Annotated in this window: 34 protein-coding genes and 1 pseudogene; 31 read left to right on the top strand and 4 right to left on the bottom strand. The window is 42.2% G+C overall.

What is annotated here, in order from left to right:
* The 5 genes from RV13_RS16275 to RV13_RS16255 all read left to right on the top strand — a co-directional run.
* The coding region (locus tag RV13_RS16275; RefSeq protein ID WP_169829259.1) for a sensor histidine kinase at nucleotides 1-846 on the top strand (846 nt) is incomplete at its 5' end.
* 260 nt (nucleotides 847-1,106) lie between these two features.
* Nucleotides 1,107-2,165: a DUF389 domain-containing protein gene (locus tag RV13_RS16270; RefSeq protein WP_071875977.1), complete on the top strand. Its 1,059-nt coding sequence runs from the start codon at nucleotides 1,107-1,109 to the stop codon at nucleotides 2,163-2,165.
* A 166-nt stretch (nucleotides 2,166-2,331) separates the two neighbouring features.
* Nucleotides 2,332-3,480, top strand: a complete 1,149-nt coding sequence (locus tag RV13_RS16265; RefSeq protein WP_060789591.1) for a cation:proton antiporter — start codon at nucleotides 2,332-2,334, stop codon at nucleotides 3,478-3,480.
* 246 nt (nucleotides 3,481-3,726) lie between these two features.
* Entirely contained in the window at nucleotides 3,727-4,458 is a 732-nt protein-coding gene (locus tag RV13_RS16260; protein WP_060789592.1) for a dihydrofolate reductase family protein, read from the top strand.
* Between the two features lie 78 nt (nucleotides 4,459-4,536).
* Entirely contained in the window at nucleotides 4,537-5,394 is an 858-nt protein-coding gene (locus tag RV13_RS16255; RefSeq protein WP_060789593.1) for an aldo/keto reductase, read from the top strand.
* A gap of 61 nt (nucleotides 5,395-5,455) precedes the next feature.
* Here the strand turns inward: RV13_RS16255 and RV13_RS16250 are convergent, their stop codons facing one another.
* Nucleotides 5,456-5,806 (bottom strand): DUF488 domain-containing protein, encoded by a 351-nt coding sequence (locus RV13_RS16250; RefSeq protein ID WP_060789594.1) that lies wholly within the window; start codon nucleotides 5,804-5,806, stop codon nucleotides 5,456-5,458.
* Nucleotides 5,807-5,976: 170 nt separating this feature from the next.
* Here RV13_RS16250 and RV13_RS16245 point away from each other — a divergent pair, with 170 nt between their 5' ends.
* The 24 genes and pseudogenes from RV13_RS16245 to RV13_RS16135 all read left to right on the top strand — a co-directional run bounded on the left by RV13_RS16245 (nucleotide 5,977) and on the right by RV13_RS16135 (nucleotide 35,088).
* Nucleotides 5,977-6,327 (top strand): potassium channel family protein, encoded by a 351-nt coding sequence (locus tag RV13_RS16245; RefSeq protein WP_060789595.1) that lies wholly within the window; start codon nucleotides 5,977-5,979, stop codon nucleotides 6,325-6,327.
* Between the two features lie 152 nt (nucleotides 6,328-6,479).
* The gene (locus RV13_RS16240; protein WP_060789596.1) at nucleotides 6,480-7,331 is read left to right on the top strand and encodes an AraC family transcriptional regulator; all 852 of its coding nucleotides are present in this window, start codon (nucleotides 6,480-6,482) and stop codon (nucleotides 7,329-7,331) included.
* A gap of 177 nt (nucleotides 7,332-7,508) precedes the next feature.
* Nucleotides 7,509-8,942, top strand: coding sequence for a family 1 glycosylhydrolase (locus RV13_RS16235; protein WP_060789597.1), 1,434 nt, complete (start codon nucleotides 7,509-7,511; stop codon nucleotides 8,940-8,942).
* 15 nt (nucleotides 8,943-8,957) lie between these two features.
* Nucleotides 8,958-10,385 carry a PTS transporter subunit EIIC gene (locus RV13_RS16230; RefSeq protein ID WP_060789598.1) on the top strand — a complete coding sequence of 476 codons (1,428 nt, stop codon included), beginning with the start codon at nucleotides 8,958-8,960 and terminating at the stop codon, nucleotides 10,383-10,385.
* A 54-nt stretch (nucleotides 10,386-10,439) separates the two neighbouring features.
* Nucleotides 10,440-12,578, top strand: a complete 2,139-nt coding sequence (locus RV13_RS16225; RefSeq protein ID WP_071875976.1) for a glycoside hydrolase family 65 protein — start codon at nucleotides 10,440-10,442, stop codon at nucleotides 12,576-12,578.
* A complete protein-coding gene (gene pgmB, locus RV13_RS16220; RefSeq protein WP_060789599.1) occupies nucleotides 12,575-13,225 on the top strand; it encodes a beta-phosphoglucomutase in 651 nt (216 codons plus the stop codon). Before RV13_RS16225 ends, pgmB begins: the two co-directional genes overlap by 4 nt.
* 307 nt (nucleotides 13,226-13,532) lie before the next feature.
* Nucleotides 13,533-13,859, top strand: coding sequence for a P-II family nitrogen regulator (locus RV13_RS16215; RefSeq protein WP_060789600.1), 327 nt, complete (start codon nucleotides 13,533-13,535; stop codon nucleotides 13,857-13,859).
* A gap of 12 nt (nucleotides 13,860-13,871) precedes the next feature.
* The gene (locus RV13_RS16210; protein WP_060789601.1) at nucleotides 13,872-14,225 is read left to right on the top strand and encodes a P-II family nitrogen regulator; all 354 of its coding nucleotides are present in this window, start codon (nucleotides 13,872-13,874) and stop codon (nucleotides 14,223-14,225) included.
* Between the two features lie 21 nt (nucleotides 14,226-14,246).
* Nucleotides 14,247-15,308 (top strand): ABC transporter substrate-binding protein, encoded by a 1,062-nt coding sequence (locus RV13_RS16205; protein WP_060789602.1) that lies wholly within the window; start codon nucleotides 14,247-14,249, stop codon nucleotides 15,306-15,308.
* Nucleotides 15,309-15,337: 29 nt separating this feature from the next.
* Complete coding sequence (locus tag RV13_RS16200; RefSeq protein ID WP_060789603.1) at nucleotides 15,338-16,147, top strand: ABC transporter permease; 810 nt, start codon at nucleotides 15,338-15,340, stop codon at nucleotides 16,145-16,147.
* An 11-nt stretch (nucleotides 16,148-16,158) separates the two neighbouring features.
* Nucleotides 16,159-16,956 (top strand): ABC transporter ATP-binding protein, encoded by a 798-nt coding sequence (locus RV13_RS16195; protein WP_060789604.1) that lies wholly within the window; start codon nucleotides 16,159-16,161, stop codon nucleotides 16,954-16,956.
* Nucleotides 16,957-16,981: 25 nt separating this feature from the next.
* Nucleotides 16,982-17,644, top strand: coding sequence for an urea amidolyase associated protein UAAP2 (locus RV13_RS16190; protein ID WP_028020098.1), 663 nt, complete (start codon nucleotides 16,982-16,984; stop codon nucleotides 17,642-17,644).
* The gene (locus RV13_RS16185; protein WP_060789605.1) at nucleotides 17,641-18,354 is read left to right on the top strand and encodes an urea amidolyase associated protein UAAP1; all 714 of its coding nucleotides are present in this window, start codon (nucleotides 17,641-17,643) and stop codon (nucleotides 18,352-18,354) included. The genes RV13_RS16190 and RV13_RS16185 overlap by 4 nt, the downstream gene beginning before the upstream one ends.
* A 4-nt stretch (nucleotides 18,355-18,358) precedes the next feature.
* On the top strand, nucleotides 18,359-21,979 hold the full coding sequence (gene uca, locus RV13_RS16180) for an urea carboxylase (protein WP_060789606.1): 3,621 nt from the start codon (nucleotides 18,359-18,361) through the stop codon (nucleotides 21,977-21,979).
* Nucleotides 21,980-21,982: 3 nt separating this feature from the next.
* Complete coding sequence (gene atzF / locus RV13_RS16175) at nucleotides 21,983-23,674, top strand: allophanate hydrolase (protein ID WP_028020101.1); 1,692 nt, start codon at nucleotides 21,983-21,985, stop codon at nucleotides 23,672-23,674.
* A gap of 173 nt (nucleotides 23,675-23,847) precedes the next feature.
* Nucleotides 23,848-24,831, top strand: a pseudogene (gene galE, locus RV13_RS16170) (UDP-glucose 4-epimerase GalE).
* Nucleotides 24,832-25,057: 226 nt separating this feature from the next.
* Nucleotides 25,058-26,272 carry an ammonium transporter gene (locus RV13_RS20705; protein WP_060789615.1) on the top strand — a complete coding sequence of 405 codons (1,215 nt, stop codon included), beginning with the start codon at nucleotides 25,058-25,060 and terminating at the stop codon, nucleotides 26,270-26,272.
* Nucleotides 26,273-26,287: 15 nt separating this feature from the next.
* Complete coding sequence (locus RV13_RS20700; RefSeq protein ID WP_010744182.1) at nucleotides 26,288-27,715, top strand: amino acid permease; 1,428 nt, start codon at nucleotides 26,288-26,290, stop codon at nucleotides 27,713-27,715.
* A 21-nt stretch (nucleotides 27,716-27,736) separates the two neighbouring features.
* Nucleotides 27,737-28,663: a glutaminase A gene (glsA, locus tag RV13_RS16160; protein WP_028020103.1), complete on the top strand. Its 927-nt coding sequence runs from the start codon at nucleotides 27,737-27,739 to the stop codon at nucleotides 28,661-28,663.
* Nucleotides 28,664-28,745: 82 nt separating this feature from the next.
* The gene (locus tag RV13_RS16155) at nucleotides 28,746-28,985 is read left to right on the top strand and encodes a hypothetical protein (RefSeq protein ID WP_028020104.1); all 240 of its coding nucleotides are present in this window, start codon (nucleotides 28,746-28,748) and stop codon (nucleotides 28,983-28,985) included.
* A 271-nt stretch (nucleotides 28,986-29,256) separates the two neighbouring features.
* Nucleotides 29,257-30,090, top strand: a complete 834-nt coding sequence (gene licT, locus RV13_RS16150; RefSeq protein ID WP_028020105.1) for a BglG family transcription antiterminator LicT — start codon at nucleotides 29,257-29,259, stop codon at nucleotides 30,088-30,090.
* Nucleotides 30,091-30,404: 314 nt separating this feature from the next.
* Entirely contained in the window at nucleotides 30,405-32,252 is a 1,848-nt protein-coding gene (locus RV13_RS16145; RefSeq protein WP_028020106.1) for a beta-glucoside-specific PTS transporter subunit IIABC, read from the top strand.
* A 29-nt stretch (nucleotides 32,253-32,281) separates the two neighbouring features.
* Nucleotides 32,282-33,691, top strand: coding sequence for a glycoside hydrolase family 1 protein (locus tag RV13_RS16140; protein ID WP_028020107.1), 1,410 nt, complete (start codon nucleotides 32,282-32,284; stop codon nucleotides 33,689-33,691).
* A gap of 245 nt (nucleotides 33,692-33,936) precedes the next feature.
* Nucleotides 33,937-35,088, top strand: coding sequence for a cation:proton antiporter (locus tag RV13_RS16135; protein ID WP_010744185.1), 1,152 nt, complete (start codon nucleotides 33,937-33,939; stop codon nucleotides 35,086-35,088).
* Nucleotides 35,089-35,288: 200 nt separating this feature from the next.
* Here the strand turns inward: RV13_RS16135 and RV13_RS16130 are convergent, their stop codons facing one another.
* A complete protein-coding gene (locus RV13_RS16130) occupies nucleotides 35,289-36,044 on the bottom strand; it encodes an SDR family NAD(P)-dependent oxidoreductase (protein ID WP_060789616.1) in 756 nt (251 codons plus the stop codon).
* 190 nt (nucleotides 36,045-36,234) lie between these two features.
* On the opposite strand from RV13_RS16130, the gene RV13_RS16125 reads away from it, so the two are divergent.
* Nucleotides 36,235-37,470, top strand: coding sequence for a PucR family transcriptional regulator (locus RV13_RS16125; RefSeq protein WP_028020109.1), 1,236 nt, complete (start codon nucleotides 36,235-36,237; stop codon nucleotides 37,468-37,470).
* A gap of 41 nt (nucleotides 37,471-37,511) precedes the next feature.
* Here the strand turns inward: RV13_RS16125 and RV13_RS16120 are convergent, their stop codons facing one another.
* Nucleotides 37,512-38,114, bottom strand: coding sequence for a YczE/YyaS/YitT family protein (locus tag RV13_RS16120; RefSeq protein WP_010744188.1), 603 nt, complete (start codon nucleotides 38,112-38,114; stop codon nucleotides 37,512-37,514).
* A gap of 88 nt (nucleotides 38,115-38,202) precedes the next feature.
* Here RV13_RS16120 and RV13_RS16115 point away from each other — a divergent pair, with 88 nt between their 5' ends.
* Nucleotides 38,203-38,868, top strand: coding sequence for a cyclic nucleotide-binding domain-containing protein (locus RV13_RS16115; RefSeq protein ID WP_028020110.1), 666 nt, complete (start codon nucleotides 38,203-38,205; stop codon nucleotides 38,866-38,868).
* Between the two features lie 88 nt (nucleotides 38,869-38,956).
* Here the strand turns inward: RV13_RS16115 and RV13_RS16110 are convergent, their stop codons facing one another.
* Nucleotides 38,957-40,732: an ammonium transporter gene (locus tag RV13_RS16110; protein WP_028020111.1), complete on the bottom strand. Its 1,776-nt coding sequence runs from the start codon at nucleotides 40,730-40,732 to the stop codon at nucleotides 38,957-38,959.
* Nucleotides 40,733-41,149 lie beyond the last annotated feature (417 nt).

The raw sequence follows: 41,149 nt of genomic DNA, 5'->3' as shown, positions 1-41,149 counted from the left end.
ATTGTCCTATTGACGGGTAGCCCACCATTCCAAGGTATTCTTTTATTAATTCTATTCTTTTTATTACTCACTAGCCACTTATATTTATATGTAAAAAGGTATCACTTTACACTTTTTGTTCTAATCGTTTTAATCATTCTTTTATCCTTTACCTTACTTTCCCTAGTCACTTTAGTTAATAAAAATTATCAAAGAGAATCCTTTTTAAGAGATTTAAGTCTGTCTATCGAGGAGGAGAGGGGGAATTACGAACTTGCGAGGGAGTATCGTCATGATTTCAATTCTGCATTGTTGGGACTAAGTGAGTATCTAGCAAATAATGATATTCAAGGAGCAAAAGAGTATTTATCCGAACTAACAGAGGTTACTTCTGACTATTTAGAGGATTATCATCATTCACAAACAATAGCGATTCATAATGCTGCTTTACGTGGATTGATTTCAAAATTCATCGAAAAATGTAAAAAAAATAATATATACTTTGAGCTTATTGTGAATGATCAAGGAGATCCGATACCTTTTAATCAGATTGATTTATTACGGATTGTATCGATATTAATTAATAATGCTTTTGAAGCGAGTTTAGATGAACCAAATCCTTATATCCATATTGTACTTACAAATGATCAAGATTTTTGGAATTTTAAGATTGAGAATGCAGTAACCTCCAAAGTAGACGTCACGAAGATTTTGAATAAAAATTTTTCTACGAAGGAGGGACACACAGGATTAGGACTATCAAACTTAAATAAAGTATTAAAAAAGTATCCAAATACAAATCTTCAATTCCAGGTTAGATCAGAGACGTTTATTGTATCCATTGAAATTCCAAAAAGAAAAGTATAGTTTTTAAAGAAGTTTAGATACATGAGGGATAAAAGTATTCCTGTTTTATAGGAAAGACTAATTATATAAATTCAAAGTTGAATGAGGAAACGCATTTAGGCTGGCTATTGCGAAAACAGGAAATCACCGAAATCTATCAGGAGACAAGGACAATCTCTCGAAAATATATTGTGAAATCAATATCATCGAGTATATATTATGTGCCTTTCTAACACCTACACGCTAAAATAATACTAAGAGAAAACGTGTGGAGGGAAATTATGGGAAAACAAGAATATACAGCCGATGAGTTTCGCGAAAAAATCCTTTCTGATATTGAGATAAAGACAAACGATTCGGTGATTTTAATGTGTGCGATATTGATCGCATCGATTGGTCTAAATATGAATTCAATACCGGTGGTTATTGGAGCGATGTTGATTTCTCCAATCATGTCACCTTTGTTAGGTGTAGGCTATGGACTGTCTGTCTTTGATTTTGCGGTTGTTAAGAAAGCCGCGAAACTATTGCTATTAGAGGTAGCGGTCAGTTTGGCTGTGGCTACGATTTATTTTTCGCTTTCGCCGATCACTTATCCCAGTAGCGAAATAATCTCACGCACCTCTCCCACAATATGGGATGTCATCATTGCCTTTGCTGGAGGTCTTGCAGGAATTATTGGTGCTAGAAAAAAGGGGAGTAATAATATTGTACCGGGAGTTGCGATTGCTACAGCGTTAATGCCGCCTGCTTGTACCGTCGGCTACTCACTCGCTACAAAAAATCTCACTTACTTTATGGGCGCGTCTTACTTGTTTATTATCAATTGCGCGTTCATCGTCATCGCGACTTTTATCGGTATACGTTTCATGCGCTTTCCAGTAGTGGCTCGTTTGACCAATAAGGATGCACGTAAGATGAATGGTTACCTAATTTTGATTTCTCTCCTGATTGTGATTCCAAGTATCTTTTCCGCGTCAACATTGGTGCGAGAGAGTATCCGCAAATCAGCGATCAACCAGCTTGTAAATGAGAAATTTTCGGAGTATGTTATCTTAAATCAAACCTATGAAAAGGAAAAACGAAAGCTTATCTTGACTGTTTCCGGGGAAAGACTGCCTCGAGCCAGTATTCAAGCACTACAGAAGGAGTTACCAGAATATGGTTTGGACAATGTTACTCTGGAGGTCGATCAAGTTCCCAATCTTTCCGAGCTTGATGGGAATCAGATGTCAAAATACTTGGATCAATATTTTAAAAATCGTATCGAACAGGAAACAGATAAGAATGTAGAATCAAAAAAAGAACAGGAGACTACGGATAGTCAAGGATGGGAATGATCCATGTTAAGTAATTAAAACTTCTCAATTTTGAGAAGTTTTTTCTTTTCAAGATTTTGCTCTATCAAATAGAATACCTATCATTCTATCAGTCGAATTATTTTTCATTCTGTCTTTTTTTCGTTATTCTTAATCAGTATGAATGTTTTGAGAGAGGATGAGGAATGTGGAATTTATTGGTGTATTATGTCTGATTTTAATCAGCACAACGATTGCCAGCCATTTTTCACGTCGGTTTGGTATTCCTGCGGTGATTGGACAATTACTAATCGGAATTCTATTAGGAAATGCAGGATTAAAGGTTGTTCATCCAGATATTTTGGTCGAGGATTTTTCTGAGATCGGCGTGATATTATTGATGTTTCTAGCTGGGATCGAAAGTGATCTTTCACTGCTGCGGAAATACTTTCGGCCAGGGATGTATGTGGCTGTGCTGGGGATTTTATTCCCAGTGGTTTTAGGGACATTGGGTGGAAATGTTTTTCATATCGCGATGAATCAGTCCTTCTTCTTAGGATTAATCTTAGCGGCAACGTCCGTCAGTATTTCCGTAGAGGTGTTGAAGGAACTGAATGTGATTAATACGAAGGAAGGTTCAACGATTCTCGGCGCTTCTGTCGTTGATGATATTTTAGTCGTTTTGATCGTCAGCTTGAGTATGTCCTTTTTAGGAGCAAAGGGTGGAAATGACGGTCCGTTGGGAATTATGTTGATCGAACAAGTACTATTTTTCGTAGCGATCTTTTTCTTGATTCGCTGGGGGGCCCCGTATTTAATGAGGCTTAGCAAGAAATTGCTAGCCGAATCATCTGTGATTATTGTTTCATTGATCCTATGCTTAAGCATGTCCTATTTAGCGGATTTTATTGGCTTGAGTTCTGTAATTGGTGCTTTCTTTACAGGCGTTGCGATTGGTCAAACCAAGGTTTGGAACGAGGTTCAATACAACGTCGAAGCGATTGGGTACGCAGTGTTTATCCCTGTATTTTTTGTGAGCATTGGTCTAGAAATCTCCTTCAACGGGATTGGAAATCAATTATTGCTGATCGTGACAATTACTGTTTTAGCGATCCTTTCAAAATTATTCGGCGGTTTCATCGGCGGAAAGCTTGCTGGATTTAGCAATCACAGTAGTCTAATGGTTGGTTCAGGGATGATCTCACGAGGCGAGATGGCGCTGATTATTGTCCAATTAGGATTTCAGGCACAATTAGTGACCAAAGAGTATTATTCGGCCTTTATCTTGGTAATCCTGTTTACGACGCTGTCATCACCGTTCTTATTAAAGTATTTTACGAGAAAGATTTATACGTAAATTACGATAATTTTACAGGTGTACTGACGTTTTTCTGTGCCTTCCGCCTAGCTTTTCTGGTTAAAATGTTTGGTGAACGGCGGCTTTGTCCAAGCGAGAGTAGTCCTTGATGTCCATTTGAATGTGTGATTCACCATGCTTTGAAGGCATAGTGATATATAAAGTAGGTATTAGACGAATAATAAAATGAGTTGTACGATGAGTATATCGCTCGTACAACTCATTTTTTATTAGGGAGGAGAACAAATGGCTAGGCCCTATATTGTTTGTCACATGCTTACCTCGATCAATGGAAAAATCAGCGGCCCTTACATGCGTTCAAATTACACAGAAATAGGAAGTAACGCCTATGAAAGAACGAATGATCAGTATCATAGCCAAGCTTGGTTATGCGGCAGAGTAACGATGGAAGAAAACTTTACCCATTATCAAACACCGGTTTTAGATGAATTTGCGCCAGTTTATCCTCGTGAAGATTATGTAGCTGTTTCAGATGCGAAGATGTATATTGTTTCAGCGGATCCTTCTGGAAAAGTTGGCTGGCAGACGAACACAGTCAACTATGCTGAAAGGCCAGCAGCCCATGTTATTGAGGTATTAACGGAGAAGGTGAGCGATGCCTATCTTGCCTTTCTGAGAAAACGAAAGATTTCCTATATTTTTGCCGGAGAGAAACAAATCAATTGTACACTCGCTTCAGAAAAATTAGCTGTGTTGTTCAATATCAAAACACTGATGGTATCTGGTGGCGGTGTGATCAATTGGGCTTTTTTAAAGGAACAAATCGTTGATGAAGTAAGTATCGTGGTAGCCCCTGTCACAGATGGCCTGCCAACCACCAACACAATTTTTGAAAATAAGAGTATGACTGATCCGTCCTCAATGATAGGCTTCAATTTGAAGAAAGTTGAGATCATCGAAAAGGACACCATATGGTTGCGATACAAACCAATCAATCAAGAGGAAGCTACTACTTGACTTAAAGCTTACTTTAAAGAGTATGCTTGAAAGAAGCTAGAGTGTAATTTTTTTAGACATCGAAAGGAGAACAAAACAATGATTTTACAAGAGAGCTATCCATTAAATAATGGGGTAAAAATACCTAAGGTCGGTTTTGGGACATGGATGATCGAAGATAAGGCAGCCGTTCAAGCAGTTAAGGATGCTTTAAAGATTGGCTATCGCCACATCGATACCGCGCAAGCTTATGAAAATGAACGTGGTGTAGGAGAAGCCATTCGTACTTCTGGTATCGAACGATCAGAAATTTTCCTGACTAGCAAAGTCGCCGCGGAACATAAAACGTATGAATCAGCTTCACAATCTATCGACGAATCCCTTGAAAAACTAGGATTGGATATGATTGATTTGATGATCATTCATGCACCGCAGCCATGGGCTGAGTTCAGAGAAGCGAATTATGACGAGGAAAATGTTGAAGCGTGGCGTGCATTAGAAGATGCCTATAAGGCAGGTAAAGTTCGATCAATCGGATTATCGAATTTCAATCAGCATGATGTTGAAAATATTTTACAACATGCAACTATTAAACCAGCGGTTAACCAGGTTTTGGCACACATTTCCAATACGTCCTTCGAATTGATCGATTATTGTAAAGAAAAGGATATCTTAATTGAGGCATACTCTCCAGTCGGACATGGTGAACTATTGAAAAATCCGGAGCTGAAGGAAATGGCGGAAAAATATCAGGTGAGTGTACCCCAGCTTGCGATTCGCTATTGCTTAGAATTAGGCTTGCTGCCATTGCCAAAATCAGCAAATAAGGCTCATATACAAAGTAATGGCGAGGTAGACTTTGAATTGTCTAAAGAAGATATGGATCGCTTAAAAGCCATTCAACCGATTGAAAATTATGGAGAGTCAAGTAATTTTCCAGTCTACAATAAAAAATAGAAGTGATTTTTAAGTAGCTAAAAGTCCTAAAAGCAACAGAGAATTGTTGGTTTTAGGACTTTTATTTTGTTAGCAGCTCATAGAGGACTCGCGCGTTGTTTTGTGTCTCATTTTTCGCACCATAAACCAGCGTGACGGTTTCGTGGTCTTTCAACACCTGCTTTAATTTCTCAAGGGCCTCTTTTGGTGAACCAGTTTGTAGTTCTTCTTGATATCTGACCGAAAATTCAGCGTATTTATCCACCTCATGATTAAACCATTTCCGCAGCTCTGGACTCGGTGCGATTTCCTTTAACCACAAATCAATTTTTTCCGTTTCTTTTGATTTTCCTCGCGGCCACAAGCGATCTACCAATACGCGATAACCATCTGAGGAACTTGCTGGGAGGTAAGCTCGTTTTATTTGCAGCATTTGTTACACTTCCTTTTATTCTTAGTTTAGCAGGTTAGAAAAGAAAGTAGTAGGAAAGGAACTTTCAAGCGATGACAAGCTGCTAAATTCTTCGTTCCATTTAGAAAAAATCTGCTAAAATAAACGACAAAAGGACAGCATACTTTGTATAAATAGAAGAGGAGATTCTCATGGTTGCATTCGCATTATTATTTCGAAGCTTGTGGCATATTTTAAAAATTTTATTTCGGCAGGAAGAACAAAAGGCCATCATGTTGGCGGTGCTATTTATCCTGACGATTGGAACCATTTTTTATCATAATGTGGAAGGGATGACGTATCTAGATGCATTATACTTTTCGGTTATGACATTGGCTACTGTTGGGTACGGGGATTTATCTCCCCAAACAGCTTTAGGAAAAGTTTTTACGATTATCTATGTTTTAATCGGGGTGGGAATTATTACTGCTGTGATCGCAAATTTCAATCGTGCACTCGCCGAGTATCATAAAAGGAAGAAACATAAAGAAGCGAAGGAGTAACTGCAGTCTATAGTGAAACGTGGGAAATTTTTTGAATTTCCTCGGATACTAATTAACTGATCTATAACTAGTTTTACAATCAGCAGGCATATTAAAAAAGATCGTTTACTTTCCCATTATTTTCAGTCAAAATGAGGTAAGAGGTGAACAGGATGGCGATTTATTTAGAAATGCCAGATTTAGATACAGCGTTCCCTTTTCGAATGCTAATGAATGATGGTGATATTCTAACAACGCCTCATTGGCACCGCGAAGTAGAGCTGATTTACGTGACGAAAGGGACCATAGCATTGGGAATCGATGATGTGCCCTATAAATTAAGCGAGGGAGAGATCGCTTTTATTAGTGGTGGTCTGATTCACTATGTGTTGGCTTCGCCAGGCAGTGAGCGGCTTGTCTATCAATTTGATTTACCGTATTTTTTGGCAGGAAAGCAGCAGGCTGATCTTCAAAAAGTACTCTCGGATTTACAACCGGTAAGTCCTCAATGGAAATCAGAGACAGAAGCTTCTGTTCGTCATTTACTTGAAGGGATGAATCAGGAAATAGAACAGCGGTCCCTAGGCTATCACGTTGCTTTAAAAGCGCAGCTTTTTCAGCTTCTCACTCTATTGATTCGTGATATTCCGAAAAGGACTAGGTCGTCCGAAAAAATGAACAAGCTGGCAACGAAAGATGTGCTAGAAAAGCTGGATGATATTTTTAGTTATGTTGAAGCTAATTATCAAGAGGTTCTGACATTGCAGGATATCGCAGCAGTTTCTGGCTATAGCTCGTTTTACTTCACCAAATTTTTCAAGAAAAACACGGGCAAAACATTTTTGAGCTTTTTAAACGATTATCGTATTGATAAGGCTAAGTGGCTGCTGATAAATAGTGATTTGCCGGTGTCAGAGATTATTACTCAGACAGGGTTTGAAAGTGACAAAACTTTTTACCGTCTGTTTAAACGATCTATGAAGATGGCGCCGCTGGAATACCGAAATGCCATGAAAATTGACTAAGTTCTAGGAAGATGACAATACCTCTGTCATCTTCCTTTTTTTATAAACGGCATTTTATCAAGACAATTTTTGAGAATAATAGAACAAAAATGGGGGAATGAAAATAAGAATTCCCCGCTATAATAAAAGTATCAACACGAATGAAAGCGAATACGAACCAAAAGGGAGAAGAAATAGATGAAGCAGGAAAAGCAATTCTTTTGGGGCGGAGCAACCTCCGCCGCACAAAGTGAAGGAAATTACCTGGCTGATGGGCGGCAGCCATCAAATTTTGATTTTTTGCCATTAGATGATCGACGTCTTAAGGCAGTTTATAAGAATCAGTCAGCATCGATCTTAGAATCACGAGGCGACGAAATTTATCCGGGACGAAATGGCAATGACTTTTATCATCATTATCAGGAGGACATCGCTTTATTGAAGGAGTTGGGAGCGAATAGTTTTCGTTTCTCAATTTCTTGGTCACGGATTTTTCCAACCGGTGAGGAAGAGGCGCCGAATGAAGCGGGATTGCAGTTTTACGAAAATATTTTGACGGAGCTGGAAAGGCTGCAGATGGAGCCAATCGTGACGCTATCGCATTTTGAAATTCCGTTGCATTTAGTAAAAAAATATAATGGCTGGGAAAACCGTAAAGTGGTTGAGCTATTTCTTCACTATGCTGAAACAGTGTTGCAGCGCTTTAAGGGACGGATCAAGTATTGGATTCCATTTAATGAAATGAATATGGTCTTGCACATACCATTTATCGGTGGCGGCATCCTGTTTGAAGAAGGAAAGGACAATCTGTCCATCCAATATCAAGCCGGACATCATCAATTGTTGGCGAATGCTTTGTCGATCGAAGCCGGCAAGCGAATAGATCCTGACAATCAATTCGGAGCAATGTTGGCCGCGGGGAAAACCTATGCCTACACTTGTGATCCTAAAGATGTTTTTGCGGCATTGCAGCAGGAAAAGGAAAATCTGTTGTTCTCAGATGTTCAAGTTTTTGGTGAATATCCAAGGTTCTTCTCGCATTTCATAAAAGATAAACAGCTGAACTTAACTATTTATCCAGAGGATCGAGAGGCCCTTCAGAAAAATACCGTTGATTTTGTTTCCTTCAGCTATTATTCCAGTGCTTGTACCGCAGCAGAAGAAAACGGGATTGATCGTGTCGCTACAAATGGGTATACCACGCTGCGAAATCCTTATCTGCCAAAAGCAAAGAGCGTTTGGCAAGATGATCCGTTGGGGTTGAGAATCACATTAAATCAGCTGCATGATCGCTATCATAAACCTTTATTTATTGTTGAAAATGGGATTGGTACGCAGGATGATTTTGTGGATGGAAAGGTCCACGATGACTACCGCATCCATTATTTGAAAGAGCATGTGAAAAATATGAAGCTGGCGATGGAGGAGGATGGTATTGATTTGATGGGCTATCTCATGTGGGGGATCATCGATCTTCCTAGCGTCAGTGAAGGGAAAATCAGTAAACGTTATGGCGTGATCTATGTCGATCAGGATGATGAAAACAATGGCTCGCATCAACGCTATAAAAAAGACAGTTTTACGTTTTATCAAAAGGTTATTGCATCAAATGGTGCCGTTGTATTTGAATAGGAAGGAGCAAAATCAATGAGAAAGTATCAACAGTTAGGAAAAGAAATCATTCAAGGTCTAGGGGGGAAAACTAACGTCAATTCTGCCGTTCATTGTGCGACACGTTTACGGTTTGATTTAAAAAATCCAGAAGCAGCGGATCTGGACAGCTTGAAGGCGATTGACGGGGTAGTTGGTGTGAATCCGACACCGACACAGTTACAGGTGATTATCGGCAGTCATGTGGGAGAGGTTTTTGAAGAAATTATTCGTCAAGGTATAATCAATGGCGATGCGGAGCCAAGTAAACAATCTGATGCAGCAGCCGGCTCAGCCAAGAAGGAAACCAGTCTTTTTAATCAAGTCATTGATACCATCACCGGCTGTATGACACCGATGATTCCAGCCTTAACTGCTGCCGGGATGATCAAAGTGATATTGTCTCTATCGACGACCTTTCATTGGATGTCCAATGAATCCAGCACGTATCGCGTACTAGATTTTATCGGGGACGGCGCCTTTTACTTTATGCCGATTTTATTGGCGGTCTTTGCGGCAAACAAGTTTAAAGTAAATACCTCCATCGCAATTATTGTTGTAGGTGTTTTCCTGCATCCGAATTTTAGCCAGTGGGTCGCATCGGGAGATCCGATTTCTTTTCTGGGGATGCCTATTCAAGGCGTGATCTACGCGGCATCAGTAATTCCAGCGTTGCTGACGATTTGGGCGATGTCTTATATTGAACGCGGCGTTGATAAGATCACTCCGCAATCATTAAAAATTTTATTGAATCCGACCTTAACCTTACTGATTACTGCACCGTTAGCATTGATCGTCATCGGTCCACTGGGAAATTTCGCAGGACAAGGGCTGGCTTGGGTAATCAATTTGTTACAAGGACAACTAGGATTTATCATGGTGGCGTTGTTGGCCGCTGCGATGCCATTTATCGTAATGACCGGCATGCATCATGCGTTGACACCGATCTTTGTGGCTTCCTTTGCCGCAACTGGAACAGAATCATTGATTTTAGTGGCACAAGTCTGTGCGAATTTAGCCCAAGGTGGCGCTACTTTGGCGGTGGCCTTCAAATCTAAACAGAAAAATGTCAAATCAATCGCGGCAGCGGCAGGAGTGTCTGCCATTATGGGGATTACTGAGCCTGCACTATACGGAATCACGATGAAATACAAGAAGCCGTTAGTGGCAGCGTGTATCAGCGCCGGGATTTCTGGCTGCTTCGGCGGTTTGATGCATGTGACGTTGTATGTACCGCAAAACAGTCTGATGGCGATCTTAGGATTCTCAGGTGAAAAAGGTACAAGTAATGTGGTTGCCGGTCTAGCAATGATGCTGATGTCCGTTGTTCTATCCTTTGTACTGACGCTTGTTTTACAAAAAGATGAGAAAATCGAAGCCGCACCGGCGGAAAAGCCTGCTGAGGGCTTAGCAGCAAATTCATAAACGTGAATGTAGGATGGGAGATGAAGCTTCCATCCTGCTTTTTTGGAGGACAGCATGAAAATTTATTTAAATGATTATGAAACTGAAACATTAGAAAAGGCCGAGAGTCTCTTGTTTAACGGCAACGGCTTCATCGGTTTGCGGGGAAACCTGGAAGAAGAGTATTACGATCATTTTTCAACCAATCGTGAAACCTATATTAACGGCTTTTATGAAACGAAGACGATCCATTATCCTGAAAAAATGTATGGCTTCACCCCCACAGGAGAAACGATGATCAGCGTCATTGACGGGCAGACCACTTTGATTACGATCGGAGGCGAGCAATTTTCACTAAATAACGGCACGATCAGCGAAAGCGAACGCTATTTAGATATGGAAAAGGGGATCACGGTTCGCAGTTTGGTTTGGTGTTCGCCTTTGGGGCGTCGAACGAAGCTGACGATTTCGCGGTTAGCATCTTTTCAATACAAAAATCTCTTCTCAATGAAAATTGATTTTCAACGGTTAAACCATGAAGAGGAGATCGAATTAACTACCCATTTGAATTTTTATCCTATCCGTACGATTGATAAAGAGGACCCGCGAATGAGCCATGAGTTGCAAAAAATCACGGTCAAGACAATTGATTTAACCGAAAAACGATGTCGTTTCGGTACAACAGGTTCCCAACTAGAAGCGGAATTGGCCTGGTCGATTGATAATCACACTGTAGCTCAAACGATTGAAGCAGACCGAATCGTCATTCGCACCCAATTGGAGGGGACTAGTTACCAAAAAAATCTAAGCTATGCCTTCCAGCAGCAGGAGCATGAGGGTCTAGATGCTACATTTTCCCAGTTGGTACAAGCACAAACGCGTTTTTTAAACACCTTTTGGAAAAGTGGGAAGGTTCGAATCAAAAGTACTGAACGATTAGAGGAAAGTGTTAACTATAGTACCTTCGCCCTGCTGCAATCTCTAGGGACTAATGGGACGACTAGTATTGCAGCTAAGGGGTTAAGCGGGAGCGGATACGAGGGACATTACTTTTGGGATGCAGAGATGTTTGTCTTTCCAGTCTTTTTACACTTGAATCCAACCCTAGCCAAACAATTACTGACTTACCGATACAATAGTTTGGACCAAGCTCGCAAGAATCGTCAGCTTTTTGGATACCAAACAGGCGCTCTTTACCCTTGGCGGACAATTTCTGGAACAGAGTCTTCACCATTTTTTGAAGGTGGTTCGGCGCAGCATCATATCAATGGGGATATTGCCTATGCCTTCATTCAATACTATCGCTACACGGAGGATCTGAACTTCATGGCGGATTACGGCTTTGAGGTTCTGCTGGAAACAGCACGCGTCTTCACTGAAATTGGCTATATGAAAAATGGCCAGTTCCACATTGATAAAGTCACCGGACCGGATGAATACACGGTGCTGGTGAACGATAACTATTACACAAATCAATTAGTGGCGTATCAATTTAAGTGGATTGATCGGTTGGCGCGAATATTGAAGGAGCAACGCCCTGAAAGTTGGCGGGCATTAACAGAAAAACTCCAGCTGAAGGATGAGGAGCTTCAAGCATTCCCGCAATTCGCTGAAAAAATGACACTGCCATTTGACGAAGAAAGGGGAATTATCGCGCAGGATCGCGACTTCCTAAATAAAGGTGCTTGGCCGTATTCAAAGGCCGAAACGAAGTATCCCTTATTGCTGAATTATCATCCCTTAACGATTTATCGTTATCAGATTTCTAAGCAGGCAGATGCGGTATTAGCCTTGATGCTGTTTCAGGATACCTTTGACAATGCAACGATCGAAAAAAGTGTCGCCTATTATGACGAGGTTACGACTCATGATTCTTCCTTGTCCTATTCAACGTTTTCGACTGTTTATAGCCGTTTGGGTCAGGTAGAAAAAGGCTATGACTATTTCTTGAAAAATGCCCGTACTGATCTTGATAATAGTCATAAAAATACTAAGGACGGCATCCATACGGCTTCGATGGGCGGTACGTTTATGACGATCATCTACGGATTCTGCAATTTGCAGGTGGTGAATGATGCATTGATCATGGCCCCGAATTTGCCTGCAGAAATCGAAGAGCTGGAGTTTTATACGTATTTTAAAAATCAAAAATATCGGATTTATGTCAATCATCAGGAGCATTCGATAGAAAAGCAAATAGAAGGAGAGGCATAATGAGAGGCTTTGTTTTTGACTTAGATGGTGTGCTCGCCGATACGGCTAAATACCACTACATGGCATGGAGGCAGCTGTCAGCTGAACTTGGCATTACGATTGACGAACAGTTCAATGAACAATTAAAAGGCATCAGCCGTGAGGAATCGCTGGAACGAATTCTAATCCATGGCAGCAAAAGCGAGATCTTTTCGGATGCTGAAAAAGCTGAGCTGGCGGAAAAAAAGAATCGTCATTATGTTGAACTGTTAGCAGAACTGACACCGGAAGAGGTTCTGCCAGGTGTGGGCTCCTTCTTAATGAACGCCCACCGGCATGAGATTCCCTGTGCTGTTGCCTCTGCATCTAAAAATGCCCCGTTCATCCTGACCAAATTAGCGATCAATGATTACTTTGTGGGGGTGGTCGATCCGGCAACTTTGACAAAGGGAAAACCAGATCCAGAGATTTTCATCAAAGCGGCGCAATTAATGGCACTTCAACCAGCCGAAGTCATTGGTTTTGAAGATGCCCAAGCCGGGATTGATGGGATCAAAGGATGCGGCATGTATGCGATTGGAATAGGCGACACGCAGCAATTAAAAGGCGCCGACCGATGGGCTGCAGATCTATCGGAACTATCAGTAGAAGAATTGATTCAATTGTAAAACAGTGGAGGTTGCCAAAATAATTTTGGCGGCCTTCATTTTTTTAATGATTTTTGTGTTTCGATACCTGTTCATGTGATAAAAAGTAACGTGGAATGTCTCTTTTTTAGAAAAACTTTTAAATCATGTTAGAAAATATAACATATGCTATTGAAAAGTATGCTGCAATTCATTATGATAGTAAAAAAATATCCAGAATGATTTGCCTGCCGGGGTGAATGGTTCATATGGAGAATGCTTAGCACTGGTAGGCCTCTGAGTGCGAGAGGTCTACCAGTTTTTTTAAATTCAGAAGGGAATGACGAGTATGAAAATGATTCGCGCGGTAGTACGACCGGAAAAGGTAAACGAGGTAATGAATGAGTTGGCTGAAAACGGCTTTGTCTCGGCCACCAGATACAGTGTGTTGGGACGAGGGAAGCAGCGGGGGTTGAAATTAGGAGATGTTTATTATGATGAGATTCCCAAGGAGACCATCGTTTTAGTCGTGGAAGACACGGATGGTGAAAAGGTCATCAATTGTATTCAAAAGATCTGTCGTTCAGGCTCTGAGGGATCGTTTGGTGACGGGAAAATTTTTGTTCTTCCAGTAGAAAAGACTGTAACCGTCAGCAGCGGTGAAGAAAAATTATAAGGAGATGAAGCCATGAAATTAGTAACAGCGATCATACGTGATACAAAATATTATGAAACGAAAGCCGCTTTATTGAATGAAAATTTTTTCTCACTTAATACCTATCGAGTGTTGGGGCGTGGTCGCGAGCAGCAGCAGTATGATGTCCAGAATGTAGGTGTTAGGAAATCTATCATAGATTATCCGTTCGTCAGTAAACGGATTATCGAAATCTATCTAGAGGAAAAGGATGTGGAACGTCTAATCCAGATTCTCTTAAAGGTTAATCGGACCGGCAACAAGGGCGATGGGAAAATTTTCGTGACTCCTTTGGAAGAGGCAATTCGCATTCGAACAAAGGAAACGGGCATTGACGCTTTAGCGTAAAAAATAAGGAGTGGAGACTATATGAAGAAAGTGATGAGTGTTTTAACGGCGATGTGTTTACTTTTGCTGCTGTTGAGCGGCTGCGGTGGGAAAGATAGTGGAGCAGCTGAAAATTCTAGTGAGAAGTCCTCTGACCAAGCGATCAAAATCGGCGTCAGCGCGTTTCCGGGATGGTATACCTGGTACGCCGTTCAAGGATTTGGCGCGTTTGAGAAAAACGATGTGAACGTGGAACTGGTTTGGTTTAATACGTACAGTGATTCGCTGCAGGCCTTCAACAGCGGACAGATTGATGCGGTGTGTGCAGCATTAAGTGATACAATCTCGCCAGCCATTAACGGCGTTGATTTCAAGGTAGTACTAATCAATGACAACTCGGCGGGAGCAGACGGAATCGTGGCACAATCGTCGATCAAGTCGTTAAAGGAGTTAAAAGGAAAAACAGTTGCGACAGAGGTAGGGACGATCGAACATTTCTTTTTACTAAATGCTTTAGAGACAGCTGGCTTATCTGAAAAAGACATTCAATTAACGAACATGACAGTCGAGAATGCTGGTCCAGCGGTTATTTCTGGGCAGGTAGATGCCGCCAGCTTGTGGGAACCGTCGTTAAGCTACGCAGCTTCTGAAGGTGATACGAATTTACTCTTTGATTCCTCGGAAATTCCTGGTTTAATTCCTGATACATTAATGGTTAGTGGAAAGGTCTTAAAAAATCGTTCTGCTGAGGTACAAAAAATCGTCAAAGCATATTTTGATGGGATGCAGGACTATGCGGAAAAACCAGATGAAGCGTTAGGGTATATGGCCAAGCAAGCGGACATTAGTACTGAGGAAATGAAAACAGCGATGGCAGGAGCACGTTTATTCTCAATTGCGGACAACCATGCGGCCTTTCATGAACAGGCGGAGGACTATTCTTATCTACCGTATACAGCTAAAGAAACCGCGAAATTTCTTTTGGATCAAAAGATGGTTTCAGAGGAGCTCAAAGATCCAGAAAGTATTTTTGATTCCAGTTATATTGACAAGCTGTATGAGGATGCAGTGGATATGAAGGTTCCAGACACGCAGGCAGAGTAACCCTATTGGAATTCGCGGGAGGCGATTTGATGGAAATAAGAGCAGTATCGAAAACAGGCACGAAGATTAGGCTGCGAAAAATGATTTCGAAAACAAAATACAGCATGATCGCAGCTGGAGCCTTCATTTTAGTTTTAGTCTTATGGCAGCTGTTGAGCACTAGTGGGATGGTCAGTCAGATTTTCTTGCCGGCGCCGACTGCAGTTGTCGAAGCGTTTGTAAAGAGTCTGATGGATGGATCGTTGGCAACTGATACATGGATTAGTTTTTCTCGTATTATGAAGGGCTTCTTATTAGCGATTGTCATTGGTGTGCCGTTAGGCGTTTTAGTAGGTTCCTTTTCGAAAATCGAAGCGTTTGTTCTGCCGCTGACAGAATTTTTTAGGTATTTACCGGTCCCAGCCTTTGTTCCATTAATTATGGTCTGGGTAGGTATTGGTGAAAATGCCAAAGTGGCAGTCATTCTTCTTGGGATTCTTTTTCAATTGATTCCGATGGTGGCGGACAACGTAAAAAGTGTTCCTTCCAATTTGATCAATGCCGCCTACACGCTGGGAGGCAAATCCAGCACAGTGATTTTTAAAGTCATCATTCCAGCGATGTTGCCGAAGTTAATGGAAAGCTTGCGGATGATAATGGGCTGGGCCTGGACATATTTAGTAGTGGCAGAATTAGTGGCTGCCAACTCTGGCTTAGGGTATAACATCTTGAAGGCACAGCGCTTTTTGGATACCTCTTCTATATTTATGGGGATATTGGTGATTGGTCTTTTAGGGTTGATCACGGATCGTCTGTTTGGCTTGCTGAACAAGGTGTTGTTTCGTTGGGTAGAAGAATAGGGGGGACGAAAATGGCAGTGATAACAGGAGAGCTTGGGCTGGAGGCAAAGGTCGCCAGCAGTAAAATTTCCTTTGAACAGGTGAACAAAATCTACACCTCAAAAAAAAATAAAGTGACGGCATTGCGGGACATTAACTTGGAGATTTTAGACAATGAATTTCTCTGTGTTGTAGGGCCTTCTGGTTGCGGCAAGTCGACGTTGTTGAGGATTCTCGGCGGGTTAGAGGATATCACTTCAGGCAGTATCGTACTGAATGATCAAGAGCTGGTAGGTCCGGGAGCAGATCGAGGCATGGTCTTTCAAGGCTATTCATTATTTCCTTGGCTGACGGTAGAGGAAAATATCGCTTTTGGCTTGAAAATCAGTAAAAAGCCGAAAGCGCAAATTCAATCAATTGTGGATCGTTATATTGAGGTAATTGGTTTGGAAAAGTTCCGACATAGTTTACCCAAGGAGCTTTCTGGTGGGATGAAGCAGCGAGTGGCTATTGCGCGGGCATTGGCGAATAGTCCAGAAATACTACTGATGGATGAACCCTTTGGTGCGTTAGATCCGGAAACGAAGAGCAACATGCAGCTGCTGATGCGGGAAATCTGGGAAGTGGAGCGGCCGACCATTTTATTCATCACTCATGACATTGAAGAGGCCGCCTTTTTAGGACAGCGTGTCGTGATCATGAGTGCGGGCCCTGGAGAAATCAAACAATCGGTGCCCATCTATCTGCCATATAAAAGGAGTTTAGGGTTGAAAGATGAACCCGCATTTATTAAAACGAAGAAAAAAATCGATCAGATCATTCATACGTAGATACTTGTGAGTAGGAGGAAAACAAATGGAATTTACGCCAATAGTAAGCGATAAAAAGTCAGAAAATTCAGATTATAACAAGGAGATATTAGCCGGAGACGGCTGGATGAAGACCATTCATAAGGGCGATACACTGCGAATCGTTGATCAAGCAGGGAATCAGGCGGCCGACACCTTATTTTTTCTAAAAAATGATCCGGCCGATCACTACAGTGCTTGTCTGACGATTCAGGAGCAAAAAAGTTTGTATCTAACAACGGGAACCGTATTAATGAGTGAAGCTGGACAGGAAATGCTTAAGATAACTGCTGATACTTGTGGTCAGCATGACACTATTGGCGGTGCTTGCTCCTGTCAGAGCAATACCGTCCGCTACCAACGAGAAAAAGTCTCGATGCACGCTTGTCGCGATACCTTCATGCTGCAAATGAGTCAGTTTTTCGACCAGTATCGGTTTTCGAAAAGAGATCTAGCTCCGAACATCAATTTTTTTATGAATGTCCCGGTTAATCCAGAAGGTGAGTTAGATTTTAAGGATGGCGTTTCAGGGCCTGGATATTATGTGGAGTTAGAGGCGTTAGCTGATGTGATCGTATTGATCAGTAATTGCCCACAATTGAACAATCCCTGTAACGATTACAATCCGACCCCTATTGAAGTGCTGATTTGGAAAGGAGCAGACGCATGAAATTAGTCTATACAAAACGTTTATTGCCGGGAGAAAAGTGGTCTGAGTATTTAAGCGCGAATAAACTTATACGTTTGATAGCCAAAGCAGAGGATTGCAATGTAGTGATGGGTGCTTATCACGCAGAGCATCCCGAAGAAAAATACAATATGCCGGACTCTTTAAAAGCGCAGCATACCTTCTTTTTAACCCAAGGGAATTTATTGATGAGTGATAATGGGAAGATGCTGTTGAGTATGCTGCATGATACATATGGCTGGCACGACACCGTGTGCGGGCATACTCTTTTGCGAAAAATCAACGATCAATATGGCCCTTCTGATTATCAAACAGAGCGAAATCAGCGTCACCGAGGCAGCTATGAGAATTTTTCGATTGAGCTTTTTCGACGCGGTTTGGATAAGCGGGATCTATCTTCGGTGGTCAACCTTTTCTCTAAAGTCACAGCGTCAAAGGGTGGAGAGCTGAGTTATCAACCAGAAAATACCTTCAATAAGGAAGTCGTTTTACGGACTGATGCGCCGGTTTTATTGATCTTATCTAATACACCGCATCCTCTGAACCCAGCAAGAGAGTATCCAAAAGGAGAAATACAGCTAGAGGTTTATGAAGGAAAGCCGGCTGATTTACTCGATTCAGTTGTGACGAGCTGCGAGGAAAATACACGAGCGTTTGAAAACAATTTGGCAGAAAATCAACTAAAAGGGTGATGGGATGTTTAAAAAAGTATTGATTGCTAATCGTGGAACGATTGCTGTTCGCATTCTTCGAACATTAAAGAAAATGGGCATTACTTCAGTGGTTGTTTATGCTGAAGCAGATGAAAAGAGCCGACATGTCGAGCTGGCCGATGAAAGTTATCTACTACAAGGAGAAACGGTCGATGAGACTTATTTAAATCAGGAACAATTATTAGCGATTGCGAAAAAAAGCGGGGCACAGGCTGTGATTCCCGGCTATGGTTTTCTTAGTGAAAATGCCGATTTTGTTGAAGCCTGTGCTAATAATGGTTTGATATTTATCGGTCCAGAGGTTCAGCATATAAGAGAGTTCGGCATGAAGCATCTGGCACGAGAATACGCGAACAAAGTGGGGATTCCCATGATTAATGGAACGGAATTGCTGAGTAAAAAGTATCAAGTAAAAAAAGAAGCAGAAAGAATCGGCTATCCTATCATGCTGAAAAGCACGGCTGGCGGAGGCGGAATTGGGATGAAGATCTGCCGCAATGAAGCGGAGATGCTGTCTTCCTTTGATTCAGTGGTGAATCAGGCGGAGGCGAATTTTGGTAATGGCGGAGTGTTTTTAGAGAAATATATTGAAAATGCTCGGCATATTGAGGTTCAGATTTTTGGGAATAAGGCGGGAGAGCTGATAATCATCGGTGAGCGGGACTGTTCATTACAGCGTCGAAATCAAAAGGTGATCGAGGAATGTCCGGCCTTTGGTCTTACAGACGCTGTTCGTTCGGCGCTGCATCAAGCAGCAGAAACACTAGGGAAGTCTGTTGGCTATCGCAGTGTTGGAACGGTCGAGTTTCTCTATGATGTATCTACTGAAATGTTTTATTTCTTGGAGGTCAATACTCGTCTGCAAGTAGAACACGGGATTACCGAAGAAGTTTTTGGCATTGATTTAGTCGAATGGATGATCCTGGAAGCGGGTGGCGAGTGTCCTGATTTGGAGAAAAGAGTGTTGGTTCCACAAGGAGTCAGCATCGAAGCACGGATTTACGCTGAGGATTTTTATCACGATTTTCGCCCCAGTGTTGGTCACATTGATGCTGTCGAATGGGGCGAGCATGCCCGCATTGAGACCTTCATTTCAGATCATTTAGAGATTAGTCCGTTTTATGATCCAATGCTGGCTAAGGTGATTACGAAAGGGAAGACGCGGCAAGCGGCTTTGGATCGATTGACTTCAAGCTTGAAGGAAACGCAAATTCAAGGCATTGAGACGAATCTTTTCTTCCTCCAGGAAGTATTGCAGAAACCACAGATAACCGCTGGCACAGTGACAACCAAAACGCTGGAGCAGCTGTCAATTGAAATTCCAGCGTTGGAAGTACTTGATGGTGGATTGAATAGTACACTACAGGATTATCCCGGGCGAGTTGGCTATTGGGGTGTTGGGGTACCGCCTTCTGGTTCGATGGATGCTTTATCTGGCCGAATTGCTAATAAAATCTTGAATAATTCGGAAGAGGCGCCGGTCATCGAGTTGACCCTTTCAGGCGGGAAGTGGTTATTTCGCGGCGAAATGGAATTTGCATTGGCTGGCGCTCATCTGACACCAACACTGGATGGTCAGCCAGTTCCTATGTATCAGGTGGTCACAGCAAAAGCTGGACAAGTCTTGAGTTTCGGCGAGTCGAAGACGGGTATGCGCTGCTATTTAGCGGTAAAAAACGGGTTCAGTGCCGCAAAAGTACTGGGAAGTGCTTCGTGCTTCACGTTGGGAAATTTTGGCGGGAAAAATGGTCGTTCGCTGCAAACTGGAGATGTATTGCATCCGTTATCTGTTGCAACCAGCAAAACGCCGCTAGTAAAAGAGCCTTTTGAGCTAACGAAAGAAGAGCAAGTCTGGCAGATTCATGTTACACCAGGCCCGCATTGTACGTCTGAGTTTCTTACACCTGAGTTTTTACAGGAATTCTGTGAGGCTGAATGGGAGGTCCACTTCAACAGCTCACGTACGGGTGTCCGCTTGATTGGCCCTGCCCCGAAATGGACACGAGAGGATGGCGGGGAGGCAGGCTTGCATCCTTCGAATATTCATGATAACGCCTATGCGATTGGTACCATTGATTTCACTGGCGATATGCCAATTATTTTAGGGCCAGACGGTCCAAGCTTAGGCGGTTTTGTCTGTCCGGCGACAGTTATTTCCAGTGATTTATGGAAAATCGGTCAGTTAAAACCGGGGGATACGCTGCAATTTTGTTTGGTCGATATTGAGACGGCTAATTGCTTAAATAAGGAGCAAGAAGAGCTGATACTGCGTCCTTTAAGTGCCGCAACGCTCCAGACGCTTTACCGCAATAAAAAAACGAATCAAACGGCGATACTGGCCAAGCAGCCAGAGTATCCAATTTTTTATCAAGGAAAAAATACGGCGGGAATTGATTTGACCATCCGCTTATCTGGGGATCGGTATTTACTGCTGGAGTACGGTGAAATGGCTTTGGATTTTATTTTAAGAGTGCGCATTCACGCGTTGTATCGTCAGTTGAAGGAAAGTGCCTTGCCGATTGTTAACCTGACACCAGGGATTCGAAGCTTGCAAATTCAAGTTGATACGCAAAAACTTGAGTTGAAGACAGCGTTAGCGGAAATCATCAGACTGGATGAGGAATTGGCGAATCTGGAAAATGCGGTCTTTCCTTCTCGAATTGTCAAGCTGCCGTTATCTTGGGAGGATCCTCAGGCAGTTAAAGCGATGGAACGTTATCAGGACAATGTTCGTAGCGATGCTCCGTGGTGCCCTGATAATATTGAGTTCATCCGCAGAATCAATGGGTTAAAAAGCCGGGCTGCTGTTCAGGAAACAATCCTGTCGGCTAAGTATATGGTATTAGGCTTGGGGGATGTTTATCTAGGTGCGCCAGTCGCTGTGCCAATCAATCCGATGCATCGCCTAGTGACCACGAAGTACAATCCCGCAAGAACGTGGACCCCTGAGAACGCTGTAGGAATTGGCGGAGCCTATCTGTGCGTCTATGGAATGGAGGGTCCCGGGGGCTATCAGCTGTTTGGTCGAACGATCCAAATGTGGAACCTGCAAAAGGAGACGCACTACTTTTCAAAAGAAAAGCCGTGGCTACTAGACTATTTTGATCAACTGCAGTTTTTCCTCGTCTCTCCTGAAGAGTTGCTGCAATACCGTAAAGATTTTCTCAATGGAAACTATGAGCTTGATATCGAGGAAACGGAATTTTCGATCAAAGAATACCAAGCGCAGCTAGCGGAGCACCGTTCAGAAATTACTCAGGTTAAAGAGCGGCAGCAAGCGGCCTTCGAAGCTGAAAGAGAGTCTTGGCGGGAAAAAGGCTTGGCTGAGTATACTCCGGAAACAGGGGATCAAGAGCCGGCAGTTGAAGCGGCGGTCCCTGAAAACAATGAAGTATTGAAATGCGCGATTCCCTGCAGTGTTTGGAAAATTTTGGTCGACAAAGGCGATTTCGTCAGAAGCGGCGAACCGATGATCGTAACAGAAAGTATGAAAACAGAGATTGCTTATCATGCTCCTTGTGACGGAAAAATATCTGAAATTTTAATTAAGCAAGGAGATATTTTACGCTCGGGAGAATCACTGGCGTACATTGAGGGGGTCTGAAGAATGCTGAAACAAACGATTCGTCAGCTGCAAAATTGCTATCAAGAGAAAAACATCACGGTAGAGGAAGTTGTCGATCAAGTACTCGCCTCAGCGAAGAAGCACGTACACTATAATTGCTGGATTTATCTACTGGAAAAAAAGGAGATCATGGCCTATGTAGATAAGCTTCCGTCTCCGGATTTTGAAGAAAAGCCATTGTGGGGTATTCCATTTGCGATTAAGGACAATATTGATTTGGCTCATGTACCGACGACTGCTGCCTGCCCGGAGTTTTCCTATATACCTGAAAAATCAGCAAGGGTAGTGGCGCAGCTGCTTCATGCAGGGGCGATCCCTATCGGAAAGACCAATATGGATCAATTCGCTACTGGTTTAGTGGGAACTCGTTCTCCCTATGGTGCAACGAAAAATGCTCTTGATCCAGAGCTGATCAGCGGTGGCTCCAGTTCTGGTTCAGCGGTCGCGGTGGCGTTAGGGCAGATATGTTTTGCGCTGGGAACAGATACTGCCGGTTCAGGAAGAGTCCCAGCGGCATTGAACAATATCTTTGGCTATAAAGCGGCCCCAGGATGCTACTCGACAGAAGGGGTGGTGCCGGCTTGCGAATCTCTTGATTGTGTTTCAATTTTTGCTCGCGGGATGGAGGATATTTGCCTGATTGATCAGCAGTTAAATACTGAAAAAGTAGTACCTTCTAATCCAAACCCGAAGCCTGAAAAGCTTCTTTTGCCTGATGAAGTAGAATTCTTCGGTCCGTATGCTGCAATGTATGAAGCTGCTTGGCAAAAGACCGTAAAGTATTTCAGAGAATCAGCGCACGTCGAGACGATAGAAATGGCTCAGCTTCAGCAGGTGGCGCGTTCTCTTTATGAAGGGCCTTTTGTAGTTGAACGGGACGTTGCGATTGGTGAATTTGCGGATTTGCATAGTGATTCGATTGTGGCGCCATTAGCAACGATACTAAAGCAGGCAAGACAAGCCGATTATTCAGCAAAAGCACTTTTTGAAGCCCAGCATGTATGCAAACGAGTTGAACGCTCTCTAAAAAATAAACTAGCGGACAGCCTGCTGATATTGCCGACCTGCACCGGTACTTGGCGAATCGACCAAGTTCTCGCTGATCCTCTCTTTACGAATAGTCAAATGGGACTTTATACCAATCATTGCAATTTACTAGGATTGAGTGCTACGGCGGTTCCTGCGCCAGTGGCTAGTGAAATGCCTTTTGGAATCACGTTATTTTCAACTCCAGAAGATGAACCTCTGCTGAGAAGTTTTGCGTCAGAGCTTGATTCAACTGAGGCGAGGACGGAGCTTGTAGTATGCGGTCTTCACATGAGAGGGTTTCCTCTTGAAAAGGAAATGCGTGCCCATGGAGCAGAGTTCGCCTATGAAACTAAGACTTCTTCTGATTATCTTTTATATGAGCTGCACACAGAACCCCGCAAGCCAGGCTTGTTTCGCAGTAATGAGTGTGGTCAACCGATCGACGTAGAGGTCTGGCGCATCCCTGATAAAAAGCTTAGTCAGTTTATTCAAACGATTCCTTACCCTTTAGCCATCGGAAAAGTAGTGCTGGAAAATGGCGTAGAAAAACTAGGGTTTGTCTGCCAAAAGTATTCCGCAGAAAAAAAGAAGAACATTACACATTACGGTTCATGGAGAAATTATCAAAAAGAACTTCAGGCCTGATTATAAAAGTAAGAAATCAATAGTTAAGGACTAGCGAATTCAGGTTAGTCCTTTTCTTTCTGCTTGGACGAAGCAAAATCAACGGATTTCCGATGAGAATACGATATACTTTAAAAAATTTACATTATTAAATGAATGACAATAATAATTGTAGAGATTTTAGGAGGGATCGTATGACGATATTGGTTGTAGGTGGCGCAGGATATATTGGCTCCAATGCTGTGGATGCATTGATTGCTCAAGGCTACGAGACTGTTGTAGTAGATAACTTGGTGACAGGATTTAGAGAAGCAGTGCATAAGGAGGCGCGCTTTTATGAAGGGGATATTCGGGATAATTCTTTCCTACGCTCTGTTTTTCAAAAGGAGGACATCGAAGCGGTCATGCATTTTGCCGCCTTATCACTAGGCAGAGAATCAATGGAGCAACCGTTGGATTATTTTAGTAACAACGTAGGTGGAACTCAAGTGTTATTAGAGGTGATGGAAGAATTTTCAGTCAAAAATATCGTCTTTTCCTCCTCTGCAACTGTCTATGGGAATACGGAAAAGGTCCCGGTAAAGGAAACGAGCGCCTTAGCACCAATCAATCCTTATGGATAAACCAAACGGATGATGGAAACGATGATGGACTGGCAAAGCAAGGCGAAGGGGTTGAGATTTATCGCCTTGCGCTATTTTAACGTTGCTGGAGCGAAAAAGAATGGGACTCTTGGAGAAGTTCGGCAGCGCCTTATTCCAATGATTTTGCAAAAGGCGTTGAAGGATGAGGCCATGCTGCTTTTCGGTGATGACTACGACACACCTGATGGGACATGTATTAGAGATTTCATCCATGTTTTAGATTTGGTTGAGGCCCATATTTTAGCGTTGAACTATTTGACTAACGGCGGGGAAAGCCAGATTCTTAATGTGGGCTCCGGCAAGGGCTGCTCTAATTTAGAGGTGGTTCAGGCGGCTAGAATAGTTACGAAAAAACCGATCCCTATCAAAGTGAAGCCCCGTGTGAAAGGTGATTCGGCGATTTTAGTTGCATCTAACGACAAGATCGAGAGGCTTTTAAATTGGCATCCTGCTCAAAGCGAGATTGAAGAGATTCTTACCGATGCTTGGCATTTCCAAGAGCGATATCCCTTTGGTTATCGAAATGATCGGTAATTTTTTTTGAGAGTCATTAATAAAAGCTCCGCATATATATGAATACTAAGATAGAAGCGTTGAAATTTGAACGCTTTCTTTTTTTGTCCTGAGTGACCTGCTGAAAAAGAAAAATCAAAATAGTTCCTCATTATTTATTTTTTTCGCAGCCAAACATAAAAAAATCAACAAAAAATTAGTCAAGAAGTTTTCTATACTCGTCTATGTAGAAAAGAGGTGATAAGCAATGACAAATTTCTCGATGAACACAGGAGACACGGCATTCATGATTCTGTGTACAGCGATGGTCTGCTTGATGACACCGGGCTTGGCCTTTTTTTATGGCGGCCTTGCACGAAAAAATAATATTTTAACGATCATGGCGCAATCCTTTTTATCTGTCGGAATCACTACGATCATGTGGGTATTCGGCGGCTTCAGGCTTGCGTTTGGGCGTGACATTGGAGGCATTATTGGTAATCCAGCAGATTTCTTTTTAATGAGACATGTGACAAGTATGCCGGATCTGTTCCACGGCGCAACGATTCCGTTTTTGATGTTCTTTTTGTATCAATTGATGTTTATCGTGATCACCGTTCCTTTGATGACTGGCGCGTTTGCCGGCAGATTGATTCTAAAGGGGTACGTACTGCTTGTGGTCTTTTGGAATCTATTGGTGTACTTTCCGGTCTGTCATTGGATCTGGGGCGGCGGCTTCTTACAGCAGATGGGCTTTAGAGATTTTGCCGGTGGTGCGGTTATTCATACGACAGCTGGTTTTGGGTCATTGGCTTGTATTTTGGTTTTAGGTCAACGAAGGATTTCGCTCGATGAGCGGCAGAAGCACAGTAATCTGATGGCGGCAGCGATCGGTACAGGCCTGCTTTGGTTCGGCTGGTTCGGCTTTAATTCTGGCGGTGCGCTGCGAGCAGATGTTCAAGCGGTCAATGCCTTTGGTTCGACCTTTATGGCGTTGGCTTTTGCGATGATTACTTGGTTGATTATGGCGAAAATTAAGGGACACGGCTTTGATTTCGTGGATGTACTAACAGGCTCGGTGGCGGGCTTAGCGACAATTACACCTTGTGCCGGTTATGTAGAGCCGAAAAGTGCTCTCTTAATTGGTATTATCGCTGGGATCGTTTGCCATGAGGCAGTGGACTATCGCAAGAAAAAGCAATGGGATGATGCGTTAGATGTTTGGGGCGTCCACGGAATGGGCGGCTTTACAGGCACGATTCTTATTGGCATCTTTGCTACAAACAGCCATTTATTGTCAGATGGCAGCAGCTGGTTCTTGTTAGGCGTTCAGGTGGCTGGTGTAGTGATTGTGGCGATCTATGCTTTTTTATTAACCACAGCAATCTTAAAGACCAGTATGCATTTCACCACCATCACAACGACCAAAGAGGAACAGGAAGAAGGCTTGGATTTTACCTTTTTCGGAGAAAAAAACAAATAGAAAAGAGGAAGTTCCATGGAACAAAGCAAAACGAAGATTCCTGCGAAGAAATTGACGTTCTTTGGATTTTTAGCCATGACGATTTCAATGGTGGTCTCGCTGTATGAATATCCCACCTTTGCGACCTCAGGGTTTAGTTTAGTGTTTTTCCTATTATTAGGCGGATTATTATGGTTCATTCCAGTGGCGCTGTGCGCGGCGGAAATGGCGACCGTGAAAGGCTGGGAGAAAGGCGGCGTGTATACGTGGGTCAGCCGTACATTAGGCAAACGCTTCGGATTTGCGGCCATCTTTTTTCAATGGTTTGAAATTACGGTGGGCTATTTAACTATGCTGTATTTTTTAACTGGGGCACTTTCTTATGCCACGGGGATTTCAGCGATTCAAAACAATAAATTTTTAAAATTAGCTATTTTACTGATCATTTTTTGGGCGATCTTAGTTTCGCAATTAAAGGGGACAAAATATACCTCTTTGATTGCTCGAATCGGGTTCGTTGCGGGGATTTTACTCCCAGCGTTGGTCTTGTTCGGCTTGGGGATTCATTACGTCGCATCCGGTGCGCCTTTGCAAACGACACTGTCAATGAAAACCTTAATCCCGGATTTTTCTAAATTACCAACATTGGTTGTCTTTGTATCCTTTATTTTGGCTTATATGGGGGTCGAAACTTCGGCTAGTCACGCCAATGAAATGGAAAATCCTAAAAAGAATTATCCTTTAGCGATGTTTGTCTTAGTCATTTTGGCAATCATTTTGGATACCTTTGGCGGCTTGACGGTTGCGACGACGGTTCCGCAACAGGGCTTGTCCTTGAATACTGGAGTCATCCAATCTCTTGAATTCTTATTGCGAAACATTGATCCGCATCTTGCTTGGATCGCGAAGATTTTAGCGCTTCTTGTTTGTTTAGGGGTTATTGGAGAAATTTCTTCTTGGGTCACTTCACCTTCAAAAGCCCTCCATGTAGCTGCTGAAGAAGGCTTGCTGCCTGATTATTTCGCAAAGGAAAATAGTCACGGAGTTCCAGCGCATTTAATGATCGCTAATGGGATCGTGGCGACAATTTGGGCAGCCGTCTTTACCTTAAGCGGCGGCGGGAACAACCTGTCCTTTCTTGCGGCGATGTCGTTGACCGTTGTGATCTACCTGATGCTGTATTTCATGTTCTTTGCCGGCTATTTGAAGCTGGTCTTTTCAAATGAAGGGCTTGAACGGGCTTATCAAGTACCTGGCGGAAAGGTTGTCAAAACGATTATCGCTTGTTTAGGACTGTTGACTTCACTTTTTGCCTTTTGTATTTCCTTTGTTCCGCCCGCAAGCATCGCGGCTGGACAGCATAGTATTTATGAAATGATTTTAGTCGTTTCTTACCTGATCGTATTAGTTATTCCATTTGCGATTTACGCGTGCCGACACAAATTTCAACATGCGGAAAAATAAAAGAGGAAAGTTGGATTTAAAATGGACGAAGAAGAATTAACACAATTAATCAGTAAAAATTTTCACTATTATCAAACAGGAAAAGTCGCCGATTATATTCCGGCATTAGCAAAGGTTGATCCCAAACAGTTAGGGATGGCAATTTATGACTTAGCTGAAAAACACCTGATCACAGCAGGCGACGCCAATGTCCGTTTCGCCATCGAAAGTATGTCGAAGGTACCGGTTTTACTACTGGCGATCAACGATAACGGCACAGATAAAGTCTTCCAGACGATCAATACCGAACCGACCGGTTTTGCCTTTAATTCAATCATGAATATGGAAATCAACCACCGGAAGCATCCGATGAATCCCTTTGTCAACGCGGGGGCGATCGCGACGACTTCTTTGATCAGCGGGAAAACACCTGATGAAAAATTTGAACGTATTTTGGCCTTCATGAAGCTGATTTGTGATGATCCAGAGATTACCTTAAATGAGGAAATCTACCGCTCAGAATCAAAAACGGGGGATATCAACCGTTCATTGGCTTATTACATGAAGGGAAATCAAATGATTGAAGGGGAAGTCCCAGCGATCTTAGATACGTACTTTAAGCAATGCTCCGTGAACGTTACCGCAGCCGGCATCGCAAAATTGGCTGCCGTGTTGGCGAACAAGGGTGTCGCTCCTTGGAATGGTCAACGAATCGTTTCAGAAAAAAGCGCGACGATCGTCAAATCCATTATGACCACCGCCGGCTTATATGATGAATCAGGGGAATTCTCCGTTCATGTAGGGGTCCCAGCGAAAAGCGGAGTTGGCGGCGGATTAATGGTCGCAGTGCCTAATCGGTATGGAATGGGTGTTTTCAGCCCCGCCTTAGATGCTTTTGGTAATAGCGCAGCGGGGATTCAGCTATTGACCGATGTGATTCAAGAATTATCTGCCGATATTTTTGATTGATTCGAGAGTTCTAACTAGGTATGAGGCAGTATCAAGTGCTTCATTCTAGTTTTTATAATAAAAAAGTGAATAAGAGATCGATATGATGAAGATGATGGAAATAAAAATACTAAAAATTGGCGATGAAGTAACCGCTCAAACAGTTGACGGGTCTTTAAAAACAGGAATCGTTACAACCTTTGGTCAGCATGTGGTTATTATTTCCTGCGGCGCATATCGCTATACCGTTAGAAAAAGCGAATTGAAGGCACAAGGCTATCGAATGCCGCCATATAAGAAACATGTTCACTTTGCGCTGCAGCCGAACGTGAAGAGAGCTTGATAAAATAAGAAGAGCAGAGGGATGCCAAAAAGAACGCTTCCCTCTGCTTGTTTTTGGCAAGTAAGAGAACTGTGTAAAAAAATATTGACAGGACTCGGGAATTCATGATAACCTTTCCATAAGTTCTTGATGTTATTACTTCGGGTAAGCATGCGGGAATTGAAAATGAAAAATGTTGGATGTTATCACTTTATGTGAGCAGGACCTATTTACCGCACAATTGACGTGTATGTAAATGGGCTTTTTTTATGGCTAGCGAGGGAAATATTTTATGATCATAAAACGGGTATTAAATAATAATACGATTATTTCTTCAAACAGCAAGGGTGTCGACGTACTGCTGATGGGCAAGGGGATTGCCTTTGGGAAGAAAAAAGGGCAAGTCGTCGACATGGAACAGATTGAAAAGACATTTTTACTGAAGGATAAAGAAACGCAAAGTAAATTCACCGAGCTATTACTCAATGTACCAATGGAGCACATTTTAGTCTCTGAGAAGATCATCAATTTCGGGAAAATCAAATTAGGTAAGAATTTGAATGAAATTATCTATGTTAATTTGACCGATCATATCCATTCAGCGATTGATCGCTATAGAGAGGGTTTGATTTTGAAAAATCCACTACGTTGGGATATCGCACGCTTTTATCCTGACGAGTACGCGGTAGGCGAGAAGGCGATTGAAGTAGTCCGAAATGATTTAGGGGTGTCCTTCGAGATTGACGAGGCGGCCTTCATTGCGATCCATTTTGTTAATGCCGAGATGGACAAAACGTGGGAATTTGCCTACGAGATTGCGGAAATCACTAAGAAAATCGAGACGATTATCAAAGAGCATTATCGAACAGAATTCGATGAAAATTCGTTGGATTATTATCGTTTCATCACTCATGTGAAATTCTTTGCACAGCGTTTGCTGGCAGGAGACCATTATGATGATGAAGACGAGGAATTATTGAATACGTTGAAGCATAAATATGAAGGCGAATACGCCAGTGCGTTAGAGATTAAAGAGTATGTCCAAAAGGACTTTGAGTATGAATTAAGCTCGACTGAATTGCTCTACTTGACCGCACATATCAGACGTATCACCAAAAATTTGTAACTAGGATTGTTATCCCACCGGAGCATGACCTAGAGCTAGTCCAAGGACAGCTTTAGGTCTTTTTTTGCCAGTTCCACTATTCACAGTTTATTTAGAGAGAGATCAAATTAGTGACCTATAAAGAATAATTGAACAAGAAGTTTAGTGGAATGGTATGCGTGACGAAAAGTAGAATTATTTTTCAGGTTTTTAGAAAAATAATGACATTAGTAAGAGATAGCTGCCAGTTCCACTGTTCGCAGTAATTATAGCGAAATCGACCCCATTTTTCATGAATTAAGAAAAATGAAGACTCATAGAAAAGAGGAGAAAGAATGAAATACGAAAAAACAGCAAAACAAATTTACGATGCCGTTGGCGGCGGCGACAATATCCAAACGGCGACCCATTGTATTACTCGGCTACGGTTGATTCTAAAGGATCAATCACAGATAAACGATGAGACAGTCAAATCAATCCCAGGAGTCATGGGAGTAATGAAAAAGGCAGGGCAATACCATATTATTCTAGGAAATGATGTCGCGAATTACTATCGAGCATTCGCTAAATTAGGGAATTTTAGTGCGGAGCCTGCAAGTACTACAGAAAAGAAAAATTTATTTGAAAACTTAATAGATGTAATCTCAGGCTGTATGTCGCCTCTGATCCCAGCATTATTAGGCGGTGGGATGATCAAGGTCCTATTGATTATTTTACCATTGCTAGGTGTACTGAGTGAAAGCTCTTCTACTTATGCGGTTCTGACATTTTTTGGTGATGCGCCATTCTATTTCATGCCTGTGATGCTGGCGTTTACTGCTTCACAGAAATTCGGTGTGACACCGATGTTGGCCGTGGCTGTAGGAGGAATTATGCTGCATCCGAATTTTGCGGCGATGGTGGCCGCTGGTGATCCAGTAAGTATTTTTGGTTTACCGATCACGTTAGCTAGCTATGGCTCATCTGTTATTCCGATTTTGATCATGGTTTGGCTGATGAAATACATCGAAGTGTTTTTCAACCGGATCATTCCGGCGGTGATGAAAAATCTCTTACAACCCTTAGCTGTTTTATTGTTATCTGCCATTATTGCAATGGTCGTTGTCGGTCCGCTCGGGACATTTGCAGGACAAGGATTATCTGCCGCAGTTATTTGGATTCAGGCAAAAGCGGGCTGGTTGGCACTTGGTTTGATGTCCGCGTTTATGCCGCTAATCGTTATGACAGGTATGCATTGGGCATTTGCACCAATTTTCTTGATTGCCTCTGCTGCAACACCAGATGTTTTGATTTTACCAGCAATGTTGGCGGCAAATCTTGCCCAAGGTGCAGCAGCGATGGCCGTTTCAATGAAAGCCAAAGATAAAAATTTGAAGCAAGTAGCATTAGGAGCGGGAATTTCTGCCCTGTTAGCTGGTGTAACTGAGCCGGCATTGTATGGCGTTACGTTGAAGTATAAAAAGCCATTGTATGCCGCGATGATCTCAGGCGCATTATGCGGAATCTTTATGGGGATCACAGGAGTAGAATCTTATGCGTTTGCAGTGCCGTCTTTAGTAGCTCTGCCGCAATTTATTAACGGGAGTATTGATGGAAACTTTATCAATGCCTGTATCGTAGCCGCAGCGTCGATTGTAATCACCTTTGCTTTGACTTGGTTCTTTGGGATTGAAGAGGAAGTTAAGACAGAAGATACTGTCTTAGAGGTAATGGAAAGCGGCAGCAGCGATCCTAAGAAGGTATTGGCGCCGGTGAAGGGAAAAGTAATTTCTTTGGATAAGGTTAATGATTCAGCGTTTTCAAGTAAAGTGATGGGAGAGGGAATTGCTATTCTTCCTGAAGAAAATACGATTGTCGCGCCATTTAATGGAACAGTCTCTGCCTTATTCCCGACAAAACATGCGATTGGATTGACTAGTGAAGCAGGAATGGAGCTGCTGATTCATGTTGGGATTGACACTGTAGAGTTGAATGGTCAATATTTTGAAAGTCTTGTCGCTGTTGGCGATACAATCAAAGCAGGTCAGCCATTGTTGACGGTTGATTTTGCCGCCGTAAAAGCCGCGGGTTATGACACCGTGATTCCGATCGTAGTGACAAATAGTGATACTTTTATCGACGTAGTACCTAAGGATGAAATGAAAACTGCGGATTATGAAGACGCCGTTTTGTATGTGATTTAAACGAAACAACGAATTGGAGAGTGTAAGAAATGAGTAGATTTCCAGATAATTTTTTATGGGGCGGAGCCGTTGCCGCGAATCAATGTGAAGGGGCCTATTTAGAAGATGGTAAAGGGCTAACCGTGCAAGATGTGACTCGCAAAGGTTGGCATGAAACGCCTAGCGAAGAACCATTGGAGGATAATTTAAAATTAGTCGGGATTGATTTTTATCATCGCTACAAAGAGGATATCCGCTTATTCGCAGAGATGGGCTTCAAGGTCTTCCGTCTATCGATTGCTTGGGCACGAATTTTTCCGCAAGGAGATGAACAAGAACCGAATGAAGCGGGCTTAGCTTTTTATGATGCGGTTTTTGAGGAATGTTTAAAATACGGGATTGAGCCGTTAGTAACAATGTCTCATTACGAAACGCCGCTGCATTTGACGCGGACCTATGATGGTTGGCGCAACCGAAAAATGATTGATTTTTTCGAGCACTACGCTCGGACAGTTTTTACCCGTTACAAAGATAAGGTCAAGTATTGGCTGACCTTCAATGAAATTAATTCGATCACTCATGTACCGTTTCTTAGCGGTGGGATCAATACTCCGAAAGAAGAATTGACGCAGCAAGATATTTATCAAGCCATTCATCATGAGCTAGTTGCCAGCAGCCGAGCGGTTCAGGCTTGTCATGAGCTGATTCCAGAGGCGCAGATTGGCTGTATGATCTTAGGTGTACCGGTCTATCCGTTGACGCCAAAACCAGAGGATGTACTACAGTCTTTGGCAACGGAACGAGAAAATTTTTTCTTTTCAGATATTCAAGTACGCGGCTATTATCCAAGCTATGCGAAGCGGATGTTTAAAGAAAATCAGATTGAATTGGACATTCTTCCCCAAGACTTAGTGGATTTGAAGCATACGGTTGACTTCATTTCCTTCAGTTATTATATGAGTGTTTGTGAATCTGCTGATCCGACGAAAGAAGCAGGCGAAGGGAATATTATTGGCGGTATCCCTAATCCATATTTAAAGGCCAGTGAATGGGGGTGGCAGATTGATCCCAAAGGTCTGCGCTACTACTTAAATATCCTGTATGATCGCTATCAAAAACCTGTGTTTATCGTTGAAAATGGGTTAGGTGCGGTCGATGAACTAGTTACTCTGGAAAATGGCGAAAAAACAGTCATTGATGATTATCGAATCGATTATATGAATGACCACTTGGTTCAAGTCGAAGAGGCGATCGAAGACGGCGTTCCTGTGATGGGCTATACCTCTTGGGGCTGTATCGACTTGGTCAGCTTCACCACGGCTGAAATCAAAAAACGCTATGGCATGATTTATGTAGACCGCAATAGCGATGGAACAGGTACATTGGAGCGCTATAAAAAGAAAAGTTTTAACTGGTATAAAGAAGTGATCGCCTCAAACGGAGATTCACTGGTTAGATAATTGAAACATGGAGTTCGAGTTCGTATCTTTTACGAGACTCGGATTCTTTTTTTGAGAAAGTATAAAATTTTTCAAGTGACTGTCTTCATGTAGCCGTAATTTTGATAGCTTAATTCTCCAATGCAGACTGAGTTTGCAAAAGCTTTCTTGTTGTTAATCTCATTTTTCCAATAGACTTCCTTGTTGGAAGCGAATACAATTGAATTAACGCTAGCTTTTCATTTTGCGTAGGTGGAGGCGAAGAGATGGAGTTTATTGGTGTTTTGTGTTTGATCTTAGTAAGTGTTACCTTAGCTAGTCACTTTTCACGAAGAATAGGGATTCCAGCAGTGATCGGGCAATTGCTTGTGGGAATTCTCTTGGGAAACGGCGGCTTAAGGATTGTCCATCCAGATATCCTGGTGAAGGATTTTTCTGAGATCGGAGTGATCTTACTGATGTTTTTAGCAGGAATCGAAAGCAACCTGCCGCTGCTGCGAAAGTATTTTCGGCCGGGAGTTTTCGTTGCCTTGCTGGGCATTTTATTTCCTTTATTATTAGGAACGGGGAGCGGGAGTCTCTTCGGTGTTCCAATAAGCCAATCATTTTTCTTCGGATTAATTTTAGCGGCGACCTCTGTTAGTATATCCGTTGAAGTTCTAAAAGAATTAAAGGTCGTTAAAACCAAAGAGGGTTCGACCATCTTAGGAGCAGCTGTAGTGGATGACATTTTAGTTGTGCTAATCGTTAGTCTATGTATGCCGTTATTAGGAGTTGAAGGTGGGAGCGAACGACCCTTAGGCTTCATGTTGATTGCTCAAGTGCTTTTCTTTCTCGCGGTTTTCTTCTTGATTCGCTGGGGGGCGCCGTATCTGATGAGATTGAGTAAGAAGATATTCGCTCAGTCTTCTGTCATCATCGTATCTCTGACGCTATGTCTGAGTATGTCTTTCGTGGCGGATTTTATTGGCTTAAGCTCGGTGATTGGTGCCTTTTCTACCGGGATCGCGATTGGTCAAACCAACGTTTGGAAGGATGTAAGGTACAATATTGAGGCAATCGGTTATGCGGTATTTATTCCGGTTTTCTTCATTAGTATCGGTCTAGAGGTGACTTTTGACGATCTAGCGAAGCAATTGCTATTTATTCTTTTTTTTACAGTCATCGCTATTTTTTCCAAGCTGTTAGGTGGATTCATGGGCAGCCGTTTCTGCGGGTTTGATAAGCAAAGCAGTTTAATGGTAGGGTCAGGCATGGTGTCTCGTGGTGAGATGGCTCTGATTATTGTGCAGCTAGGATTCCAAGCACATCTAGTTACGGGAAAGTATTATTCTTCTATTATTTTGGTCATCTTATTCACTACGTTATCGTCGCCGTTTTTATTAAAATATTTCACAAAAAAGCTTTATCCAACTTAAAGGATTACATCCTAAAAACCGCTTGTATGATTGAAATGATACAAGCGGTTTTACTTTTTATAAAATATTGTGTTGTTTTTCAGATTTTTTTATCTAAAAAGAGGGCGTTGGTTTTTTATTCGCATCTTGTTGATCTTGATCGGCCGTCTTAATTTCTGATAATTATAGGTCATTTAAAGCACCTCGTTTTCCTTTGGGTGTTAGATTGCTGTCCACCCGCCATCGCATGTCAATATGGTTCCTGTGACGTAAGAAGATTCTTTTGCTGCCAGGAAAATTAATGAAGAATCCAATTCCCCTTCGCGGCCAGGTCGATTAATCGCTGTTCGTAAGGTAATAAACTCATTCATGGCCTCCATCGCTTCAGAACTGTTTGCTTCTGATTCAAAAAAGCCAGGACAAAGCGCGTTTACGGTGATTCCTTTCGGCGACCATTCTGCTGCTGCTTGACGTGTCATATTGACGACCCCGCCTTTAGCAGTTGCGTAAGGTAAAATTGGTAATTCTTTCAAGCCTCCTTTACCTAGAATGGAAGAAACGTTGACTACTCGACCGTAGCCTTTTTCGAGCATTACTCGTCCAAAATACTTCATACAATAGAAGATACCGTCTAAATCAAGGGCAATGACTTTATGCCACGTTTCTTCAGATAGTTCTTCAATTGGCGCACCAGAGCCCCCGCCGGCGTTGTTCACTAAGATATCAACTGTACCAAATTTGTCAGTTACCGCTTTGACTGCTTCTTCAATTTGGTTAGTATCGGTTACATCGCAAGTTACAGGTAAACACTTCACTCCCAGGGTCTCTACCTCTTTAGCTACGCTTTCTAGTTTTTCGGTTCTTCTTGCAAGGATAGCGACATCCGCTCCTTGTCTCGCCAAAGCCAAAGCAAATTGGCGGCCAAGTCCCGCCGACGCGCCGGTTACGACTGCTACATTTCCAGTTAAATCAAACACATAAATCTCCTCTTTTCTAAAAAATAGTTGGTACGTTCATCGTATCACAAGGCCTATTCTTTCAGCTTTGGGGATAAGCAAAAATAAAAAAGATGATTTTGTGATAATGCCCAAAGTGCTATATAATTTTAAAAAAGAAGGTAGACCAATCTAGCGTTTTTAAAATGGCAAACATGGGGGTGTATTGGTAATGGAAAAAGAATTGGATTTTATCAAATTGTATGAAGAAATATACAAGTGTCTGCCCAATAGAAATATTCAAATGCTGCTTGATGTTTGTTATGAGGTCGTCGGGGTGCCGATTCTTGTGGTTGATATCTTATACAATGTTTTGGGAAATGCGCCAAAGGAACAGACCGGGGACCCGCTTTGGGATGATCTGATTTCCCGAGGCGGGCTTGACACGGAGCAGATCGCTTCTCTTTACGAAGATGGAATTATTCAGTCCGTTGATAGTGAGAAGGCTCCTTATATCGTTGATTGGGGATCAAGCAAAGAGCAGCCGAAAATTCAGGGGATCATCAAGGTCAACGGGATCGTGGAAGGGTATGTGACCATGTGCTGCCGCCGGGAACAAATTACGCCGGAGCGCATCAAAGCGATGGAGATCATCATGAATATCTGCTCCTATTTCTTCGTTCGAAATGATTCTGAGAGCAGCATGAATGACACTTATCGAAAGGTATTCGTTAGTGAGTTGTTCAATAACCGCATTCAAACAGAAAAGCAATTGCAGACGTGGTTTTACAATATGCAGCATGAGCTACAGCCGCCGTTTCAGGTTGCAGTAGTCAGTACCGAGACCGAGCATGAAAAAAATGTCCTCTCCTATATGCGCAAAGCGTTGCAAAAGCTCTCGGAGCATCAGGTTTTATTGATTCAGAACAATATGCTGTATACTCTCCGATACCAATATAAACCTGAGCAAAAGAGCAGCACTGAGGACAGTGTCAGCGCGATTTTAGCAATATTTGGCGCTCAATGCGGCGTCAGTCAAGAATTTGACAACTTGTTAGAGGTGGCGATCTATCAACGGCAAGCCGAGGATGCCCTAGAAATAGGTCGAGAAATAAGCAGAGACAAGCTGCTGTATAACTTCGATGATTACCGTACCCCGGCGATCCTTTTGCCGCGAGTGAAAGAGCTCACGAAGGTCAGCTATGTTCCTCAGGTCATCACAGATATCACCGATTATGATAGAGAAAACAGTACAGAGCTTTTTATTACCTTAAAATGCTATGTGAACAACATGCTAAATACTTCTATCACAGCTAAAGAGCTTCATCTTCATCGGAATTCTCTTCTGTATCGAATTGGACGGATTGAGGAAGTGTTTCAGCTGTCATTAAAAGACCCAAAGACTTTTCGAACGCTGCTTCTTGCATTTTACATGATAGAGCTGGAGGAGCAGCTTTATCATGAGTGATACTTACATAGCGCTAACGATAATTTTATTCATACAACTAGTTATTCCTTTGCCCAAGCGATAACGGGTGACAATAATAGAAAACTGATCACTGTACCTTCGCGCACCATCAAGGTTAAATGGAAGAAAACGGTGAAAAGAAGCGCGGTCAAAATACAAATCAAATCGATGCTGTAACGATAAAACTTGAAGCTGTGTTCCGTTCTCTCAGAGAGGAAGAGACAAAAGGTCTCGATTGGGAATTTAAGTAATTGATATTTCAATACTTTTCCAGTACCGATTCCAGCGATGATTGTTCCTAGAATAAAGAGTAGGCATCTTAGAATATAGGCATGCAGAGAAAAAAGCGGAAAAATAAAATACGTGAAGAGATTAATTGTGGAGCCAAAAAACAGCAAGGCAATTCCCATTGTCAAATAGTTTTTCAGTTTCTTTTTCGGATCTAGGTATAGACAACCGATCAAGAATAAAAAATTCAAGCCAGCGGTAATCGTACCAATTTTAATGTGGCTAAATTCTGCTAGTGTTGCATTTAAAGAGTTGAAGCTGCTCACTCCGATGCTGGCTTTCAGTGTTAAGCTGATGCCGAAAGCACTTAAAAGATAGTATAAAAAAGAAAGAGTTAATTTTTTTTGATTCGTCATAATTGTTCCTCCATTAACTAATTGATAGGATGAGTATGAAGGAATAAAAAAATTATCACTAGGAGATATAGCCTAATTAGGGGAAAAAATGAAAAAAGAAAAATTTAGCATGGAAAATAGGCCGCGATTTAATGACTTATTTCCTTTTTTGACAGTATCAATTTTAAAACAAAGTTTCTTAGTAATCTATGAACGCAATGAAAAAATCGTCAAGCAAACGATCAAGCCTGATTATTTATATCTTCTTTTAGAAGGGAAAGCACGAATTCTCCAGCAGGAGCCAAATGGAAAAAGCTTGATTCTGCAATTTCTTGAAGTGGGAGATTTCATTGGAGAACTGACCTTAGTGAAAGCGGAGGAGACACCTAAGGATGTGATCGCAATCGGCGCTGTTCGGTGTCTCGCGATCCCATTTACGGTAATAGAAGAGGAGCTGATGAAGGAGGCTGAATTTCCAACATACATTGCTCGATATATCGGAGAAAAACTTCTGCTTAGAATGGAACATTTTTCAAACGCCCAAACGTTTGAATTGAAATATCGTTTGGCGGCGTTGTTGTTAGAAGTTGCTGTCAATGAGCAATACCATGAAAACAATACGCAAATCGCAGATTATTTGGGTACTAGCTACCGGCATCTGATGCATACCTTTAAAAACCTGCGAGAGCAGGGGTATATTGAAAAAATTAAAGGCGGCTATTCGATTGATTCGCAGAAGCTGCGAGAATTAATTCAGAAAGGAAACGAACGGTGAAGGATAAAAAAACCGCCGATAAGAAAAATCTTATCGACAGTTCAAGCAGATTAAGAGTTCTGAGAAAAGGATTGATTTGATGGGTTTCTTAATCTGCGTGGTACCCTTGTAATGCTTCGGTCCCTTCATCGTTGTTGCTGATGCGAACCACATTATCCATTGCAGAGACAAAGATTTTTCCGTCACCGGGCTGTCCGGTGTGTAAAATCCGTTTCATTGTATTAATTACCTGATGTACTGGAATGCTGCTGATTACGACATCCACCTTTACTTTTGGCAAAAGTTTGGTGGGAACGACAGAGCCTCGATAGTATTCGGTGCTGCCTTTTTGAATACCATGACCTAATACTTGTGTCACCGTCAGACCTTCAATACCGATTTTTTCTAAACCTTTTTTCAAGTCTTCTAATTTGTTTTCGTTGACTACCACCGATACCATTGAGATTGGTAGCGTTTCTAATTCATCAGGTCTCATTCTTTTCCATCCTGATTGCGTTGTTGTCGTTTTTCCTTCAGCTGTTTCTACTGCTTCCATTTGTAGAGTTGAAATATCTGTTGCCAAAGCAGGTTCCTTTGCGAACATCGTTGGAGAAGCAAGGCTGCTATTTGTCTGTGGAATCTCATTACTGTCTGTCATATCGGGTGATACGACAAAACCGCTATAGGCACTTTGCAGACCGTGTTCTGTTACATCAAGTCCTGCGAGTTCAACCTCTTCTGAGACTCTTAGACCAACCGTATATTTCAATGCGAAAAAGAGAACAGTGGTTGAAGCACCAACCCAAGCAGCGGTAATTAACACGCCAAAGATTTGTGTAAAGAAGAAACTTGCGCCGTCACCGTAGAATAGTCCCCCATCTAAAGCCAACAATCCAGTCAACATCGTTCCAAGAGCTCCACAAACCCCATGAACCCCTACAGCTCCAACAGGATCATCCACCCGAAGTTTTTTATCAATGAATTCGACCGCGAAGATCATCGCGGCTCCAGAGGCCAATCCAATGAGACATGCGCCGCCTGCGCTCACCATGTCACAGCCAGCAGTAACCCCTACTAGGCCAGCCAAAGTTCCATTTAAAGTTAAAGAGACATCTGGCTTTTTATATTTGAACCAAGAAATAACCAATGCGGTCAATGTTCCTGTTGCCGCTGCGATGTTCGTATTGACCAAAACATTTGAAGCTAATACCAAGGTGTCATCACCAGTCATTGAAGTGGTTGAACCACCATTAAAGCCAAACCATGAGAACCATAAAATAAAGACACCCAATGCAGCTAAAGTTAAATTATGACCAGGGATGGCATTTGATTTCTTATCCTTAGTATACTTACCGATTCGGGGACCAACGATGGCTGCCCCAGTGAAGGCTGCGATCCCGCCAACCATGTGAACGGCTGTTGAACCAGCAAAATCGTGGAAGCCCATTTCTGCCAAAAAGCCGCCGCCCCAAATCCAGTGACCTGAGATTGGGTAAATCAAACCACTAATCACCGCACTGAAAATACAGTAGGCGATGAAATTTGTTCGTTCGGCCATTGCCCCAGAAACGATTGTTGCCGCTGTTGCACAAAAGACGGTTTGGAAAAGTAGGAAGGTTGGTGTAGGAAGGTCAAAAGCCAGAGAGTTTCCAGCGAAAAAGTGAATCCCGCCGAAAATCGCGCTGCTTCCTCCGAACATAATCCCAAAACCAATCAACCAATACAGCAATGTCCCGAAGCAGAAATCAATCAAGTTTTTCATAATAATGTTTCCGGCATTTTTTGCCCGAGTAAACCCAGACTCCACAAGTGTGAATCCCGCCTGCATGAAAAATACCAGAAAAGCACCAAGAAGTGTCCAAACAACATCAATTGAAGAATACATAAAACCAACCCTTTCTGTTTATGTTATATTTTCTAACATACTATACTGAAAAAAGTATCTGGTCAAGGTTTTATGTAATGAAAAATGTATTTTTGATGAATTGAATAATTTTTGCGAACATTTCATGTGATATTTTATAACATGAAAATTGCGTCTATTTCTGGATATAGTTCTCATAAATAAAAGACTATTAATAGAAATTTTAAAAAAAAGCGAAAATGAACATCTCTTAAAAGCGGTAGTGGAGCAAATCGCAGGTATTTCCTAAATGATTATTTGGCTTCTGTTATTGTTCAGGAATTGATTTTAATTAGAAGGGGAAGAGATGTCTTTTTTTATCGGATGAATTAAAAAGGGGATGCAAAAAATCAGAATATTCTAACGTATATGAGCTAATTTCATAATTATCAGCCCTTG

Origin of the sequence: Enterococcus raffinosus (assembly GCF_001886185.1) — a bacterium.
In the GTDB taxonomy this organism is placed as follows: Bacteria; Bacillota; Bacilli; order Lactobacillales; family Enterococcaceae; genus Enterococcus_A; species Enterococcus_A raffinosus.
Note: the sequence above shows the minus strand (reverse complement) of the source record. Positions and strands in the feature narration are given on the sequence as shown.

Bases quoted from the DNA above. Each gene is read 5' to 3' on its own strand.
- RV13_RS16145 (WP_028020106.1), top strand. From the start codon at position 30,405: ATGAAATACGAAAAAACAGCAAAACAAATTTACGATGCCGTTGGCGGC.
- RV13_RS16250 (WP_060789594.1), bottom strand. From the start codon at position 5,806: ATGCTGCAAATAAAACGAGCTTACCTCCCAGCAAGTTCCTCAGATGGT.
- RV13_RS16255 (WP_060789593.1), top strand. From the start codon at position 4,537: ATGATTTTACAAGAGAGCTATCCATTAAATAATGGGGTAAAAATACCT.
- RV13_RS16125 (WP_028020109.1), top strand. From the start codon at position 36,235: ATGGAAAAAGAATTGGATTTTATCAAATTGTATGAAGAAATATACAAG.
- RV13_RS16110 (WP_028020111.1), bottom strand. From the start codon at position 40,732: ATGTATTCTTCAATTGATGTTGTTTGGACACTTCTTGGTGCTTTTCTG.
- RV13_RS16185 (WP_060789605.1), top strand. From the start codon at position 17,641: ATGAAATTAGTCTATACAAAACGTTTATTGCCGGGAGAAAAGTGGTCT.
- uca (WP_060789606.1), top strand. From the start codon at position 18,359: ATGTTTAAAAAAGTATTGATTGCTAATCGTGGAACGATTGCTGTTCGC.
- RV13_RS16140 (WP_028020107.1), top strand. From the start codon at position 32,282: ATGAGTAGATTTCCAGATAATTTTTTATGGGGCGGAGCCGTTGCCGCG.
- RV13_RS16190 (WP_028020098.1), top strand. From the start codon at position 16,982: ATGGAATTTACGCCAATAGTAAGCGATAAAAAGTCAGAAAATTCAGAT.
- licT (WP_028020105.1), top strand. From the start codon at position 29,257: ATGATCATAAAACGGGTATTAAATAATAATACGATTATTTCTTCAAAC.
- glsA (WP_028020103.1), top strand. From the start codon at position 27,737: ATGGACGAAGAAGAATTAACACAATTAATCAGTAAAAATTTTCACTAT.
- RV13_RS16230 (WP_060789598.1), top strand. From the start codon at position 8,958: ATGAGAAAGTATCAACAGTTAGGAAAAGAAATCATTCAAGGTCTAGGG.
- RV13_RS16155 (WP_028020104.1), top strand. From the start codon at position 28,746: ATGATGAAGATGATGGAAATAAAAATACTAAAAATTGGCGATGAAGTA.
- RV13_RS16195 (WP_060789604.1), top strand. From the start codon at position 16,159: ATGGCAGTGATAACAGGAGAGCTTGGGCTGGAGGCAAAGGTCGCCAGC.
- RV13_RS20705 (WP_060789615.1), top strand. From the start codon at position 25,058: ATGACAAATTTCTCGATGAACACAGGAGACACGGCATTCATGATTCTG.
- RV13_RS20700 (WP_010744182.1), top strand. From the start codon at position 26,288: ATGGAACAAAGCAAAACGAAGATTCCTGCGAAGAAATTGACGTTCTTT.
- RV13_RS16240 (WP_060789596.1), top strand. From the start codon at position 6,480: ATGGCGATTTATTTAGAAATGCCAGATTTAGATACAGCGTTCCCTTTT.
- RV13_RS16120 (WP_010744188.1), bottom strand. From the start codon at position 38,114: ATGACGAATCAAAAAAAATTAACTCTTTCTTTTTTATACTATCTTTTA.
- RV13_RS16225 (WP_071875976.1), top strand. From the start codon at position 10,440: ATGAAAATTTATTTAAATGATTATGAAACTGAAACATTAGAAAAGGCC.
- RV13_RS16215 (WP_060789600.1), top strand. From the start codon at position 13,533: ATGAAAATGATTCGCGCGGTAGTACGACCGGAAAAGGTAAACGAGGTA.
- RV13_RS16245 (WP_060789595.1), top strand. From the start codon at position 5,977: ATGGTTGCATTCGCATTATTATTTCGAAGCTTGTGGCATATTTTAAAA.
- RV13_RS16115 (WP_028020110.1), top strand. From the start codon at position 38,203: ATGAAAAAAGAAAAATTTAGCATGGAAAATAGGCCGCGATTTAATGAC.
- atzF (WP_028020101.1), top strand. From the start codon at position 21,983: ATGCTGAAACAAACGATTCGTCAGCTGCAAAATTGCTATCAAGAGAAA.
- RV13_RS16205 (WP_060789602.1), top strand. From the start codon at position 14,247: ATGAAGAAAGTGATGAGTGTTTTAACGGCGATGTGTTTACTTTTGCTG.
- RV13_RS16235 (WP_060789597.1), top strand. From the start codon at position 7,509: ATGAAGCAGGAAAAGCAATTCTTTTGGGGCGGAGCAACCTCCGCCGCA.
- RV13_RS16260 (WP_060789592.1), top strand. From the start codon at position 3,727: ATGGCTAGGCCCTATATTGTTTGTCACATGCTTACCTCGATCAATGGA.
- RV13_RS16200 (WP_060789603.1), top strand. From the start codon at position 15,338: ATGGAAATAAGAGCAGTATCGAAAACAGGCACGAAGATTAGGCTGCGA.
- RV13_RS16135 (WP_010744185.1), top strand. From the start codon at position 33,937: ATGGAGTTTATTGGTGTTTTGTGTTTGATCTTAGTAAGTGTTACCTTA.
- RV13_RS16210 (WP_060789601.1), top strand. From the start codon at position 13,872: ATGAAATTAGTAACAGCGATCATACGTGATACAAAATATTATGAAACG.
- RV13_RS16270 (WP_071875977.1), top strand. From the start codon at position 1,107: ATGGGAAAACAAGAATATACAGCCGATGAGTTTCGCGAAAAAATCCTT.